General features: G+C 66.1%; 35 protein-coding genes and 4 pseudogenes (1 of these 39 running past the window's edge). 9 read left to right on the top strand and 30 right to left on the bottom strand.

The window, feature by feature from the left end:
* Nucleotides 1-719 carry the start of a 4-hydroxyphenylacetate decarboxylase large subunit gene (gene hpdB, locus CAP13_RS02535; RefSeq protein WP_085830086.1) on the bottom strand. Its footprint begins 2008 nt before the window's first position, so only the first 719 of its 2727 coding nucleotides appear in the window; its start codon is at nt 717-719; its stop codon lies beyond the left edge, outside the window.
* A 357-nt stretch (nt 720-1076) separates the two neighbouring features.
* Here hpdB and hpdA point away from each other — a divergent pair, with 357 nt between their 5' ends.
* Nucleotides 1077-2069, top strand: a complete 993-nt coding sequence (gene hpdA, locus CAP13_RS02530; protein ID WP_218775290.1) for a 4-hydroxyphenylacetate decarboxylase activase — start codon at nt 1077-1079, stop codon at nt 2067-2069.
* A gap of 46 nt (nt 2070-2115) precedes the next feature.
* Here the strand turns inward: hpdA and CAP13_RS02525 are convergent, their stop codons facing one another.
* Together CAP13_RS02525 and CAP13_RS02520 are read right to left on the bottom strand one after the other, a co-directional pair.
* Nucleotides 2116-3054, bottom strand: coding sequence for a response regulator (locus tag CAP13_RS02525; protein WP_085830085.1), 939 nt, complete (start codon nt 3052-3054; stop codon nt 2116-2118).
* Complete coding sequence (locus tag CAP13_RS02520) at nt 3051-3812, bottom strand: LuxR family transcriptional regulator (protein WP_179184898.1); 762 nt, start codon at nt 3810-3812, stop codon at nt 3051-3053. The genes CAP13_RS02525 and CAP13_RS02520 overlap by 4 nt, the downstream gene beginning before the upstream one ends.
* A 266-nt stretch (nt 3813-4078) precedes the next feature.
* Here CAP13_RS02520 and CAP13_RS02515 point away from each other — a divergent pair, with 266 nt between their 5' ends.
* Together CAP13_RS02515 and CAP13_RS02510 are read left to right on the top strand one after the other, a co-directional pair.
* Nucleotides 4079-4534 carry a hypothetical protein gene (locus CAP13_RS02515; protein ID WP_179184897.1) on the top strand — a complete coding sequence of 152 codons (456 nt, stop codon included), beginning with the start codon at nt 4079-4081 and terminating at the stop codon, nt 4532-4534.
* A 144-nt stretch (nt 4535-4678) separates the two neighbouring features.
* Entirely contained in the window at nt 4679-5683 is a 1005-nt protein-coding gene (locus CAP13_RS02510) for a serine aminopeptidase domain-containing protein (RefSeq protein ID WP_085830083.1), read from the top strand.
* 123 nt (nt 5684-5806) lie between these two features.
* Here CAP13_RS02510 and CAP13_RS02505 read toward each other — a convergent pair whose 3' ends face one another.
* The 8 genes and pseudogenes from CAP13_RS02505 to rpmE all read right to left on the bottom strand — a co-directional run bounded on the left by CAP13_RS02505 (nt 5807) and on the right by rpmE (nt 15669).
* On the bottom strand, nt 5807-6586 hold the full coding sequence (locus CAP13_RS02505) for a hypothetical protein (protein WP_085830082.1): 780 nt from the start codon (nt 6584-6586) through the stop codon (nt 5807-5809).
* A gap of 40 nt (nt 6587-6626) precedes the next feature.
* On the bottom strand, nt 6627-7382 hold the full coding sequence (locus CAP13_RS02500) for a hypothetical protein (RefSeq protein WP_425429818.1): 756 nt from the start codon (nt 7380-7382) through the stop codon (nt 6627-6629).
* 1214 nt (nt 7383-8596) lie between these two features.
* Nucleotides 8597-9808 carry a tRNA preQ1(34) S-adenosylmethionine ribosyltransferase-isomerase QueA gene (gene queA, locus CAP13_RS02495; protein WP_085830080.1) on the bottom strand — a complete coding sequence of 404 codons (1212 nt, stop codon included), beginning with the start codon at nt 9806-9808 and terminating at the stop codon, nt 8597-8599.
* A 95-nt stretch (nt 9809-9903) separates the two neighbouring features.
* Entirely contained in the window at nt 9904-10797 is an 894-nt protein-coding gene (locus CAP13_RS02490; protein WP_085830079.1) for a YitT family protein, read from the bottom strand.
* Nucleotides 10798-10931: 134 nt separating this feature from the next.
* Nucleotides 10932-11732, bottom strand: a pseudogene (gene prfB / locus CAP13_RS02485) (peptide chain release factor 2); the annotation flags it as partial.
* Nucleotides 11733-11737: 5 nt separating this feature from the next.
* Nucleotides 11738-14176 (bottom strand): annotated as a pseudogene (secA, locus tag CAP13_RS02480) (preprotein translocase subunit SecA); the annotation flags it as partial.
* A gap of 555 nt (nt 14177-14731) precedes the next feature.
* Nucleotides 14732-14971 carry a hypothetical protein gene (locus CAP13_RS02475; protein ID WP_085830077.1) on the bottom strand — a complete coding sequence of 80 codons (240 nt, stop codon included), beginning with the start codon at nt 14969-14971 and terminating at the stop codon, nt 14732-14734.
* A gap of 245 nt (nt 14972-15216) precedes the next feature.
* Nucleotides 15217-15669 carry a 50S ribosomal protein L31 gene (gene rpmE, locus CAP13_RS02470; protein ID WP_085830076.1) on the bottom strand — a complete coding sequence of 151 codons (453 nt, stop codon included), beginning with the start codon at nt 15667-15669 and terminating at the stop codon, nt 15217-15219.
* Between the two features lie 314 nt (nt 15670-15983).
* On the opposite strand from rpmE, the gene CAP13_RS02465 reads away from it, so the two are divergent.
* The 3 genes from CAP13_RS02465 (at nt 15984) to CAP13_RS02455 (ending at nt 18732) form a co-directional block, all read left to right on the top strand.
* A complete protein-coding gene (locus tag CAP13_RS02465) occupies nt 15984-16271 on the top strand; it encodes an ACT domain-containing protein (RefSeq protein WP_085830075.1) in 288 nt (95 codons plus the stop codon).
* A gap of 69 nt (nt 16272-16340) precedes the next feature.
* The gene (locus tag CAP13_RS02460) at nt 16341-17609 is read left to right on the top strand and encodes a citrate/2-methylcitrate synthase (protein ID WP_085830074.1); all 1269 of its coding nucleotides are present in this window, start codon (nt 16341-16343) and stop codon (nt 17607-17609) included.
* A gap of 274 nt (nt 17610-17883) precedes the next feature.
* The gene (locus tag CAP13_RS02455) at nt 17884-18732 is read left to right on the top strand and encodes a Cof-type HAD-IIB family hydrolase (protein WP_085830073.1); all 849 of its coding nucleotides are present in this window, start codon (nt 17884-17886) and stop codon (nt 18730-18732) included.
* Nucleotides 18733-18937: 205 nt separating this feature from the next.
* On the opposite strand, the gene CAP13_RS02450 is transcribed toward CAP13_RS02455, so the two are convergent.
* From CAP13_RS02450 to CAP13_RS02435, 4 genes are all read right to left on the bottom strand, one after another.
* Nucleotides 18938-19729, bottom strand: coding sequence for an HAD family hydrolase (locus tag CAP13_RS02450; protein WP_085830072.1), 792 nt, complete (start codon nt 19727-19729; stop codon nt 18938-18940).
* A gap of 500 nt (nt 19730-20229) precedes the next feature.
* Nucleotides 20230-23985 (bottom strand): phosphoribosylformylglycinamidine synthase, encoded by a 3756-nt coding sequence (locus CAP13_RS02445; protein WP_085830071.1) that lies wholly within the window; start codon nt 23983-23985, stop codon nt 20230-20232.
* 456 nt (nt 23986-24441) lie between these two features.
* The gene (locus tag CAP13_RS02440; protein WP_085830070.1) at nt 24442-24774 is read right to left on the bottom strand and encodes a branched-chain amino acid transporter permease; all 333 of its coding nucleotides are present in this window, start codon (nt 24772-24774) and stop codon (nt 24442-24444) included.
* The gene (locus CAP13_RS02435; protein ID WP_085830069.1) at nt 24771-25688 is read right to left on the bottom strand and encodes an AzlC family ABC transporter permease; all 918 of its coding nucleotides are present in this window, start codon (nt 25686-25688) and stop codon (nt 24771-24773) included. The genes CAP13_RS02440 and CAP13_RS02435 overlap by 4 nt, the downstream gene beginning before the upstream one ends.
* A 625-nt stretch (nt 25689-26313) precedes the next feature.
* Between CAP13_RS02435 and CAP13_RS02430 the strand changes: the two genes are divergently transcribed.
* On the top strand, nt 26314-27027 hold the full coding sequence (locus tag CAP13_RS02430) for a DUF554 domain-containing protein (protein WP_085830068.1): 714 nt from the start codon (nt 26314-26316) through the stop codon (nt 27025-27027).
* A gap of 535 nt (nt 27028-27562) precedes the next feature.
* Here CAP13_RS02430 and CAP13_RS10190 read toward each other — a convergent pair.
* Together CAP13_RS10190 and CAP13_RS02420 are read right to left on the bottom strand one after the other, a co-directional pair.
* Nucleotides 27563-30007 carry a peptidase U32 family protein gene (locus CAP13_RS10190; RefSeq protein WP_245798866.1) on the bottom strand — a complete coding sequence of 815 codons (2445 nt, stop codon included), beginning with the start codon at nt 30005-30007 and terminating at the stop codon, nt 27563-27565.
* A 164-nt stretch (nt 30008-30171) separates the two neighbouring features.
* Complete coding sequence (locus CAP13_RS02420; protein ID WP_085830067.1) at nt 30172-31374, bottom strand: MalY/PatB family protein; 1203 nt, start codon at nt 31372-31374, stop codon at nt 30172-30174.
* A gap of 347 nt (nt 31375-31721) precedes the next feature.
* Here CAP13_RS02420 and CAP13_RS02415 point away from each other — a divergent pair, with 347 nt between their 5' ends.
* Entirely contained in the window at nt 31722-33551 is a 1830-nt protein-coding gene (locus tag CAP13_RS02415) for an adenine deaminase (RefSeq protein WP_085830066.1), read from the top strand.
* Between the two features lie 293 nt (nt 33552-33844).
* On the opposite strand, the gene tyrS is transcribed toward CAP13_RS02415, so the two are convergent.
* On the bottom strand, nt 33845-35059 hold the full coding sequence (gene tyrS, locus CAP13_RS02410; protein ID WP_179184896.1) for a tyrosine--tRNA ligase: 1215 nt from the start codon (nt 35057-35059) through the stop codon (nt 33845-33847).
* Nucleotides 35060-35782: 723 nt separating this feature from the next.
* Between tyrS and CAP13_RS02405 the strand changes: the two genes are divergently transcribed.
* Nucleotides 35783-37933, top strand: a complete 2151-nt coding sequence (locus CAP13_RS02405; RefSeq protein ID WP_085830064.1) for a transglycosylase domain-containing protein — start codon at nt 35783-35785, stop codon at nt 37931-37933.
* Between the two features lie 428 nt (nt 37934-38361).
* On the opposite strand, the gene CAP13_RS02400 is transcribed toward CAP13_RS02405, so the two are convergent.
* From CAP13_RS02400 to CAP13_RS02345, 12 genes and pseudogenes are all read right to left on the bottom strand, one after another.
* Nucleotides 38362-38802: an arginine repressor gene (locus CAP13_RS02400; protein ID WP_085830063.1), complete on the bottom strand. Its 441-nt coding sequence runs from the start codon at nt 38800-38802 to the stop codon at nt 38362-38364.
* 192 nt (nt 38803-38994) lie between these two features.
* A complete protein-coding gene (locus tag CAP13_RS02395) occupies nt 38995-40029 on the bottom strand; it encodes a glycosyltransferase family 2 protein (RefSeq protein WP_085830062.1) in 1035 nt (344 codons plus the stop codon).
* Nucleotides 40030-40105: 76 nt separating this feature from the next.
* Nucleotides 40106-40996 (bottom strand): tRNA pseudouridine(38-40) synthase TruA, encoded by an 891-nt coding sequence (truA, locus tag CAP13_RS02390; protein WP_085830061.1) that lies wholly within the window; start codon nt 40994-40996, stop codon nt 40106-40108.
* Nucleotides 40997-41017: 21 nt separating this feature from the next.
* Nucleotides 41018-43426, bottom strand: a complete 2409-nt coding sequence (locus CAP13_RS02385; RefSeq protein WP_085830060.1) for an ATP-binding cassette domain-containing protein — start codon at nt 43424-43426, stop codon at nt 41018-41020.
* A gap of 128 nt (nt 43427-43554) precedes the next feature.
* Nucleotides 43555-44484 carry a transketolase family protein gene (locus CAP13_RS02380; protein WP_085830059.1) on the bottom strand — a complete coding sequence of 310 codons (930 nt, stop codon included), beginning with the start codon at nt 44482-44484 and terminating at the stop codon, nt 43555-43557.
* A 4-nt stretch (nt 44485-44488) separates the two neighbouring features.
* Nucleotides 44489-45388 carry a transketolase gene (locus tag CAP13_RS02375; protein ID WP_085830058.1) on the bottom strand — a complete coding sequence of 300 codons (900 nt, stop codon included), beginning with the start codon at nt 45386-45388 and terminating at the stop codon, nt 44489-44491.
* 585 nt (nt 45389-45973) lie between these two features.
* A complete protein-coding gene (locus CAP13_RS02370; RefSeq protein WP_085830057.1) occupies nt 45974-46354 on the bottom strand; it encodes a DUF1648 domain-containing protein in 381 nt (126 codons plus the stop codon).
* Nucleotides 46355-46363: 9 nt separating this feature from the next.
* Nucleotides 46364-47428: a redox-regulated ATPase YchF gene (gene ychF, locus CAP13_RS02365; RefSeq protein ID WP_085830056.1), complete on the bottom strand. Its 1065-nt coding sequence runs from the start codon at nt 47426-47428 to the stop codon at nt 46364-46366.
* 351 nt (nt 47429-47779) lie between these two features.
* Entirely contained in the window at nt 47780-52246 is a 4467-nt protein-coding gene (locus CAP13_RS02360) for a DNA-directed RNA polymerase subunit beta' (protein ID WP_179184894.1), read from the bottom strand.
* Between the two features lie 6 nt (nt 52247-52252).
* On the bottom strand, nt 52253-55756 hold the full coding sequence (rpoB, locus tag CAP13_RS02355; protein WP_085830054.1) for a DNA-directed RNA polymerase subunit beta: 3504 nt from the start codon (nt 55754-55756) through the stop codon (nt 52253-52255).
* Between the two features lie 756 nt (nt 55757-56512).
* Nucleotides 56513-56812 (bottom strand): annotated as a pseudogene (locus CAP13_RS02350) (UTP--glucose-1-phosphate uridylyltransferase); the annotation flags it as partial.
* A gap of 7 nt (nt 56813-56819) precedes the next feature.
* Nucleotides 56820-57671, bottom strand: a pseudogene (locus CAP13_RS02345) (DNA-directed RNA polymerase subunit beta); the annotation flags it as partial.

The following is a 57671-nucleotide window of genomic DNA, read 5'->3' as shown; positions in this document are numbered from 1 at the left end:
GGCAGGTAGTAGTTCATGACCTCGCGGCCCTGGGGGATCGTGTACCCGGAGTCAAACTGGCAGATAACTGCCTTCATGACCTTTTCCTTGGTCGAGTACTCGGGGACCATCTTCTCGTAGACGCGGCTCACGTCCTCGACGGACTTGCCGGCCCACGAGTACGCCAGATGGTGCAGGGCGCCGACGCGCTCCTTGCGGATACCGTACTTGCCGCCCACGGACACGACGTTGCCGAAGCTCTTCGTGACGTTGCCGCCACCGGCGCCGAAGTGGGAGACCTCAGCTGCCGCGTCTCCGCCCGTCTTCTGGGCCTCCTTGTAGAGATCGGAGTCCTTGTCCATGAAGAAGCTCTCCGTCAGCCACGGCAGCGGAGCGCTTCCACGGTAATACCCCGCCTTGGCGCCCACGAGGAGCTCGCCCGGCCAGATCGGCGTGTCGAGGTGCTGCAGCACGCTCTTCATGCCGTGCGCGCGCTGCATGACGGGGATGTCGCCCGCATGCTCGTTCACGGCGCGGTCGTACCAGTAGGAGAGCTGGCAGTCGAGCGAGGAGAGCGTGTCGAAGTAGACATCGCGCAGCGCCTTCGCGCGAGGGGTCGGCTCGCGCTTGATCTCGCGGTCGACGACCTCCGCCGGTGCCTCTCCACCCGCCTGGTAGCTCAACGACGCACCGCGTTGCTCCAAGACCTCGGTCAATTTCATCGGTTTCACGGCTGGCATTTGAACCTCCCTAGATCAGATGCCCGCAGGCAGGCGACACCCGCCCGCTTCCTACGAACTCCACTTTCGCCTTCAGGGAGGGTGTAGACATCACTCGTATTGCGTATATCGGGTCTGATTTCATCCACCGATTTCTAATACCTTGGTATGAAATCTCAAACCAACGGCACAGGGTATGAGTTTTTCCGAAAACCTCAGACCGGTCCTAGGACCTCAGACCCGTGACCTTCCCGTGATGAAGCACGAAAGTAAATGCAGCGAGATGTGCAGCGGATCGCCGTCCAGCAGCACGCAAGCAGCTGAACCGCGGCGGCGGTGGGGGTGACGGGATCCGCGCGAAGGAATGGGGAGACTGCGATGATGAACCTGTCCGCACCTTTTTCTGCAGGGGAGAAGAGACTCAAGGGGAGGATCTTCGATATCCAGGCATACAGCGTCCACGATGGCCCGGGCTGCCGGTCGACCGTCTTCCTCGCTGGCTGCCCGTTCCGGTGCGCCTGGTGCTGCAACCCGGAGAGCTTCCAAAACCGTCAGGGGAAGCTCTACCGCGCGACTCAGTGCATCAACAGCCGAGAGCGGCCCTGCACGCGCTGCGCCGACGCATGCCCGTACGGGGCGGTGAACGACACCGCGGACACCGACCCTGCGCACCCGATTCGGTTCGACCAGACGATCTGCCAACGCTGCACGACCTTCGAATGCGTCGACTCCTGCCTCGTCGGGGCACTCGAGCACATCTCGAAGGAGTACACCGTCGACGAGCTCATGGGGATACTCTCCCGCGACCGTCACTACTGGAGCGGCAACGGCGGGGTCACCTTCTCGGGTGGCGACCCCATGATGCAGAGCGAGTTCCTCATCGCCGTGCTCAAGCGGTGCCGGGAGGCGTACATCCACACCGCCATCGAGACCGAGGGGGCCGCCGAGACCGAGACGTACCTCAAGGTCATGGAGCACATCTCATTCGCCTTCAACGACCTCAAGCACATGGACCCCGAGAAGCACCGTGAGTTCACGGGCGCCTCGAATGAGCGGGTGCTCGCCAACATACGCGCCCTGGCGTCGAGCAACTGGCCCGGTCGACTGGTGCTTCGCGCGCCCGTCATCGAGGGCTTCAACGACACCGAGGAGAACTTCCATGCAGTCGGAGAGTTCATGAACGAGCTGGGGCTGACCGAGTTCAACATGCTCCCCTTCCACCGCCTGGGCGTGTCGAAATGGGAGCAGCTCGGGATGGAATACGCCTACGCCGACTCCAAGCCAACCGACCGCGAGAAGCTCCTCAAGCTCAAGCGCGCCCTCGAATCCCACGGCGTGTCCTGCTACGTGGGGAACGACACGCCGTTCTAAGCGGATCCGCCCTACGGGGCAGACGCGTCTTCGCGGCAGGCGGGGTTTACAGGGGCCCGTCCTCGCCTTCCGCGAAGATCTGGTCGAGCAGCTCGTCGCTTCTGATGATCAACTCGAGCGCCTGCAGAACCGATCGGTCGTACCCGCGCGCCGAGCGGTCGAGAACCATCAGCGCTTGGGATATGGACCGCTCTGAGCGCGCGCTCTCCATGGCAAGCTGACACAGCAACGTGGCCGCCTCGATCAGCTTTGGCTGAACCGCCTCCTCGGAAGTGAGGGGGCGCTGCGCTTGGGCTCGCGCTTTGAGCTCATAAGCTATGTGGCTGATATCCGTCCCATCCGAGACCTGCACGAAGTAGTCGAAGGTGGCTCGCAGGCTCCCCAGATGGGACCCGATGTTCAGCAGCAGGCCGTTCAACGCGACGAACTCGCCCTGCAGCTCCGGCGTCAACTCAAGGTGGTAGAGGGCCAGGGCCTTCGCATAACGAAGGTAGCGCCTGATGTCGATATGCAGCTCGGTGCCGTGCTCCTCTTGCATCTGGGCGAGGTCGACGTACACGGCGATCATGAGCTGGAGCGCTTGTGAGACGGGGATCAAACCCTCGTACGTTGTCTTGAATTTGGCCAGGCTCCCGATGACGCTGTCCAGTCGGTCGAAGTTAATCGGATCGAAGGCGAAGGAGTTCGCGCCGGCCTCGAATGCGATGGAGCGCCACTCCTCTGAGTCCGCGGGAGCGTGCAACACGATGGGAAGCTTGCTGTCATCGAAGTGCTCGCGCAGCTGCCGGCAGATCTCGAAGCCGTTCAAGCCGATCAGCTCGATGGAGATGATCGCGATATCGAAATGATGCTCACGCGTCATCTGGATCGCCGTCACACCGCGCATGCAGGGAACGACGTCGTACCCGAGCGTCGTGAGGTTTTGGACGAATTCATCGATCGAATCGGAGCGCGACGATGCGAACAGGACCTTGAGCCTTCTCATCGCGTGGCGGCCGATGTATGGCGGTTACCGAACTCGAACACGAGCTGGGAGCGATCCCGGACGGCCAGCTTCGAGAGCACCTTGCTCATGTGCGACTTGACCGTCTTCTCGGAGATGTAGAGCTTTTGGGCGACTTCGCGGTTCGACATGCCGCGGCACACGAGGTCGGCGACCTCACCCTCGCGACGGGTCAGCTTCCCTTCGAACAGGACATCTCCCCTCGAGATCTCCGGTTCCACCACAGATCCATCCGGGTGGGCGTTGAGCAGTCGCGTGGTCACCACCAACCGGCGGATCGACCGTTTCAGCTCCTCTTCGGTCATCTGAACCACATCGAACTTGCGCATGAGGAGCTCAGCGCGGTGCTGGTCCTCGAGGACGACCCCGCCTCCCGACCAGAAGGCGATCAGACGGTCGTCATAGTAGACTGGCACGAAAAAGGCGCTCAGGCCGAAGTCGCATGAGACAAAGGTCGGATCGTAGTCCCTGCGGAGGTCGTACCGCTGGATGAGCCCCTTGATCACCTGAGGGGATTCGGCGGAGCAGGTGTGGCCGAAGTGCGTCTTTGAGAACTCGCAGAACCACTTGTGCCGAGACGGGGTGAGCAGGGGGTCGCCCGCGCGACCGACCAGCTGAAGCGCGATGCCGGTCTCAGCCGCGAAGCAGTCTTGGAACCCCTGGAGATTGCGTTTCCCGATCACCTTCATCCAGTGCTCAACGGTGATAGGGCGACCCGGCGACGAAAGGAACGCTGACACACTGCCTCCAATCCCTCTAGAGACACGCGGTATGTCAATAATCATTATGGTCCTTTCGCCCGTGCACAACCATATGGTTTCCGCCAGCGTCGCGCACAATCGGCGAAGGGCAGTTGCGCAACAGTCTCTTGCCGCGGCCGCCGTCGGCCTCTCGACCGGGAATCTGCGATCAGCCGATGGAGAAGCCCTGATCTCGCCATGCGGGCCAGCGACGCTGGCGGGGTCGGGTATAACGGAGGGCATTGAAGATGAGACAGGAGGCGTCGATGGACGAATTCATGAAGGACCGCTATGGGGCGGACGAGCTGACCACCACCATGGGCATCGCGGGCATGGCCCTCGCCCTCATCGGTAACCTGACGGGCCTCAGCGCCCTGCTCTGGGCAGGGCTCGCCCTCGCCGTGATCGCGCTCGCCCGCGCCTTCTCGAAGAACCGCGCCGCGCGAATCCGTGAGAACGAGGGCTACCAGGCACTCGTGTCACGAATCCCGCTGGTCGGGCTGCTCATGGCGGGGCAGCAGGCAGCGCCGGCCGCGCCTGCCGGGGTCGCGTCCGACCTCAAGCGCCAAGCCCGCACCGCCCGCACCATGTGGCGTGACCGCAAGACCAAAGCATTCATGAAGTGCCCCACCTGCGGAACCACCCTGGCCGTCCCGAAGGGCAAGGGGAAGCTGATCGTCACCTGCCCCAAGTGCCACACCAAGTTGGAGGCGCACTCGTAACCCGCGTGCGAGGTCCCATAGGCGCATGACGAGCGGCGCATGCGGCGGCGGGACCCGGTATCATCAGACGCGAACACGCGGGAGCCGGCTGAACGCCAATCCTGGGCTCCACGCACGGTACGACCCCGTTGAATCGAGCACCTGATGACTGAAGCAGCGAGCACCCGCATCCGGCCGGCAGCGATGAGCGGCGCGACGGCGGTCCGCGAGGAGACCCTCTCCTTCCCGTCGGCGAGCGGTGACGCGCAGGTCCATGTCAGGCTCTGGATGCCGGAGAGCATCGAGCCCCGCGGGATCGTCCAGATCGTGCACGGGATGGCCGAGCACATCGGCCGCTACGCGCCCTTCGCGCGCCGGCTCGCCGAGGCGGGATACGTGGCCGCCGGTCACGACCATCTGGGACACGGTGCCACCGTGCCGCCCGAGCGCCACGGCGTTCTCCCCGCCCGCGACGGGGCCGATATCCTCATCGATGACGTCCACACCCTCCGTGGCCTCCTTGACGAGCGCCATCCCGGACTCCCCCACGTGATCTTCGGACATTCGATGGGGAGCTTTGTGACCAGGTGCGAGCTCGGCCGTGCCGGAGCCGGCCTCGACGGTGCCATCATCTGCGGCACCGGTCAGGTGCCCGCGGTCGCCACTGGTGCCGGACGCGTCCTCGCGCGGGCGATCACCGCGGTGGCCGGCGACGCGCACCGCAGTGCCCTGCTGCACCACCTCGCCCTCGGCGGGGGCAGCAGGCGCATCAAGGAGCCCCAGACGCCGGTGGATTGGATTTCCGCAAGCGTTGAGAACGTCGACGCGTACCTCGCCGACGACCTTTGCGGGTTCACCTTCTCCGCCGGTGGATTCTCCTCGCTGTTCGCGCTCACGCTCGAGGCCTGCTCGTCCGGTGCGTTCAAGGGCATTCCCTCTACCCTCCCCTTGCTCTTCATAGCCGGCGCAGAAGATCCCATCGGCTCCTACGGGGCCGGCGTCCGCAAGGCCGCGGGCCGCGCTCGCGATGCCGGCGTCTCAGACGTGACCTGCACCATCTACCCGGCCATGCGCCACGAGATCCTGAACGAGGCTGCGGGTGCAGCCGTCATGGAGGATGTGCTGGCCTGGCTCGAGGAGCATGTCGACGGACAGCGCGCCGACGCGTGAACACACGGTTGAAACACAACGATCCCCCAGGGGCATATATCATTGGATAGGAATGTTGACGGCATCCGCAGCCGATGGGAGCGCGCAATGGACGATACGAACAAGACCACGCCGGGATCCACCTCAGACGATGAGCCGACGTCGGAGCAAACGCCCCTCACCCCCACCTTCCTCACCCGCGAGGAGTATGAGAACTTCGGCGATGACCCCGACCCCCTCCCCAAGGGCTTTGAGGTCATCGACGGAACCGGGACCGTCCCGCGCGTCGCCGATGAGTCCGAGGACGCTGGCGGGAAGCCGACGGGCAACGCGAAGGATGACACCGGGGCCTTTGAGTCCGTACGGTCCTTCCTCACGCAGGGCGCGCACGCGGTCCGCCAGGTGAGCGCCGCCAAGAAGGCGCATGACACGGCACAGGCCGCGCTCTCTGAGCTTGAGACCGGCATGAAGGAGCGCACGGCGGAGCTCGAGCGGCGCCGCGACATCACCGCGCGCTTCGACGAGATCATCGCAACCGAGTCGGCCCGCAAGACCGCCGCCGAGGAGGATGCCTCGGCAGCCGAGAAGGCCGCCGACGAGCGCGCTGATGCGATCGAGGGACTCAAGACCGAGTTGCAGCAGATGAAGGACGCCGACGCGCAGACCGAGAAGCGCCTCAAAGCGGCTGTCGAAGCGGCCGAGGCCAAGGAGGCGAGCGCACGGGAATCTGGCGCGCGCCTGCAGCGTCGGGTGGACGACACCAAGCGCAACCTCGAGCGCGCGGAGAGCGAGCGCGAGACCGGCATCAAGACCGCCGAGACCGCCGTCAAGACCGCCCAGGACCGCCTGCAGACCCTCCGAAACGAGTTCGCCGAGGTCCAGCGCAACCCGTCGGCCAACTCCGCCGCGTACTCGGTGCGTCAAAGTGAGCTTGAGCAGGAGATCTCAGACGCCCGGGAGAAGCTCAGGGACNCTCGCGGCGCACGACCGACGACCCGGAGTCGCCGTCAACCTGCTCGGGCCCGGAGAAGGAGGCACCGCGCAGGGCCTGGGGCTCCTCGGATTCCGCGGCGCGCGGCGCCTGGCGCACCTCGATGCGCAGGATCGTGCGCAGGTAATCCTCGTACATGGTGTCGACGAGCAGCTGGAAGGCGTGGAAGGCCTCGCTCTTGTACTCGACGAGCGGGTCGCGCTGGCCGAAGCCGCGCAGGCCGATGCCCTGCTTCAGGTAGTCCATCTCCTGGAGGTAGTTCATCCAGCGGGTGTCGATCACGCGGAGCATGATCTGCCGGTTGAGCTCCCGCATGAGCTCGTCGCCCACGCGCTCGGCCTTCTCGGCGTAGACCTGATCGACGTAGGCGAGGACCTCGTCGCAGAGGGACTCGTAGTCCTTGTCCTCGGGGACGGGGGCCTCGGAGCGGCCCGTGAGCTCGACGATCCACTTGTGCAGGCCCTCGAGGTCGCGCTCGCCGGTGCGGGACTCGGGCGAGACGAACTCGGCCACGCAGCGGCGGACCGTGTCGCGGGTGACCTCGTCGATGTGTTCGGCGAGATCCTTGCCGTCCAGGATCATGTTGCGCTCGGCGTAGATGACCTGACGCTGCTTGTTCATGACGTCGTCGTACTCGAGGACGTTCTTGCGCATGGAGAAGTTGATGCTCTCGACCTTGCGCTGCGCCCCCTCGACGCTCCGGGAGATGATCTTGTGCTGGATCGGCATGTCATCGGGCATGTCGGCGTTGACCATCATCTTGGCGACGCGCTCCATGCGGTCGCCGCCGAACAGGCGCATGAGGTCGTCCTNTCCTTCCGCGCCGTCACCGCCGAGGCTGACGCCGCGCGCGACGAGCTGGACCGCGCGAAACTCGACGCCCAGAACCGCCAGCGCGACCTGCGCGAGCGCATCGCCGCGGAGGAGAAGGCCGAGCGTGAAAAGCGTCAGGCGGCGAGTGAGGCGCATGACATCGCGGCCGAGGCCGAGGCGGTCATCGTCGAGGCGACCGACATCCACGAGCATCCTGAGGTCATCGAGCAGCTCGCCGCCCGCCTCGCCACCGACGAGGACCTCCGGGTCAGGCAGCAGGACGAGGTCGACACCCTCGCCGCCACCGAGCGCGAGGTGCGAGAGAGCACCCGAGGCTCACGCGTGCGGTTCATCGGCGCGATCGGCGGCGTCGTGGCACTCATCGTGCTGCTCATCGTGCTCTGGTTCGTCTTCCTGCGCTGACGGGACATCCGTGCAGAAATCACCTGAGGCGTGACGGTGCGTCCTCGGATGCCTTTGTATCCGAGGACGCACCGTGCTTTCATGGCGTGTACTATATTCTCATTTCATTATATAATTTTAATTTTATATTAGATTTTTTGTATCTAGATCGTAACTCTCTGGTTCAAAATTTCCAGAAGTGCGGCAGTGAATAGGGAATCGTCGAGTAGGCAGACCATGCGCACGTAAAAATCCTGCGGAAACGCCGTGCAAGATCGAGGGGTACACCGCCCATCTTGTTTTACTGCCGCATTTCTGGAAGTTTTCAACATAGCGCGGGTCCATCAAGGCTTCCACCGCAGCTGTGAACGCGATCCCCGATATGCGGCGCCCAAACCGCCTCTCCACTTGGCTCGCAATGGACCCCATGGTCCCCACGGTGAACGGTATGGGCGTCCGCGAAGCCACGCCCGTACCAGCAACGCGCAAGTCGCAATTCCAAGCTAGAAGAGCCAATGTAATACCAAACGCCACGACTCCACCAACTCAGCCACCGAGCACCCGATGCACAGGCAACATCGCCAAGCCCAGGAGACTCACGTCCGCGCCCTCACTTCCACTCGACCCGTAGCGGTGCGACCCATGGCCCCCGCCGGGGTGCGGTGCGGGCGTGGCTTCGCGAACGCCCGCACCGCACCCCGGCGGGGGCCTCCAGGAGGGCACATCCGCTACTCGATCAGCATCGCGTCCCCGAAACTCAGGAACCGATACCGCTCACGCACCGCCTCACCATACGCATCCATGATGCGGTCGCGGCCGGCGAGGGCGGAGACGAGCATCATCAGCGTCGAGCGCGGCACATGGAAGTTCGTGATCAGCGCGTCGACCACATGGTAGGTCGAGCCCGGCATGAGGTAGAGCTGGGTCGTCGCGTCCTCACGCACCACGATGTCACCGCGGCTGAGCGCATCGGCGCCGTCGGGCCTGCCCTCGAAGCCACGGGCGGTGACGGGCACCTCGGCGACCGGGGCCTCAGGGTCAAAGGCGCTCTCGAGCGAGCGCACCGCCGTCGTCCCCACGGCGATCACCCGGTGGCCGGCCGCCTTGGTCGCATGCACGGCGTCGACGACCTCGGCCGGCACATGGTAGCGCTCGGTGTGCATCGCATGCTCGGTGGGGTCATCCTCCTCAACCAGGCGGAAGGTATCGATACCCACTTCGAGCTCGACCGTCGCCCAACCGCAGCCCTTCGCCCGGATCGCCTCGATGAGCTCGGGCGTGAAGTGCAACCCGGCCGTGGGCGCCGCCGCCGAATGCTCCTCGCGCATAGCGTAGACGGTCTGATACTTCTCAGGGTCACCGGCGTAGTCGGTGATATAGGGGGGCAGGGGAACATGCCCCGCCGCATGGATGGCCTCATCAAGGGTGAGCGGCGCCCCCGTCGTGCCCTCCCCCACCGGCTCGAAGCGCACCAGGCGCCCGCCCTTGCTCTCGGGGACGAAATCGAGGATCTCCCCGGTGAGCACCACCGGCGCGTTTGCGGGCGCATGCAGGCCGCCGGCGCGGTACTCCACCCGCGCACCCGGCTTCAGGCGCTTGCCCGGATTCACGAGACACTCCCACACATGCCCGAGCGCATCGATGTCCTCGCGGCGGCGGAGCAGCAGCGCCTCCGACACGCCGCCGGTCTCCGCCTTGCGGCCCACGAGGCGCGCCGGCATCACGCGGGTGCGGTTCGCCACCAGGAGATCGCCGGGTTCAAGGTAGTCGATGATGTCGCGGAACACCCGGTGCTCGACACTGCCACCGTGCTCGAGCGGGGCACCCGCCTCATGCCCTTCGCGGTGGAGGACCAGCAGGCGGCAGCTGTCGCGCGGCTCGGCCGGGGCCTGGGCGATCAGCTCGTCGGGCAGCTCGTAGTCAAAATCATCGGTGCGCATGGGCACGCTCCTCGTCTCATAGTGCTTGGGTTCGACCGATCATCATAGCGCAGGCCCGTATCGGGCGCGCGGCGCCTGGGCGCCAGAGCCTGCGCTCAGCTGCCCAGCTGCTTGAACCCGTAGCCGATGGCCTCGTTCACATCGGTGATCATGAGGATCGCCGCCGGATCGTACTCCTCGACGATCGTCTTCACGATGCTCACCTCGCTCACGCTCATGATGAGCATGATGACCGGCCGCTCACGCTGCGTGTAGGCGCCGCGCGCCAGCAGCTCCGTGCAGCCGCGGTCCATGTCCACCAGGATGGCCCGCTCGATGTCCTTGTACGCATCGGAGATGATGAAGGCCGCGCGCTGGCGGTTGCCGCCGTCCACCACGGCGTTCACGACGAAGCCCATGAGCACCATGGATATCGCCGCATAGAGCGCCTGCTCGAGCGAGAAGACCGGGGCACTCGCCGCGCAGACGGCCACGTCGATGGCCATGACCGTGCTGCCCACCGGAAGCGAGGTCCGCCGCGAGATGATCTGGCCGATGGTGTCGGAGCCGCCCGTGTTCGCGCCGCAGCGGAACACCAGGCCGTAGCCCACGCCGGAGATGATGCCGCCCCAGAGCGAGGCGAGCATGAGGTCGTCACCCCCGAGCGGCACCACGAACGGCGAGAAGAGGTCCGTGAAGAAGCCCAGCAGCACGAACCCCGTGATGGTCTGCACGGCGTAGCGCACGCCGCCGGCGCGCACCACGAGCATGAGCAGCAGGATGTTCATGACGATGGTCTGGATGCCCACGGGCAGGATGAACCCGTGGCGAGCCGCGAGCTCGGACGTGATCGTCGCGAGTCCGGTGAGGCCGCCGGCCGCGAGCCCGTTGGGGATCATGAAGGCGTCCGTAGCGAAGGCCGCGATCGCGCAGCCGGCGAAGATGAGCGGCAGGTCGTGAATGAAGCGCGACTTGATGATGCGGTCTATGTCGATGCGGCGACGTGGCACGGAAGCCCCCTATCATATCGAACGCGCCGGCGAGACCGGGCGCACGGCAGCGCCCACCTGCGCAGAGACGCTGATGCAGCACATAGCGGTGTCAGAGACGAGCGGACAGGCGGAACGGCAGGTGCCGCGCCACCTTAGGCGTCCTCCTCGTCCTCCTCGGTGGGGACGTATTCGGACCGGCCGGTGGCCCATCGATGATAGCCCACCACGAAGGGGTCGAGGTCGCCATCGGAGAGGACGGCGTCCACGTTGCCGGTCTCGACGCCGGAGCGGAGGTCCTTGACCATCTGATAGGGGTAGAGCACGTAGCTCCTGATCTGGTTGCCGAACCCGGCTGCGCGCTTGGGCCCGCGGATGGCGTCGAGCTGCTCCTCCCGCTTCTGGAGCTCGAGCTCGTAGAGGCGGGCCTTCAGGATCTGCATGCTCGCAGCCTTGTTCTGGATCTGGCTGCGTTCGTTCTGGCAGGTCACCACGATGCCCGTGGGCAGGTGCGTGATGCGGACGGCGGAGTCGGTGGTGTTCACGCCCTGGCCGCCGGGACCGCTCGCGTGGTAGACATCCACGCGGATGTCATCGGGGGCGATCTCGATCTCGATGTCGTCGGGCAGCACGGGGATGACCTCGACGCCGGCGAACGACGTCTGGCGGCGCTTCTTGGCATCCGTGGGCGAGATGCGCACCAGACGGTGCACCCCCGCCTCGGCGCGGAGCATGCCGAAGGCATCCTTGCCCTCAACGGTGAACGTCGCACGGTCGATGCCGATGACCTCGGCCGCGGTGCAGTCGTTCACCGTGACCTTCCAGCCGCGGCGCTCGCAGTACTTCATGTACATCTTGAACAGCATGAAGGCCCAGTCCTGGGCCTCGAGGCCGCCCTGGCCGGGTTTGATTGTGACGATGGCGCTGCCGTAGTCGAACTCCCCGGTGAACCAGCTCACGNGGTGTCGATCACGCGGAGCATGATCTGCCGGTTGAGCTCCCGCATGAGCTCGTCGCCCACGCGCTCGGCCTTCTCGGCGTAGACCTGATCGACGTAGGCGAGGACCTCGTCGCAGAGGGACTCGTAGTCCTTGTCCTCGGGGACGGGGGCCTCGGAGCGGCCCGTGAGCTCGACGATCCACTTGTGCAGGCCCTCGAGGTCGCGCTCGCCGGTGCGGGACTCGGGCGAGACGAACTCGGCCACGCAGCGGCGGACCGTGTCGCGGGTGACCTCGTCGATGTGTTCGGCGAGATCCTTGCCGTCCAGGATCATGTTGCGCTCGGCGTAGATGACCTGACGCTGCTTGTTCATGACGTCGTCGTACTCGAGGACGTTCTTGCGCATGGAGAAGTTGATGCTCTCGACCTTGCGCTGCGCCCCCTCGACGCTCCGGGAGATGATCTTGTGCTGGATCGGCATGTCATCGGGCATGTCGGCGTTGACCATCATCTTGGCGACGCGCTCCATGCGGTCGCCGCCGAACAGGCGCATGAGGTCGTCCTCGAGGGAGAGGTAGAACTGCGTCTCGCCCGGATCGCCCTGACGACCCGCACGGCCGCGGAGCTGGTTGTCGATGCGGCGGGACTCGTGGCGCTCGGTGCCGATGACGGTGAGGCCGCCGGCGTCGAGCACCTGCTCGCGCTCCTCCTGGCACTGGGCGCGGGCGCGCTCCTCAGCGCCGGCGAGCTCGGCGGCTATGGCCTCCAGGGTCTCAGGCTCAACTTCGATCCCCATCGGCGCGAGGTCTGCGGGATCGAGCTTGGCGGGGTTGCCGAGCTGCAGGATCTGGCTGACCTGCTGGGGGTCAAGCCCGAAGTCGACGGTCAGGACCTGCTCGCGGGCGAGCTCGTCGGGGTTGCCGCCGAGCAGGATATCCGTACCACGGCCGGCCATGTTGGTGGCGATGGTGACGGCGCCCAGGCGACCCGCCTGCGCGACGATGTGCGCCTCGCGCTCATGCAGCTTGGCGTTCAGGATCTCGTGCTTGATACCGCGCTTCACGAGCAGGCGCGAGAGGCGCTCGGAGCTCTCGATGGAGACCGTGCCCACCAGGACGGGCTGGCCTGCGGCGTGGCGCTCCGCCACCTCGGCGGCCACGGCGTCAAACTTGGCGGCCTCGGTGCGGTAGACGAGGTCGTCGTGGTCCTTGCGGATGACGGGGCGGTTGGGCGGGATGACCTGGACGGGGAGCTTGTAGATCTCACGGAACTCGGCGTCCTCGGTGAGGGCGGTACCGGTCATGCCGGAGAGCTTGTCGTAGAGGCGGAAGTAGTTCTGCAGGGTGATGGTGGCGAGCGTCTGGTTCTCCTCTCGGACGAACACGCCCTCCTTCGCCTCGATGGCCTGGTGCAGGCCCTCGGAGTAGCGCCGGCCCTCCATGATGCGGCCGGTGAACTCGTCGACGATCTTGACCTCGCCGCCCGCGACGACGTACTGCTTGTCGCGGTGGAACATGTACTGGGCCTTGAGTGCCTGCTGCAGGTGGTTCACGAGCTGACCGGAGAGGTCGGCGTAGATGTCCTCGATCCCGAGACGCTGCTCGATCTTCTTCAGACCGCGCTCGGTGGCCGCGATGGTGTGCTTCGCCTCGTCCATGACGAAATCACCCGTGGGCTCGACCGGAGCACCGCCAGCGAGCATGTCGAAGGGCACCTCCTCACCGCGCTCGAGGCCGCGAACGGCGCGGGCGAAGTCCTTGTAGGTGTTCGCGCTCTTGGTGCCGGCACCGGAGATGATGAGCGGGGTGCGGGCCTCGTCGATAAGGATCGAGTCGACCTCGTCCACGATCGCGTAGGCATGCCCGCGCTGGATGCGCTGCTCCGCCCGAACGACCATGTTGTCGCGCAGGTAGTCGAAGCCGAACTCCGAGTTGGTGCCGTAGGTGACGTCGGCCGCGTAGGCGGGGCGCTTCTGCTCGAGCGGCATGTTGTTCTGGAGCAGGCCGACGCTCATCCCGAGGAAGCGGTAAATCCGACCCATCCACTCGGAGTCGCGCTTGGCGAGGTAGTCATTGACGGTGACGATGTGGACGCCCTTGCCGGGGATGGCGTTCAGGTAGCCGGCGAGCGTGGAGACGAGCGTCTTGCCCTCACCGGTCTTCATCTCGGCGATCTGCCCGGCATTCAGGGCCATGGCGCCGATGAGCTGCACGTCGAAATGGCGAAGCCCGGTGGTGCGCTTGGAGGCCTCGCGGACCGTGGCGAAGGCATCGGGAAGGAGGTCGTCGAGGGACTCACCCGCAGCGTGGCGCTCGCGCAGCCGTGCGGTCTGAGCGCGGAGCTCGTCATCGCTGAGCGCCTCGAACGCGGGCTCGAGGGCATTGATCTGCTCGACGACACGCTGATAGCGCCTCAGGTCTTTGTCGGCGCCGAATGACAGCAGTTTAGAAACAAATCCCATGTGGTTTCCTTACCCGATAGAGACGTAATCTCATACACTCTAGCGACTTGTAAGCAAGGCGGTACGCAGGATGCATGAGCGCACGGAGAAACCACGTTGAGGAGGGGCGTTGCGCAATCGGGCGGGGCTTTTGGGTGGGCCGCGGTGAGCTGGATGCGCCTGGCGATGATATTCAAACGGCATGGCTCGGCCTACGATCCAGAGCCCGTATTTCGATGCTCCCACAGACCAAGGCGACGACACAAGGCGGGCGGGCGCCAGCGCACCAAGCCCATTTTGAATGAAATCGGCCCCCGCAAGACTGAAGATCATTCGGATCCACAAGCAGAAGCATGCCCAGCTTTGACATAGCGGGTGAGAAGCGTGACACAGAGGATGCTCCTTGCATGCGCAACATGACACAATTGGCCGAGAGCGACTCGGCGTCCAATCTCTCAGTGCCAGTATGGTGGGGCTTCGACGACAGAGCTCTGCACAGCGCCGGCTGAAATGGAGCCGACCGACATACATCTGTCGATCGGCTCCAACATGCTGTCGTCCCAAGCCATTGGCACGTCAGATGAAAAAAGAGGCGATGGCGCTGAACATGCCCACAAGAGACGCAGCAATCGCGCCACCTCTTTTTTCTCTCACACCGACAAGTAAGGTTGCCATGAAGAAAAGAAGGGAGATGCAGCTTATCGCCACTGAAATGTGCATCTCAGGCGGCTTTAACAGCACATCGACGGCAAAGAGGGCTGCGAGTAAAGCGCAGCCGATTGCAATCAGGCATTTCGACCGCCTCTGTGACAGCATGAAAAATGATCCTTAAAATAGGCAGCTGAATACGTACGATACTGATATCGTATTCTTTTTTGTGAAAATGTCTATTGATCCGTGCAAAGAGGATAGTGAAATGACTGTGCGATGATTACGAGAATCCCCGTCGCGTTTGATTTCTCAGACAACATTTCCAGGACCTGTATAGCGGTATACAGCAGCGCCCCGCGGCCGACGTGCGGCCGCGGGGCGCTTGCGAGCCATGAGCTGGCGATGTGTGCTTACTCAGCGGCCTCGGTGGTCTCGGCGGCAGCCTCGTCGGCGGCCGGCGCGGTCTCCTCGGCGGCAGCGGTCTCAGCGGCCTCGGCCTCGGCCTTCGCAGCCTCAGCGGCGGCCTTCTTCTCGTACTCAGCGGCACGCTTGGCCTTCTCGGCGGCCTTCGCCTCGCGCTCGGCGGCCTTCTTGGCAGCGGCCTCCTCGGCGGCCTTCTGACGCTCGGCCTTCTTGGCGGCCTCGCGCTCGAGGGCGGCCTGGGCGGCGCCACCGAACTTGTCGGCGAAGCGCTGGACGCGTCCACCGGTGTCGACGAACTTCTGCTGGCCCGTGTAGAACGGGTGGCACTCGCTGCAGAGCTCGACGGTGATCTCGGGCTTGGTCGAGCGCGTCTTGAAGGTGTTGCCGCAGCTGCAGCGCACCGTTGCCTCGACGTACTCGGGGTGAATTCCTGGCTTCATGGCAGGGCTCCTCTTGTCTCGCACCCTGGTTACCGACCAGGGCTAAGGGGTGCCTTGGTTTCCGACCAAGGCAAATTACAGCAGCTCGGTAGTTTATCACAGCGCCCGCTCCCCTGCAGCGGCGCGCACAATACCTTGACATCAACGCAACCGCATCGTCATACGGCCGTAACCGCACTATGGAGGATGGATGCAGCCGCTACAATAGATGTGCTGCATGAACGGTGTCTCCTGACACTGAAGCCGTCACAGGACCTGGGCGGCGGCGCCTAGAGCGCGCAACCGTGCAAGCACGATCCCAACCTGGAGGACCCATGGCAGACACCGCATCCAACCGCATCGTCATCACCGTGCTCGGGAGGAACCGGGCCGGCATCGTGGCCGCCGTCACCAAGATCCTCGGCGAGGCCTCGGTCGACATCCGCGACATCACGCAGAGCATCATCGAGGACATCTTCACGATGACCATGCTGGCCGACATGTCCGGCTCCGACCTCGACTTCGCCGCCCTGCAGGCCCGCCTCGTGGCGGCCGGCGAGGCGGTGGGCGTCACCGTGCAGATGCAGCGCGAGGACGTCTTCAACTTCATGTACCGACTCTAGACGGGCGCGCGGGCGGGCGGATGCGACATCCGGCGCCGGCGGGCCGCCACGGCTTGAGGGAGCGTGACCATGGCATACACCGCACAGAACATCCTGTACCGCTTCGATGACGCGCTGAGCAGGCTCGTCGTCGACTACGAGGCGAGCCGCCAGATCGGGCCGGAGAGCGAGCGCCTCTACCACGGCGCCTGCACCGAGCCGTTCGACGAGCGACTCTTCGCCGAGCACAACGTCAAGCGCGGCCTGCGCAACGAGGACGGGTCCGGCGTCGTCGCCGGCCTCACCCGCATCTCAAACGTCCACGGCTACAACAGGGTGGACGGCCACGTCGTACCGGACGAGGGCAAGCTGACGCTGCGTGGATACGATATCAAGGACTTGATCGTGAACGCCCAGCAGGAGGATCGCTTTGGCTATGAGGAGGTCGCCTACCTGCTCCTCACCGGCGACCTGCCGCGGACGGACGAGCTCGCCGATTTCTGCGACCGCCTGGGCGCGAACCGCCAGATCTCCGAGGGCTATGTTGCCGAGTTCCCCACCTCCACCCTCTCGACGAGCANCCAGGAGGGCCGCCGCGCGGTGGTGCCCACGCCCGACACGAGCCTCTCGACCGCCGAGACGATCCTGCAGACCCTGCGCGAGGACGGTGACTTCACGCACGACGAGGCCATGCTCCTCGACGTCATGCTCATGCTCCATGCCGAGCACGGCGGCGGCAACAACTCAACCTTCGCCTGCCGGGTGCTCTCGAGCTCGGCCACGGACGCCTACTCCGCCTACGCCGCTGCGATCGGCTCCCTCAAGGGGCCGCGCCACGGCGGGGCGAACTCCAAGGTCGTGCGCATGCATGAGGATATCCGCGAGCACGTGAGCCGCTGGGACGACGACGATGAGGTGGCGTCCTACCTCGCCCGCATCCTGCGCGGCGACGCCTTCGACGGGTCCGGTCTCATCTACGGCATGGGCCATGCCGTCTACACACGCTCCGACCCCCGTGCCGAGCTCTGCCGCCGCTACGCGCGCAAGCTCGCCGAGGCGGAGGGGTTTGGGGCCGAGTTCGACCTCATCGAGCGGATCGAGCGCCTGGCGCCTGCGGTCATGCGCGACGTCGCCGGCATCAAGAAGCCGATCTGCGCGAACATCGACCTGTACACGGGCTTCATCTACCAGATGCTGGGGATCCCGGAGACCCTGTTCACGCCGCTCTTCGCGGTGGCGCGGACGGCCGGTTGGGCCGCCCACCGCATGGAGGAGCTCTTCGGCGCACGGCGGATCATCCGGCCGGCGTACAACTCCATGATGGAGGACATGACCTACGTGCCGATAGACGAGCGGTGAGGCTGGACGGGGGTTGCACACCCTCTGCCTGCTGCACCCCTCCCTGCTGCACGCCTCCTGCGTCTTGCGCTGCGCGACGCCGCATCGCATGACGCGGCAACCGTCGAGGTGCCGGGTCGCTTGCCACCAGGCCGCCTCATGACGCTGAACCGTAGGGGAACATTGCGTTGCATGCCGATTTCAGGGAGCCGTCGCGGGGGAACCGGGGTGGGTACGATCGAATGCGGTAGGCTTGAACGCCGAGACGCACACCCCGATACGAGGACACCGCACGATGATCTTCTTCTCCGATATGGACGGCACCTTCCTGACGAGCGCTAAGGAGGTGAGCTCCGCAGGCTGGCGGGCGCTCGACGCGCTGGCGGCCGCGGGGGTGGAGTTCGTCCCCTGCACCGGTCGTGCGGCCAGCGGGCTTCCCAGCGAGCTCCTCGCACACCCGGCCGTCCGGCACATCGTGAGCTCGAATGGGGCCGTCGCCCTTGAGCTCAACCGCGACGACCCCACCGACACGAGCCGCCCGCGCATGCTCGCGAGCTGGCCTCTCCCGCGAGAGAAGGCCCGCGCCATCTGGGAGATCGCCCGCCGCTTCGACGTCACGTTCGACACCTTCGTCGGCGGAGAGGTCTACACGAGGCGCGACCAGGTCGAGCGCTTGGCCGAGTTCGTGGACGATCCGCCTGTCCTGGCGACCATGCGCGCAACGCGGACACCGGTGGATGAGGACCCCTCCGAGACCATCGCGCGGGCTGACATGGTCGAACGCGTCGCGATGTACTGGAAGGATCCCACCGACCGCGACGCGATCCTTACCGCACTGCAAAGTGTCGAGGACATCGAGGTCACCCGGTCGTATCCGACGAATATCGAGGTCATGGAGGCGGGCACCTCCAAGGGCACAGCGATGACGTGGCTCTGCGTGCACCTGGGGACGAGCGCCGCGGCGGCCGTCGCCTTCGGGGACAACCTGAACGATGTGTCGATGCTCGAGGCGGCGGGGCTCGGTGTGGCGGTTGCGAACGCGGAGCCCGAGGTTCGAGCGGCGGCCGATGTGACCTGCCCTTCCAACGACGAGGATGGGGTGGCGCGGACGATCATGGAGCAACTCGAGCGCATCGGGCGCTGAGGCGCAGGCTCGTGGTAGCGTGGGTTCACTGCAGGGCGGCGCGGCAGGTGGAGGAGCTGGCGCAGCGGCGGAAGGCGCCGGTACGCATGCGGAGTGGCGCACTCAAATGGCCTCGAGAACGTCATCTGGAAGCCAGTTTTATGCAAATTACCTCTTGAATACCGTCGAGATGACGTTTTCCAGCGCGTCCGGGACGGTGAAGGCCCTATGCGCTCTCGAGAATCCGCCTGAGCTCGGCCTGAACGGCCTGATCGTGGTTGAAGCCCACCACCCGGTCGGCCACGGCCTTGAGCGCCGGACGGCCGTTCGCCATCGCACAACCCGTCCCCACGAATCGGATGATCTCGTAGTCGTTCATCGAGTCACCGAAGGCCATGACCTCCTCGCGCTCGATCCCATAGTGCTCCATGAGCTGCTGGATACCCGAAGCCTTCGAGATCCCCGGCTGCATGCAGTCGATGTAGTACCCACCAGAGGGCGCGAAGATGAAGAGGTTGCCGAGCTCGCGCTGGAGCACGTAGGCATTGTCCATCACATTGCCGTCGTCGCAGAAGATCGTCGCCTTCAAGATGTTGATCTCCGGGCTCGGAAGCTCGTAGATGCGCTCCGCGTTCGGCAAGTCTTTGTCCACTTCGCGCACGAACTTGTCCTCGTCGTCCATCAGGAAGGAACGGGTGCGGTCGAAGAGGGCGAGGTGCATGTTCGGGAACATCTTGGTGGTGGCAGCGAGACGCTTGATCGCGAGGTGCGAGTAGACCTCGCGGTCGATCTGGCGACCGGAAGCGTAGACCTGGGCCCCGTTTGAGGCGACGAAATCCATCTTGTCGACGATGGGGGCGAAGAACTCGCAGAGACGGTCGAAGCGGCGGCCAGACGAGGCCGCGAAGTGGATTCCCTTCTCCCTGAGGCCGAGGATGAGGTCGTAGGTCTCAGGTGGGACCTCGCTGTCCTCGTTCAGCAGCGTGCCGTCCATATCGGATGCGATCAACTTGATCATGGGACTCCTTTTGGTCGCGGACGTTGCCTTCAGCATACCCCCGCTGCCCCGTGGCCCGGCGGACACTGCGACAAAAGGCCCGTTTTCGCACGGCATTTTGAGGAGTGAGCGTCGGGACGGGGCATGGTGGCTGAGGGATGAGGAAGGCGCGTCTGAGCGGGGCGGTCGAGGGGCGAAGGAGGCGCGGCGGGTATAGGCGATCGTAGGGCCGGGCGACGGCGAGGGACGGTGGGACGCGGCAGATGGAAGGGCGCCTCTTTACACTGGTCATCTTCGCGAGCAAAACATCATCTCGACGCCGTTTTCAGGCAAATCGCCTGTGTAGCGGGCTCCAGATGACGTTTCCCCGCTCACCTCTTCCGCCGACGTGGCATCGTGAGAAAAACGTCATCTCGACAGCGTTCTCAGGCAAATCGCCTCTGAACCAGGCTCCAGATGACGTTTTACTCGCGGAACGGGGACGGGGCAACGCATATCACCCCGTCCCGTCGCAAAACGCTCTACGCGAAGTACGCCACGCCGCTCTCGAACAGCGGCAGACCCGTGTCGCCGGGAACGTTCTTGTACAGATCCGTTCCACGGCGCTCCACGTGGCCCATCTTGCCGAGCACGCGACCGTCGGGACTCGTGATGCCCTCAATCGCAAGCACCGACCCGTTCGGGTTGACATCCAGCCCCATGCCGGGCGCCCCATTCTCGTCAACGTACTGCATCGCGATCTGCCCGCCGGCGATCAGCTGCGAAAGCGCCTCGTCACCCGCCACGAACCGTCCCTCTCCGTGGCTGATCGCCACCGTGTGAACGTCGCCCACCGCACTCTGCGAGAGCCAGGGCGAAAGGTCGCTCGCTACCCGCGTGCGCACCAGACGACTCTGGTGACGACCGATGGTGTTGAAGGTGAGGGTCGGCGCGTCCGCGGTGGCGTCAACGATGTCGCCATATGGAACGAGGCCGAGCTTCACCAGGGCCTGGAAGCCGTTGCAGATGCCGAGCATGAGGCCGTCGCGGACCTGCAGCAGGTCGCGCACGGCCTCGGTCACCTCGGGTGCGCGGAAGAAGGCGGTGATGAACTTGGCGGACCCGTCGGGCTCGTCGCCGCCGGAGAAGCCGCCCGGAATCATGACGATCTGGCTCGTGCGGATGCGGCGGGCGAGCTCGGCGGTGCTCTCGGCCACGGCTGCGGGCGTCAGGTTGTTGATCACGAAGGTGTCGACCTCGGCACCGGCCGCCGTGAAAGCGCGCTCGGAGTCGTACTCGCAGTTGTTGCCCGGGAACACGGGGATGATCACACGCGGGCGGGCGAAGGCGGGCCCACCGTAGACGGCGCGGATACGGCCCTCCTCCACGGACCGGTAGGAGACCGGATCGACCGGAGCGGGCGCGGGAGTCCCCTCCCCCAGCGTGCGGTACGGGAAGACACCTTCGAAGCCGCGCTCCCACACCTCCTGGAGCTCGTCGAGGTCGATAACCTCGCCCCCGACGACGAGCTCATACGCCGTGGTGGTGACACCGATCTCTCGCGCCGAGACACCCGCCGCCACGGGGAGCTCCGCATGATCATCGAGCTCGATGATGAAGCTGCCGTATGCATGCTCGAAGAGCGGTAGGTCATCGGCTGTGATCTGCGCGCCGAGACGGTTACCCAGGCACATCTTGAAGAGGGACTCGGCCACCCCGCCGAAGCCGGGCGTCGCCACCGCGCAGGCAGCCCCCATGCGAACAAGGTCCTCAACCAGATCGAACACCGTCAGCAGGCTCTCCGCCTCCGGTAGGGGCGCATCGGCACGACGCGCGGGCTCGACGAGGATAAGGCGGTGCCCGGCTTCCTTGAGCTCGGGGGAGACGATGTCCCCGGCCCGCCCGGTGGCCACCGCGAACGAGATGAGGGTGGGCGGCACGTCGAGGTCCTCGAAGCTGCCGCTCATGGAATCCTTGCCGCCGATCGCCGCCACACCGAGATCGACCTGGGCCATGAGGGCGCCGAGGACGGCGGCCGCAGGCTTGCCCCAGCGCTCGGGGATGTCGCGCAGGCGCTCGAAGTACTCCTGGAAGGTGAGGTGGGCCGCCTCATGCGCGAAGCCGGTCGCAACGAGGCGTGAGAGGCTCTCGACCACCGAGAGGTACGCGCCGGCAAACTGGTCGGCCTCCATCAGGTACGGGTTGAAGCCCCAGGCCATGCCCGAGACCGTGGAGGTCTTCCCCATGACCGGGAACTTCGCCACCATGGCCTGGGCCGGCGTGAGCTGCCGCACGCCGCCGTGCGGCATGAGCACCGTGGCCGCGCCAATGGTGGAGTCGAAGCGCTCGGAGAGGCCCTTGTTGGACGCCACGTTGAGATCGGAGACAAGGGTGCGGAAGCCCTCGGCGAGTGTGGCTGCCCCGGCGCCGGGCACGGCGGGCAGGCCGTCGGAACCCTGTGCGGCCACGTGCACCCGCTGCTCCTTTTGGGCGCCGTTGCTCGCCAGGAAGGCGCGCGAGAGGTCGACGATGACATCGCCGTCCCAGGCCATGCGCACGCGGGCCTCATGGGTCACCTCGGCGATGACCGCGGCCTCGAGGTTCTCCTCGGCTGCGTAGCCCATGAACTCGTCCACGTCGGCCTCGGCGACCGCCACGGCCATGCGCTCCTGGCTCTCAGAGATCGCGAGCTCGGTACCGTCGAGGCCGTCGTACTTCTTGGTGACCTGGTCGAGGTCGATGTAGAGGCCATCGGCGAGCTCGCCCACGGCGACGCTCACGCCGCCTGCGCCGAAGTCATTGCAGCGCTTGATGAGCTGACAGGCGTCCTTGCGGCGGAAGAGGCGCTGGAGCTTGCGCTCGACCGGCGCGTTGCCCTTCTGCACCTCGGCACCGGACGTCTCGATCGAGGAGACGTTCTGGGTCTTGGAGGATCCGGTGGCACCGCCGATGCCGTCGCGGCCGGTGCGCCCACCGAGCAGGATGATCTTGTCGCCCGGCTGCGGCACCTCGCGGCGCACGTGGCTCGCCGGGGCGGCGCCCACTACGGCGCCGACCTCCATACGCTTGGCCACGTACCCGGGGTGGTAGATCTCGCTCACCTGGCCGGTGGCGAGCCCGATCTGGTTGCCATAGCTCGAGTATCCGGCGGCGGCCGTGGTCACGATCTTGCGCTGCGGGAGCTTGCCGGCGATCGTCTCCGACACGGGGACGGTGGGATCGGCTGCACCGGTGACGCGCATGGCCTGGTAGACGTAGGAGCGGCCGGAGAGCGGGTCGCGGATGGCGCCGCCAATGCAGGTGGCCGCCCCGCCAAAGGGCTCGATCTCCGTAGGGTGGTTGTGGGTCTCGTTCTTGAAGAGGAAGAGCCAATCCTCGTCGACACCGTCCACGTCGACCGTGCAACGGACCGTGCAGGCGTTGATCTCCTCAGACTCATCCAGGTCGGTGAGGATGCCCTGGGCCTTCAGGTACTTCGCGCCGATGGTCCCCATGTCCATGAGGCTGACGGCGCGGTCTTCGCGGCCGAGCTCGCGGCGAATCTCGAGGTAGCGATCGAAGGCCGCGCGCACGATCTCGTCATCGATCTCGATGTCGGTGAGTTCAGTGCAGAAGGTGGTGTGACGGCAGTGATCCGACCAGTAGGTGTCGATGACGCGCAGCTCGGTGATCGTGGGGTCGCGGCCCTCGTCCTCAAAGTAGCGCTGGCAGAAGGCGATGTCGGCCTCGTCCATGGCAAAGCCGCGCTCGACGATCAGGGCGGCGAGGCCCGCCGCGTCAAGCTCGCGGAAGCCGTCGAGGACCTCAACGGGCGCGGGCGTCGGAACCTCCTGGACGAGGGACTCAGGCAGCTCGAGGCTGGCGATGCGGGCCTCGACGGGGTTCACCACGTAGCGCTTGACCGCCTCGATGTCCTCCTCGCTCAGTTCGCCCTCAAGCAGATAGACCTTGGAAGAGCGCACGAGCGGGCGCTCGCCCTGGGAGATGAGCTGGATGCACTCGGCCGCGGAGTCGGCGCGCTGGTCGAACTGACCGGGAAGGAACTCGACGGCGAAGCGGAGTCGGGGGTCTGAAGATGCCGGCAGCTCGAAGGAGACGATGTCGACCTGCGGCTCGGAGAAGACCGTGGGGACGCAGCGGTCGAAGAGCTCCGTATCGATGCCCTCGACGTCGTAGCGGTTGACGATGCGCAGGCCGGTGAGAGCCTGGATGCCGAGGATGTCGGTAAGTTCGGCGGCAAGCTGCACCGCCTCGACATCGAACCCCGGCTTCTTCTCTACGTACACGCAAGAGACCATCTTTCCTGCCCTTCTGCGGCTGCGCGCGGTGCGCGTCGGGTGGTGCATAGCGTCACTATGATACGACAGCGGGCTGGCTCTCGCGTGGGCGGCGGGCGGGTTATGTGCGCCCGCATCGACCTTGGGACAGCGTATGGGCGACGGGCGCGATGCGGGTGCACACTCGTCTTCGAAGACGTCATCTCAAGCCCGTTCTCTGGCAGATTCGCAGTAACGCACTATCGAGATGACGTTTTAGAGTGCATTCGAGACGTCGCGAGCGCCAGGCAGCGCGGAACTCGCCGCCTGGGACGGCACACGGGCGGCGGCGGTGCGGCGGCGCCTTCGGCTCCGAAAACGTCATCTGGAGGCCGGTCTCATGCAGATCGCCCTCGAGATGCCCTCGGGATGACGTTTTCGAGCGCATACAGGGCGATGCGGGGGCGACGGGCGCGGTGGCGGCCACGCGCACGACCCTCAGGAGACGAACACGAGGTTCACGAGAATCAGGTACACGGCCGTGCTGCCGAAAATCGCGATCAGCATGTCGCGACGCCAGAGAAACAGCGCGGTCGCCGTGGCAAGGCCCGCCACCTGAGGGATGACCTCGGAGGGAGCAAGGATGTTGACCTCCCGCAGGCAGTACACGACAAGCAGGGCGAAGATCGCACCGGGTAAGGCACGGCCGAGATAGCGGATAAGACCCGGCACGGGCCGTGAGGCGGGGAACACCAGGAACGGCAGGGCACGGGTAAGGATGGTGGCCGCCCCCGCTGCAAGGACGGTGACGATTTGCTGATCGAGTGTCATCGTTCCTCCTCATACGCGGGATCGGAGGCCGCCCGGGCGAACTCCTCGCTGCGCCCCTTCGCCCCCGTAGAGGATCCGGTGCCGGAAGGCTCATCGCGCGCTTCCACCTGATCCTGGACATCGTGGGACCGGACACAAGGCGAGCAGGTTCCGTCACCTGCCCCTGCGCCCCCGTTGGATATGGCCTCCGCGCCGTCGAGATCGGTCGCGGCGCAGGCGGGCTCCACCCAGCGGCGCATAGCCACCGCCACCACGAGGATCAACACGAGGGCGGGAACGATGAAGGTGTCGGCTCCGAATACCGCAAGCGCCGCAACCGAAGCCGCGAAACCCGCGAGCGCAACTGCGTGGCTCGCTTCGCGCGTCCATTGATCGAGGAAGATCACCATGAACAGCGCGGTCATGGCGAAGGAGATCCCCTCAATCTGCACAGGCAGGACAGCGCCGAACAGGGCCCCGAGCGTGCACCCGAGCACCCAGTAGAACTGGTTCAGCAGGCTGATCCAGAACATGAACCAACCGTCATCCACGCCCTGCGGAGGCCGTGAGGCATACTCGATGGAGAACGTCTCATCGCACAAGGCGTAGATCACGTAGAAGCGCTTGGCGCCGATGCGACGGAACCGCTCGAGCAGCGACAGACCGTAGAAGAGATGGCGCGCGTTGACGATGAGGATGGTGACGAACGCCGAGACGGGGTCGTAAGCGCCCACCAGCATGGAAGCCACCAGGAACTCGGCCGAGCCCGCGAAGATCGCCACCGCCATGAACGACGGCACCCACCAGGGTAGGCCAAGCAGCACCGCGAAGACGCCGCAGGTCATGCCCGTGAGCACGAAGCCCGCGAGGATGGGGATGGTCAGGGGGAACGCCGCGACGAGGGCGGGCAGCACGACGGTTTTGATCCGGTCCATAATCCCCTCCCCTCTGCACCTCGGTAATTGCGAGACGCCAGTCTAACAAAAACGAATCGGGTGCGAATACCGTTACCAAGCGGTTACCTTGGGACCTGCGCGCCAATGCCGTGTGCCATCGATGCCGCGCCCTATTTTGGATGAAGGGGCACAACGAGATGGCGCGTGTGGGATGGCGCACTGGAACCCCAACCCTACACGGGGCCTCTAACCTGAGGATTGGCAGCGAAAACGTCATCTGGAAGCCGGTCTTATGCAGATCACCTTGGGGATGCCTTCGGGATGACGTTTTCGAACGCATCCAGGACGGCTCGGGCGACGGGAAGCACGGAACTCGCCACCTGGGACGGAACACGGGCAGCGGGAGGTGCGGGTGCGCATTCGGGTTCGAAAATGTCATCTGGAAGCTGGGTTCATGCAGATCGCCCTCGGGACGCCGTCGAGATGACGTTTTCCGAGCCACCTCCGTAGGCGATGCAACAACACACCCCAGGGCCATACCCCGCCGCGCCCAAGCCGCCGCATCCACCGCTGCCGCCCCTCCACTGCCCCCCCCCTGCACAAACCCCACCCAACTGACGTGCTACCATCGTGCCGCATCGGAAGGCGGCAGGCGGGGACGCACATGATCGGACTTGGCACCCTCATCAACGTGGGACTCATCATCGCGGGCGGGATCGTCGGCCTCGCCAGCGGCTCGCTCATCACCGAGCGGATCCGCGAGGGCGTCCTGAAGGCGACGGCCGTCTGCATCCTCTTCCTCGGCCTCGGCGGCGCCTTGGAGCAGATGCTCCGTGTAGAGGGGGCCGGCATCGCGAGCGGCGGCACGATGCGGATCTTCATCTCACTTGCCGCGGGGGCGCTCATCGGCGAGGTCGTCGGCATCGAGACTGGTATCGAGCGGTTGGGCGCCTGGCTCCGCCGCGTCTCGGGCAGCTCCGGCGACAACGCCTTCGTCGAGGCCTTCGTCTCCACCTCGCTCTCGGTCTGCATCGGCGCGATGGCCGTGGTGGGATCGGTGCAGGACGGCGTTTTCGGAAACTGGGGCACCCTCGCCCTGAAGGGCTCCCTCGACGCGATCGTCGTCTGCATCATGGCCGCCTCGCTAGGCCGCGGCGCGATCTTCTCCGCCGTGCCCGTGGCCCTCTTTCAGGGGAGCATCACGCTCGCGGCACGAGCGCTCCAGCCCCTGCTCACCGAAGGTGCTGTGGACGCGATCTCGATGGTCGGCTCGATCATGATCTTCTGCGTGGGTGTGAACCTCATCTGGCCCAAGACCTTCCGTGTGGCGAACATGCTGCCCGCCCTCGTGATCGCGGCCGCGCTCTCCTACTTCTAGAGTCATCACTACAGATTGATTCCCTTGTCCGTGGGACTCCCGCGGTAGCCACTTTGACGCAGTCGCGGTGCATATGAAGCCCGGAGGGGCGTCCATAGGCGCACATATAAGAGACATTCGTATCTTTTATCTGTCGGCACGAGGGGTGCATTTGCGTTCAACCCTGCGCGTGATCGGGCGTGTGGCCAAAAAAGACGTTGAGGCTGTATTTCAAAATAGCCTCCTGGTCGCCACGAAGAAAGTAATCGTACAGCTTGCTTGAGTATGATCTCTATTCGAGGTGTAGGATGGGCCTCTTCAAGAAGAAGGCCCCCTGTGTATGCACATCCGCTGCTCTTGATCACCGCCTCAACGCTGTTTTTGGCCAGATGCCCAGAGCTCAGCATGCAGCTTACCTGTCAGGCCATCAAAAGGCAGCGATCAGCGGGGCGTGATCACGCTCCTGGCGAGAATCACGCCGGATCTACGCCGCCCACGTGCCGGCGGCAGCCTTGCGCCATTGGCCGCCGCGACAACTCCCGCAGACAACGATCCCCTACTCCACGCCCACGAACAGGCAGCCCGCTGTGGCCCCAGCCAGGCGCTTCGCCGGTGCACGACCGGCTCGGACAGCAGCCACGGCACGCGTCACCTGGGCGAGGGCGCGGGCGAGTTCGTCATTGTCCATGAGCGTGCCATCAACCAGGTAGCGGTTGACACCGGCGGCCGCGAGCGAGCCCATCTGCGGCGTGAGGTCGATGAGGCCGTCCTCGTACAGACGCGATCGACCATGGACATCGGTGCGGACGGGCAGGATCTTCCCGTCGATGTTCTTCAAGGACAGCTTACGGCGGCGAAGGGCGCACCGAGGGCAGTCATGGATGCACGCACCCGCGACCATGAGGATGCAGTGCTCGCTCGTCATGACCCGCGGTCGGCCGATAGCGACGGCACCCACCGGCACCTCGATGTGCGGGGCCACGCGCTCGATCTCCGCGAGCGTCAACTCGGGCGTGAGCCAGACACCGGCCGCGCCGGCGCGGGTGAGCGCCGCGGCCGCGGCCACGTTGTGCACGGGAACACAGGGGCGCAGCTCAGCTGCAGCGCCACGCTCCGCGGCAAGGGCCAGCTCAGAGATGTTGCCCACGGCGACCGGACGACCCGGAGCAATCCAGCGATCCAAGCGCGCGTGGTCAGCCTCGCGGCAGACCTCGTCGAGGATGGGGATGAGCCCCCGCTCCGCCGCATCCTCCGGTGAGAGGCCGGCCTCGTCGAGGGCGTCCGTGGAGATGTAGACGCGCTCGGTCCCGGCTGCGCGGGCGGCCGCAGCCGCCTCAGCGCTCGCCACGATGGCACAGACCTCGGGTGAGCGTGCGGCGCCGTCTGCGGTTGAGCCAACGAGCGCCGAGCCTCCCACAGCCACGGCAGCAGGTGAACTAGCTGCGGGGACCACGGGCGAGACCGGAGCTGCATCCGTAGGTGTGACGACGGCATCAGACGTCGTGCCGACCGCTGTCGAGAACGTAGCTGGCAGGTCTGACGAGCCCGCCGGCGAGATTCCGACCGCAGGTGCCTCCCGTCCGGAGCGAGCTCCAGCGCTCGCGCGCTCCGCTGTGAGCGCCCGACCTGCGAACGGCGCCCATGCAGCCGCGGCGTCCGACCGCGCCGCCGTTGGCGCGAGGATGACCTCCTCCAAGAGCGCGCAGGCCCGGGCACGCACCTGATGCACGGCCGAGAACCCCATGCCGCAGCCATCGTCAAGCTCGACCGTGAAACCCACGGCCTCGAAGGGCGAGGTGCCCATGCGGCCCACGTGCTCGATGAGATCCTCGGCCGAGACCGACCGCGTTCGCGCCGGCTCCACGGTGAAGCCTGTGGCGGTGGCCGTGAGGGCGGGATCGTCCGCGCAGGTGAGCGTCACGGTGAAAGGCTCGCCCATCCGCGCCCGCACCGTGACGTCAACCGGACGACGCCGCGCCTGCGGCTGCTTCAGAACTGCCGCTGCGGTCTCGATCGCCCGCTGGCTCCGGATCACACGGACCTTCGCACCCGCGGGCACGGCCCGGGGGATGCCCACCTCGATCTCGGTGCCGGCCGCCGCATCCTCCGTGGCGGTAAAGGTCAGGTACCGGTCGAATTCCTCGTCGTGCCGAAGCTCGATGAGGTCACCAGCCCCGACGGGCTCTGTGAGCCGCAAGCGGGCCCGGGCGAGCCGGTTCCGCCGATCCTCGGGATGCAGGCGGCGCTTGAGCCCCGAGCCCACCGTGCGGCTCTCGACGACCTCGCCCACCACCTGGCCACGGTTGTTCGATCGTTCGTAGCTCATCATCTCATCGCCCGAGCGCCCATGCTGGTAGGCCGTTGTGAAATCGCGGTTGAACGCGCGCTTGAGCTGGCGGGCGCGCTCATGGCGCTCCACATCGCCCACGGCATGATCGGCGAGCACGTCATCGAGCTCGCGCCGGTAGGCGTCGACCACCGCGTACACGTAGTCGGGTGCCTTCATGCGGCCCTCGATCTTGAGCGCGCCGGCACCCGCGGCCACGAGTTCGTCGAGCATCTCGGAGGTATTGGTGTCCCGCGGGCAAAGCGCGCGCTCCCGCCCCGGCGCGGAGATGTTCCTCCCCTGCTCATCGAGGAGCTCATAGGGCAGGCGGCAGGGTTGGGCGCACATGCCCCGGTTCGCCGACCGGCCGGCGCAGGCGAAGCTCGACAGCAGGCAGACCCCGGAATAGCTGAAGCAGATGGACCCGTGCGCGAAGACCTCGAGCTCGACACCGACCGTGGCGATCTGCGCGATCTCGTCCACGGAAAGCTCGCGGGAGAGGGTCACGCGGTTGGCACCGGCGGCGGCGCACCACGCGGCGCCGCGTGCGTCATGGATGTTGGCCTGGGTCGAGATATGGGTCTCCACCTCGGGCATCAGGCGCCTGACCTCGAAGAAGAACCCCCAGTCCTGAATGATGAAGGCGTCGGCGCCGAGCACGGTGCAGCGGCGCACGAGCTCGAGCGCGTCGACCAGCTCCTCATCTTTGATGACGATGTNGCCCTGTGCCGGCGGCGCGCTGCTCCGGCGGCGTAGCGTCGTTCGCGACGCCGTCCCGGAGCTGCCAGCGGGGTCGCTCTCACCAACCTGGCGCCCCGCTGCCGTGGGTGTGAGACCCGCTAGAACACGTGCTTGGCGAGGCGGTCGAGAGCCTCGTCGAGGCGCGTCCGGGGCAGGGCCAGGTTCATCCGGATATGGCTCTCACCGTGGAACGGGCGCCCATCCTGCCAGCCCACGCCCACGCGCCAACCGGCCCGCAACAGCTCGCCCACATCACAACCTTGCTCGCGGCACCAGCCGGCCGCATCGAGCCAGAGCATGTACGTGCCCTCCGGGACCCGGGTGCTAACACCAGGCGCTCGCTCAGCGAAGAACGCCACGGCGCGCTCCGTGTTGCCCGCTATGACCTCGTTCAACTCATTGACCCAGGTCTCCCCCTCATCTGAATACGCACCGATCAGCACATGCATGGAGAGGACGTTCATGGCGTTGTAATGCGATTTCGAGGCCTGGGCGCGCACGCGGTCGCGCAGGTAGTCGTCGTAGATCACATGGTAGCTCCCCACGAGCCCGGCGAGGTTGAAGGTCTTGCTCAGCGCATAGAGCGCCACCGTGCGACGGCGCGCGTCCTCGCTGACAGACTGCACCGGAACGTGAACCGCATCGGGCCGCACGATGTCGGACCAGATCTCATCCGATACGACTACGCACTCATGCGCCGCATAGACCTCGAGGGCCCGCTCGATCTCCCAACGCTCCCATACCCGGCCCGTGGGATTGTGCGGCGAGCAGAACACGGCGACATGGGCGCGACTCGCGGAGAGCCGCCGGTCCATGTCCTCGTAATCCATGCGGTAGACGCCCTTCTCATCGAGGATGAGTGGCGAAAGCTCAATGCGGAACCCGGCGTTCTCGAGGCTCTTGGTGAACCCTATGTAGGTGGGACTGTGAACGAGCACGGCGTCCCCCGGGGCGGCGAAGGCGGTGACGGTCGAGATGAGGCCGCCGAGCACGCCGTTCTCATAGCCGATGCAGCGGAACTTGAGGTCATCGATCCCATGGCGGTGGCGATGCCAGTCAACGATGGCGTTGAAGTACTCCGGCCGCGGGCTGAAGTACCCGAACGCGGGGTGCTCCAGCCGCTCGCTGATAGCACGGGTGATGCAGGGCGCCACCGGGAAGCACATGTCCGCAACCCACATCGGGATGGGGTCGAACCCCGCATCGGGTGCCATCGGGGCGCCGGATGCCGCACCGATGCCGTCAAAGGCGATCGCATCGTGACCCCGACGGTCGAGCACGCTGGTGAAGTCAAAGGACATGAGAGCTCCTCTCGGGATGGCTGCCGATCTTGGCCCGATTGTATCTGAGCGCTCAGGCGCAGGAAAAGGGGCCAGGTTCGGGCAGGGCAGCTTCGAGCGATCTCGGACTGCGCACCGCATGCCGGCACCAAGTCACAGCACGCACAGCCTCATTTATCAGGCGCTCCATTTCAGTTACCTCCCTGCGCAGTGTGGCATGGCGTTTAAGTTGGCGATTTTAGGCACCCCCTCCCTCAGGGATTCCAATACAGGAAGAACCGTGAGGACCAAGCGGGCGTCACGCATATCGGGTACGGAAGGGTACCATGTATCCAACACGATACGAGACCCCTCTCGAAAGGACGCCCATGCCGCACATCGAGCTCCCCCACCTGATCGACGCCGCCGAGGGACGCGTGCCCGTCGACACGCTGTTCGTCAACGCGCAGATCGTCGACGTGTACGGCCAGCGCATCGTCCCCGGGCGTGTCGCCGTCAAGGACGGAGTCATCGCCGGCGTCCTCTTCGATGACCGCGAGCCCGATCGAGCTGCAACCTACGAGGCCGCGCAGGTGATCGATTGCGGCGGCCGCTACCTCGCCCCCGGCTTCATCGACGCGCACCTCCACATCGAGAGCTCCAACATCCGCCCGGCCGAGTACGCCCGCATGGCGCTCACCCGCGGCACCACCACGGCCGTCGCGGACTCACATGAGATCGCGAACGTCTGCGGAACCGACGGCCTCGCTTTCATGGTCGAGGACGGAAAACGCGCACCGCTCTCGTTCAAGTTCATGATGCCTTCCTGCGTGCCGGCCCTCCCCGATGAGCAGGCGGGAGCCGAGATCACCGCGGCCGATATGCGGGAGTTCATCGCGTCGCGCCCAGGAGACGTGTTCGGCCTCGGGGAGATGATGAACCTGCCGGGGGTCTTTGGGGCGGATCCCGAGACCTGCGCGCGCATCGACACGGCGGCGCTGACCGCCTCGGGGCTCACGGACGGCCATGCGCCCCTCGTCACCGGGCGTGACCTCAACGCCTATGCGGCCGCCGGCATCATCGCCGACCATGAGTCCACCATCCCTGAGGAGGCCTTGGACAAGCTCTCGCGTGGCATGTACGTCATGCTCCGTGAGGGCACCTGCAGCCATGATCTCAAGAACCTCGCGCCGCTGATCCTGGAGAATCCCGCCCGAGCCCGGCGCTGCTGCTTTGCAACCGACGATCGCGCGCCCTCAGACGCCCTCGCGATCGGCATGATCGACAACGCCTGTCGCACCGCGGTCGAGGCGGGAATCGACCCCGTCGTCGCCATCCAGATGGCGAGCCTCACGGCCGCCGAGCTTTTCGGGCTCGACCATGGCGCCGCCGCGACCTCGCCGCTCGAGCGCCGCGGGGCCATCGCACCCGGCAAACGGGCTGACCTGCTCCTCCTCGACGATCTCACGTTCAAGAGCGCACCAGCCCGCGTCTTCGCGGCCGGTGAGCTCGTGGCCGAAGACGGGAGGTTCGTGGGCGAGATCTCCCCGACCTCTCCTGAGGTCACGCAACTTGAAGAGCTCCTCCACGCGACGGTCTCCCTGCCGACGCTCAGCCGCGAGGTCTTCGACTACGCGTTCACCCCGGGAGAGGCCGTGATCGACGTCATCCCCGGCAAGGCCATCACCGGCCTCGCGCGCCCGACGTCGGACGAGGGCCTGTGCCGGATCGCCTTGATCGAGCGGCACGGGCGCGGAGCTGCGGCGCAGATGGCCGGGGCCGACGGCACGGGTGCGCCTGGAACAGGGCTCGTCGGGCACCATATCGGACGCGGCTGGGTCCGCGGGTTCACCGTCAAGAGGGGCGCCATCGCGTCGAGCATCGGCCACGACTCACACAACATCTGCGTGGTCGGCGACAACCCCAACGACATGCTCGCTGCCGTCTCAGCCATTGGCCAGGGAGGCTTCGTCATCGTGCGCGACGGTGAGGTGACGGCCAAGATCGACCTGCCGCTCGGCGGGCTCATGTCAGACGGATCCGCTGAGGACGTGGCCCGTGAGCATGAGGAGTTCATGCGACAAGGCCGTGAGCTCGGTATTCGAGAGCCGCTTGATCCCATCATGGGCATGATCTTCCTGCCGCTGCCGGTCATACCCACGCTGCGGATTCGGCCTGAGGGGATGTTCGATGTGACGACGTTCACGTACGCGGAGTAGCGGGCTTATCCCATCCCATCGCTTCGCCCGCGGGGCCTGTGCGCCCTTTCACGTGGCTTCGCAAACGCTTCAGGGCGCACAGGCCCCGCGGGCTACGCTGTGTGAAAAGCCATCCCCATGTAAGGGAGTAAAAAGAGCGCGTCCCCTGGTGCCTTGCACCAGGGGACGTTTTTGTGCTGAAAAGAGGGCAGAGATCGACACGACCTCCCCTAGCCCTATTCACTGGCGCACCATGATCTTCACGCATGAAAAGAGCCCCGCGTGCTTGAGCGGGGCTCTGGGGTTACCTGATTTTAGGCGAGCCGGGCAAACTTGCGCTTGCCCACCTGGAGGACGGTGCCGGGTTTGAGGAGCGCGGCGTCCACGTTGTAGCTCTTGGCGGCCACCGCCGTGCCGTCGATCTTGACGCCACCGCCGTCGATCAGGCGGCGGGCCTCACCGGCCGAGGGCGCCAGGCCCGCGTCCTTCAGCACGCCGGCGAGGTAGACGGTGCCGTCCTCGGAGGGTGCCAGGTCAACTGAGACCTCGGCGATGTCCTCGGGCAGCTCGTTCTGTTTGAAGACGCGATCGAAGGCCTCCTCGGCGGCGGCACCGGCGCCCGCGCCATGGTAGGTGTCGCAGAGGTCGCGGCCGAGGGCGCGCTTGAGCTCATAGGGATTGGCCGTGCCATCGGCGAGGGCGGCCTCGATGGCGTCGACCTCATCGGGCGACTTGGAGCTCGCGAGGCGGTAGTACTTCCCGATCATCTCGTCGGGGATGGACATCGCCTTGCCGAACATATCCGCCGGCTCATCGGTGAGGCCGATGTAGTTGCCGTAGGACTTGCTCATCTTGCGCACGCCATCGGTCCCCTCGAGCAGGGGCATCGTAAGCGCCACCTGCGGCTCCATGTCCATCTTCTCCATGAGCTCGCGGCCGGCGAGGAGGTTGAAGAGCTGGTCGGTGCCGCCCATCTCGACGTCTGCCTTGATCTGGACGGAGTCCAGGGCCTGCATCACCGGGTAGAGGAACTCGTGCAGGGCGATGGGCGTCTGGTTGTGGTAGCGCTTCGTGAAGTCGTCGCGCTCGAGGATGCGCGCCACCGTGAACTTGCTCGCGACCTCAAGCAGGCCCTTGAGGTCGAGGGAGAGGATCCAGTCGCCGTTGTGCACGATCGTGGTGCGCGCGGGGTCGAGGATCTTCATAGCCTGCTCAACGTAGGTCTGGGCGTTGGCCTCGACCTGCTCCTGCGAAAGCTGCGGGCGCGTGGAGTTCTTGCCCGACGGGTCGCCGATCATGGCGGTGCCGTTGCCGATGATGAGGGTGACCTGATGGCCGAGGTCCTGGAACTGGCGCATTTTGCGCAGCGGGACGGCGTGGCCGAGGTGCAGGTCGGGCGACGTGGGGTCCACGCCGAGCTTGATGTTCAGCGGCACGCCGCGCTCGAGTTTCTTCCTGAGATCTGCCTCGGGCACGATCTTGGCCGCGCCGGACGTGATGATGCGCATTTGCTCGTCAACGGATAGCAATGCTCGGTCCTCCTAGAGACGGGTAGCGCCCTCGCCGGGGACGCGCCCGGGCGGTGCTCATGTAGGTAACTTTTCTAGTGTAACGGAGATGACAGGGGGCGGGCGGGGCGATATGCGGCCCCACCGTGGCACCATGGCTGCCGCGGGCATCGGCAGTGGCGACGACGCCGGTGCCCCCACCCCCTCCTCAGGAGAGGGCGAGGGCGGCTCGATCTCCTCCCGCGCGGCAGCCCCAATCCGGACCGCAAGCGATTCAACGTTTCGCTCGCACCCCCAACATGCCGCCGGGTCTGCATGTACATACCACCAGCTTTTTGCATTTCTTTGAGCTGTGCATAGATTTGTAGCCGAACAAGCCGCGCTGTGAACCAACCTATGCATAACGCCACTTTTTGCACCAGCTCTGATCTGCGGATTCTCTTTTCGTACTCCTCGTCACGCCAATCGGCTATGCATAGCTCAAAGAAATGCAAAAGCGCGCCCGCGGCAGTCGAAACCAAATTCACGTCCCGGGGCAGCTCCGGCCCCAAGCCCCGCGGGCGGGCGGCTCAGGGCGGTACAGGCAACCAGGTGCAGCCAACGGCAAGCCCCAGGCATCCGACCCGATATACGCTCAAACACCGTGTTTTCTTACGACAGCTATCCCCCGGGCCGTATTCAGGCCGGCAGGTTGCGCTATTGTGTTGATATCTATCGTGTTTCCGCACACTCTTGGAGGTACGCATGGGCCCTCGCGAGCGCCACGCTCGGCAGCACGCCAAGTCGCACACCATCCCTGTAATCCTCGGTTCGGTCTTCGGCTTCCTGCTCATCGCAGGTGTCGCCTTTGCGGTGGGCATGGTCGCGAATGTCAACCGCTGGCTCTCCGACCTGCCCGATTACACGGACACCAACCTCTACATGGTGAGCGAGCCCACCGAGGTCCTGGACGCCAACGGCAACAAGATCGCGAGCCTTTACGTCCAGAACCGCGTGACCGTCACCGCCGACCAGGTCTCCCCCTACGTGCTGAAGGGCACCGTCGCCACCGAGGACGAGCGCTTCTACGAGCACGGCGGCATCGACCCCGTCGGCATCGCCCGCGCCACGTTCATGCAGTTCCTGGGCCGCTCCGAGGGTGCCTCCACCATCACCCAGCAGCTCGTGCGCAACACGATCCTCTCCGAGGAGCAGTTCGACGTCACCATCGAGCGCAAGGTCCGCGAGGCCTTCATCGCGATCAAGATGGAGGAGATCTACTCCAAAGACGAGATCCTGATGATGTACCTCAACACCATCTACTACGGCCACGGCGCCTACGGCATCGAGGCCGCAGCCGAGACCTACCTCTCGAAGTCCGCAAACGACCTCACCCTCGCCGAGGCCGCCCTCCTCGTGGGCCTGCCCAACTCCCCGAGCACCTACGACCCCACGGTCAACCCCGACCTCGCCGTCCAGCGCCGCAACACGGTGCTCGACCGCATGCTCTCCAACAACGTGATCACGCAGGAGGAGCATGACGCCGCCCAGGCCGAGCCCCTTTCCCTGAATGTGACCGAGACCCCCGAGAGCGGCACCCTCGCCTACCCCTACTTCGTGGACTACGTGAAGAGCCTCCTGCAGAAGGAGTTCACGACCGACGTGATCTTCAAGGGCGGGCTCACGGTGAAGACCACGATCGATCCCACCATGCAGGCCCAGGCGGAGCAGACCGCTATCGGCCAGCTCGAGGCCAAGGGCGCCAGCGAGCTCGACCTGGGCCTCGTGGCGATCGACCCCAAGACCGGCTACATCAAGGCCATGGTCGGCGGCAGGAACTACAACGACGCCGCGGGCGCGCACACCAACCACGTGTTGACCCGGCGCTCATCGGGCTCCGCGTTCAAGGGCATCACGCTCGCCGCGGCCATCAAAGACGGCATGAACCCCACCGTCTCGCTCGACTGCACCTCGCCGAAGACCTTCACCATCTCAGGCACCACCTTCACCGTGCAGAACTACGGCAACATCAACTACGGCGTGCGCACCCTCGCGCAGGCCACCGCGGTGTCGTCGAACACGGGCTATGTGGCGGTGCAGGAGGCCATCGGCTACGACGCCGTTGCGAACATGAGCAAGAACCTCGGCATCGACACCTCGGATGAGGCGGCCGAGTTCGTCGGCCAGCCGAGCCTGACGCTCGGTACCGCGTTCCTGACGCCGCTTGAGATGGCCGAGGCCTATGCGACCTTCGCCAACGGCGGCAAGCACCGCGATTCCGTCGCCATCACGGAGATCACCTCGCGCACCGGCGAGACGCTCTACCAGCACCAGGACACCCCCGAGGAGATCCTCACCGCCGGTGAGGCGGCCGCGGTGACCGACGTGCTCGAGGGCGTCCTCGCGAGCGGCGGCACAGGCGCGGGCTACGCCCCCAACATCAACCAGCCCGTCGCCGGCAAGACCGGTACGGCCGGTACGGCGAACACGACCTCCGACCTTTGGTTCGTCGGGTACACGCCGCAGCTTTGCACCGCCATCTGGACCGGCCGCTCGGGCTCGAACGCGCGCGTGGGCTACCGCACCTCCGACCTCCCGCTCCCCATCTTCAAGACCTTCATGACCGCGGCCCTGTCAGGCGTCGCGCGCGAGGAGTTCCCAACCGGCGACGCCCCCACCTACAAGGAGAACAGCAGCTGGGGCTTCACGTACGACGCCACGGGACGTGAGGACGAGGAGAACCAGACCAACGAGGAGACCACGGACACGCAGGATGAGACCGAGATCGATCCCAATGCGGACTATCCTGAGGACACCGGCACCGACGACACGGGCACTGACACCGACGACACCACACAGCCCGGCGACGGTCAGGACAACACCGTGACACCGAACCCGGGAGGCACCACCGAGTAACGAGCCCACTCATAGCGCCCTCACGCAGGCAGCGGGCAGCATCGAACTAAACGGGGCCTGGCAGCGCGCCAGGTCCCGTTTTTCACGCCGCGCCGAGGCCCGGGCCCATCGACCTCGGCAGCGGCGCTCAAGCCGGCGGGTACCCGGCGGAGACCTGTGAAGCCGTGACGGATAATGCAGCGGCAGGTGGTATAGCAGCAGCTTGCTCACGAATCGATGGTGAACACGGCCGAGCTCCGAGGCGCTCCCGGCACAGAGCAAACGGGGCGCACCCGTCTTGGATGCGCCCCGTCATCGCGGCATGTTCGTATGAGGATCCGTCCCCTAGCGGCTCGCCCGTGAACGCAGGTAGTACCAGACCAGAAGACCGATAAGCGCGATGGGCAGCAGGAGCACCAGCGCGATCAGCAGGATATGGAAGAGAGCGATCATTTACTGCGCACGTTCCTGAGCTTGCCGATCATGGCCTCGAAGCGCTCCCCGTTCTCAGCGGAGCGCGCGATCACGAGGATCGTGTCGTTACCGGCGAGCGAGCCCATGACGTCCGGGAGCTCCGCCCCATCGATCGCGGCCGCTATACCCGAAGCGGTGCCGGGCTGAGCCTTCACGAGCACGAGGTTGTCCGTGCGCTGCACCCCGATGACGAGCTCAGACACCATGCGTTGAAGATGGAGATCCTCGGCCAGCACGTATACGCCCTCGGGAAGCTTGCGCAGGCCCATGTCGGCGATATCACGTGAGACGGTCGCCTGCGTGCAGGTGAAGCCGCACTCCTTCAGCTCGTCGACCAGCATGCGCTGGGTTCGGACATTGCGGTTGCGTACGATATCGCGAATAGCTTCTTGACGGTTATTGCGTTTTTTAGCCATCCTGCTCTCCCTCATACGTATGGATTGATCGATTTTTAGCATAACGGTTAAACGGCCCCTATGGAATGCATGACCGCATATTTACTTCTTTGACTCAGAACTCCTCCACAACGGGAGGACAACTGACACACCTTGCATATTTAATTAAATTGCACAACTAATGATGAGAGGTTCGAACCGGTGCGATATTCGTTACGAGAGCGTGGCGAACGGGCGCGCGAAGGGCCAGGGGGCGAACACGCGGCCCACAACGCCCCTGATCCGGGCACCCAAGAAGCAGGCCGCGGCCGAACGTCGGGCGATGGGGGCGAACATCAGACCGAACTCCCCACTCGATGATCTGAGCGCCTCGATCGAATCGCGCGTGAGATGGTCGTCGATCATGTCCTGCACGCGCTGGCGACGCTCGATCGATGAGAGATGCCCCGCGCCGAGGCAGGCGTTCTCGATGCAGCGGATCACACCCACCAGATGATGGCGATGGAGGGCCGTCATGCTCTCCTCGTCCGCAGCGAGGCCCCAGGCCGCGAAGAGCGCGAGCAGACGCTCGTGCTGGCGTTCGCAACGCTCATAGCGCGCCGGATCGAGCGGTCCCGGCCAAACGGGGAGGTCACGATGGAGCGATGAGGTTTCAAGAACGGCGACGCACGAAGCGCGGTCGAAGAGGTCGAGGGCGAGGAGCCCGGGATCCGTGGTGGACTGGGCGGCAGCGCGCATGAGCGAGGCGTCGGCGAGCATACCGAAGGCGCTCTCGAGCACCTCCTCAGCGAGCAGGTCAACCGCCCCATGATGGAGCTCGGCGTCCGTCGCCAGCAGCTGCAGGCGAGCGGAGCGGGGCGCGTCCTCACGAGGCGTAAACGGAATGACGAGCTCGCATGACCGCTCGCGCGCGGCGGCGAGCATCTGATCGAGGTAATCGGGAGAGAGCCAATCGGCCTGGTCGAGCAGGAGCAGACGCTCTCCGTGCGCGGCCTCGATGGCGGTGGCGAGGCCGTCTTCGATGCGGCCGGTCTCACACGAGAGCACATCGACGCGAAAATCGCGGTCGACGAAGCGATCGAGCAGCTGCGGGGTGTGATCGGTGGAGGTGAGGTCGACGATGATGACCTCGATATCGCGGAGGGACTGGCTGAGCACGCTCTCGACGCACCGGGCGATCAGATCCTCGGCGTCATGGACGGCGAGGAGCACCGACACCTCTGGTCGCTTCACAGTCCGATGGGTCAACCCGCGCCTCCTTACTCATGTGACTGCATGGTATCCCAACCGTTCGGAGGGGATCGGGGGGCCCGGGCGGGGCACATCAAGAACAGAGAGCCAACACGCCCTCATCATACGACACACTCATAAAGCACAAACCCTGCGCCGGGGCGGTGGGGCCGGCGGCCATGCGGTCTCGGGCAGCGAGCACCTCAGCCATCCAGGAGGGGTCCCGCCTGCCGGTACCCACCTCCACCAAGCTCCCCACGATCGTGCGGACCATCGAGTGCAGGAAGGCGTTCCCCGTGATCGTGAAGGCGATGAGCTCCTCTCCCAGCTGCACCTCGTGAGCAAAGGAGACCGCTTGCATGCAGCGGCAGGTGGACTTCCCCACCGCCGAGGAGGCTTTGCAGAAGCTCTTGAAGTCGTGCTCACCGACCAGCTGGGCTGCCGCCCGCTCCATCGCGGGCACATCAAGCAGGGTCCGGTGCCACCAGGCGACACCCCGGGTGAGGAGGGGCTTGGCCTCGCCGGTGGCGATACGGTAGGTGTAGGTGCGGGAGCGGGCGTCAAACCGGGCCGAGAACCCCGGGGCGGCGTGGTAGACGGCCTTGGCGGCGATATCCCCGGGCAGGAGGGCCGCAAGCGCCCGCATCCAGCGGCTCCGCGCGATGGCGAGCTCGTCTCCCGCAGCCGGCAGGCTCACGTACTGGGCGACCGCATGGACCCCCGCGTCCGTGCGACCCGCGCAGGTGAGCTCGATCGGACGGCGCAGGAAGGTCTCGAGGGCGCGGCGGACCTCGCCGGCGACGGTGCGCTGACCCGGCTGCTCGGCGAATCCCGAGAACGCGGCCCCGTCGTAGGCGAGGCGGAGCACGACGGTGCCCGCGGAGGGGGCATCGGCTCCTGGCTCCGAGGGGTCGGGGACGGGGCGGCTGATGGCCGCCGCAGGCTCCGGGCTTGACGTGGCAGGGACGATGGGGTCGATCGACATGGGACGAGAGCCTTTCTGACGTCAGCGGATCATGAACGTGATAGCGAGGGCGAGAGCGCAGGCTGCGAGACCTGCAGCGAGCGTCACGATATCACGGCGGGCGAGCCCCTGCGCAGGCACCTGGATGACATCGGGTGCGAAAGCGCGGGCCGCCATCGCCTCCCCCAGATGATCAGCCCGGGCGAGCAAAGCGGAAACGAGGGGGATGAGGATGGCGGCGTGTAAACCGATGCGCTCCGTAAGGGAGCCGTCGTCGAATCGGGCCCCGCGAACGCGCTGGGCGTCTGCGATGCGGCGGAACTCCTCCGAAACCGCCGGGATGGATGTGAGCGCGATCGAGAGCGCGGCGCCCAGGACCCCGACGGGTGCGCCGAGGCGGGCGAGCGGGGACAGCAGGCGCACCAGAGCGTCGGAGAGCTCGGGCACCGCCGTGGTGCCTGCCAGCGCAAGCGCCAAACCGAGCAGGATGCCCAGGCGCGCCAGGACCGCCACCGCCACAAGGCCCGCAGACGGGTTCAGACCGACGCTTCCGATGAGCGACACCGCCCCGCTCCCATCGAGCGTGACGAGGTTGGCCAGGAGGACGAGCGCCGCGAGGAGGACGATCGGGACGAGGGGCGGGCGGTGGGCGACCCGGCGGGGGCCCGCAATGGCCGCGGTCACGAGGAGGGCGAGGGCCCCGACCGCAACGGCCACGGGCGGCGGCGCCAGGAACGCCGTCACGGCGGCGGCGAGAAAGAGGGCGATCTTGACACGGGCGTCGAGCGAACGAGGCGGAGCCGTAGCCGCCGGACCGTGCACGGACCCCACGGGCGCAGCGCCGCGCGCGGGAGCGGAGGAGATGGGGACCGTATCCGAGGAGGCGCCTGAGCGCACCCCGCCATCGAGCGCGCCGCCGAGCACGACAGGTCGGTCGAGACCGGCGCGCGCCCACACCTCGGGGTGATCCGCAAGCGCAAAAACGCTCCCCCGCCACACCAGCTCGCCCTCGCGGATGAGGGCAACCGCACCGGCGTGCTCCAGCCACTCATCGACATCATGCGAGATGACGAGCACCGGAGCCCCCGCTCGGGCGAGATCGGTCGCGAGACCGTGCACCTCGGCGCGCCCCTGCGCGTCCAAGCCGGCGGTCGGCTCGTCGAACACGTAGGCAGCCGGACCGAGAGCGCGCACGGCGGCAAGCCCTACGCGGCGCTGCCACCCCCCGGAGAGCTCGAGGGGATGGCGATCAAGCGTCGTCTCGTCGATGCCAAACGCCTGCGCGGCAGCGCCGACGCGGGCCTCGACCTCCTGAGCGCCAAGACCGATGGCACGGGGTCCGAAGGCGAGCTCATCGTGGACCCGATCGAGGAACAGCTGGGACTCCGGACGCTGCGAGGAGAAGCCCACCTGGGACGCATGGACGGGCTCGCCATCGAGCGAGGCCGTGCCCCGCTCGGGCGCCAGGAGGCCGCACGCGATAGCCGCGAGCGTCGACTTCCCTGAACCGGACGGCCCGCTGAGCAGCAGGACCTCCCCGGGCTGAACCGTGAGATCAACCTGAGTGAGCACCTGCCGGTCGGCCCCGGGATAGCGGTGGGAGACGCCCGCGATGACGAGCGAGGGTCCCGAGGGCGAGTCGGCCACTAGGCTTGCTCCCTGGAACAGCGCAGCGGACCCACCAGGGTGCCGGGATCCGCTGCCGAGCTCCCTCGCCCGCACGGTGGCTGCAAGCAGCCCCTCCCCCACGACCTGCCTCCAGAGCCCTTCCTCATACCTCATCAGGTCCTGCGGGGATCCACTCCAGGCCACGCGTCCCGCCTTGAGAACCGCGACGCGATCCGCACGGACGATATCGATCGGATCATGCGTGACCATGAGGATCCCGAGGCCTGACTCCTTCGCGAGACGGTGCGCGAGGGCGCGAACCTCGCCCCTGAGCGCCCCGTCGAGCATCGCACCGACCTCGTCGAGCACCAGGTAGCACGGGCGCATCGCAAGAGCCCCCGCAAGGGCGACGCGCACAAGCTCGCCACCGGAGAGCTCGGCCACGAGGCGATCCCGTGCCCCTGTCATATCAACGGCTGCAAGGGACGCCGCCACGCGGTCGGCAACCTCCTCCTCGGAACATCTGAGGTTGCGCGGCCCGAAGGCGATCTCATCGAAGACGCGGGGTGAGACGATTGCATCGGCCGGGTCCTGCGGCACGAGGCCCACCAGGCGCCTGACCTCGGCGCGTTCAGGCACCCCGGCGGCAGGGTCAACACCATCCACCGAGGCAGAGCCGCCAGCGGCGAGCAGGGCCCCGGCAGCGAGACGGGCCAAGGTCGACTTCCCCGACCCGTTCTCGCCCGCAACCGCCAGCACCTCACCGGGCTCAAGGGTGAGCGAGACGCGATCGAGGGCCACGGATCCCCCGCGCTCGACGCACGCCTCGGTGATCTCGATCATCTGCCCTCCCCTCAGACCTTCTGACGCACGGAACCCGGCCGCTCCCCCAGCCGACCGACCGGTCGGCGAGCGCGGGGATGCGCCCGGGTTCCCAGAACCATGCCCCGCCCACGACGGGGTCTCAACCTCTATCGACCGCAAGCCTCGCGCACACGGGCGGCGATGCCGGCTGCATTGAGCCCGTAGTACTCGAGCAGCTCAGACGCGGCGGCGGACTGACCGAAGGTGGTCATGCCCATGCGCACCATGCGCGTCGGGAGCTTCTCGCCCAGGAGCTCGGCCACCGCGGACCCCATGCCGCCGTAGATGCTGTGCTCCTCGACCGTGACCACGAGACCCGTCTTCTCCGCGGAGGTGAGGATGACGTCCTCGGCGAGCGGCTTCACGCTCATGACATCGATGACCTCGGCGGAGATGCCCTCCTCGGCGAGGGCCTCCGCGGCGGCGAGCGCCTGGGCCACCTCGACGCCGCAAGCGGCGAGGGTGACGTCCGCGCCCTCGCGGAGCACGCGGGCGAAGGCCTCGTCCTCGATCCTCATACCGTCCTCGTAGACCGCCGGCAGGCCCTCGCGGCCGAGGCGCACGTAGAAGGGGCCGGGGGTCGTGGCGGCGAGACGGATGGCCGCCTTGGCGCTCGCGTAGTCGGCGGGAACGAGGACGCGCATATGCGGCAGGGTGCGCATGAGGGCGATGTCCTCGAGCGCCTGATGGGTCTCGCCGTCGGCGCCCACGGTGATGCCGGCGTGCGTGGGACAGACCTTCACGTTCAGGTTACTCACACAGACGGTGTTGCGGATCTGCTCCCAGCAGCGGCCCGCGCCGAAGACGGCGAAGGAGCCGGTGAAGACCGTGCGGCCCGTGAGGGAGAGGCCGGCGGCGACGCCGATCATGTTCTGCTCGGCGATGCCGACGTCGACCATGCGGTCGGGATGGGCGGCGGCGAGCTTGGAGGTGGTGGTTGAACCGGCGAGATCGGCGTCGACCGCCATGATGTCGAGGCCCTCGTCGACGAGCTCCACCAGGGTCTCGCCGAACGCGGCGCGGGTTGCCTTTGCCATGTCCTTAGGCCTCCTTAACCGCGGCGGCGAGGCGCGCGCCCACGGAATCGATCTCTTCGAGGGCTGCAGCCGCCTGCTCGGCGTCAGGCGCGTTCCCATGCCACTTGCACTGGTCCTCCATGAAGGAGACGCCCTTGCCCTTGACGGTCCGGGCGATGATGACCACGGGCTGACCGGTGTGGGCCACGGCCTCGTCGAGCGCGGCGCGGATCGCCGGCACATCGTGACCGTCGACCTCGATGACGTGCCACTTGAAGGCCCGGAACTTGTCGGCCAGGGGCTGGACGTCGTTAACGTCGCTCACATGGCCGTCGATCTGCAGGTTGTTGTTGTCGACGATGGCGACCAGGTTGTCCAGGCCGTGGTTCCCGGCGAACATCAGGGCCTCCCAGTTCTGGCCCTCCTGGAGCTCGCCGTCGCCGGTGAGCGTGAAGACGCGGCGGGGCGCGGTACCGGATGCGGCGGCGTCGAGCTTAAAGCCGAGCGCGATGCCAGAGGAGATGGAGAGGCCCTGGCCGAGCGAGCCGGTGCAGACCTCGACGCCCGGGCAGATGTTGCTATCGGGGTGCCCCTGGAGGCGCGAACCGAGCTTGCGGAGGGTGAGCAGCTCCTCGCGGGTGAGATAGCCCACCTGGGCGAGAACGGCGTAGAGGCCCGGGGCGATGTGACCCTTTGAGAGGATGAAGCGATCGCGGTCGGGATACTCCGGATTGGCCGGGTCGTAGCCCATGACGCCTGAGAAGTAGAGGGTCGCCAAGATATCGGCTGCCGAGAGCGAGCCGCCCGGATGACCGGTGCCCGATGCCTCGAGCATCGCGATGATGTCGTGCCGCATACGGTTGGCGATGAGAGCGATCTCACCGTCCGTGCGCGCGCACGAGCTTCTGAGCGAATCTGTTGTCATGGTTGTCCCTTCGCGTCGGCCGGCTCCACAGACGCAGCCCATTGTAGCAGGTCGACCGGGGCCCGCCGCGCGCCCCGTACGCCCACCTTGCCGACCGTGCATAATTCGGCCCTGTGCGTGATATGGCGGACGCGGTTCGGAGGGCCGGCTCCAACCCGTCGGCGTCATGACCCCGGTTCTGACCGTGCAGAGTCGTGGCCCCGATGCTGACAGTGCAGAATCGCGGCTTTCATCCCTCGGAAAAGGCGAATATCGACCTGTCAGCGCCTTGGTCCCCTGCTGACAGGTCGAAATTTGGACTGAATTCGGTTTGAAAGGGCTAATCGTGCACTGTCAGCATCGAGGCCATGCTAGCGGGGTCGCGCGTCGAATCTTTGTGCCAGCTGCCCGCATGCCGGCAGCTCACGTGTTAGCGGCCCGCGCTTTGCCCCTACCGCTCCGCGTCACTGGCGCACATGGACGCGGAAACCTACTTTCGACCGCGCTTCTATGCAGATCGCCCTTGGAATGGCCTCGAGAAGACGTTTTACGCGCTTAAGCGTGGGTGTGTAGGCGAGACCCTCGCCCGCCCCGGCAAGCCGCCCGCTAGAACCCGATGCCGTGGCCCGAGAGCACCATGTAGAAGAGGTACGCGTTCGCCGCGTTCAAGACCACCGCCGTGACGAGCCCGTTGCGGAGGTAGCGCTCGTAGGTCATGCGCGCCGTGACCTCAGACTCCCCCTTCCGTTCGCGAGCCTGCTTGCCGGCGCTCCCCGCGGTGGCGAGGCCGAGCAGCGTGCAGAGCGCCGGGAGCATCAGGAGCTCGAACCGGCTCCCGTAGCGGAGCACCTCGCCATCGGCGGCGATCTTCATCGGCACGCTGTCCGCGAGGCCCGGCACCACCACCGCTGCGGTGACAAGCGGGATGAGCGCGAGCACCACCAGCGCGATGAACATGACGCCGCCGCGCGTCCCGTAGCGAAACATGAGCGCCCCCTAGACGTTGAAGCGGAAGTGGCAGACGTCACCGTCGGCCATAACGTAGTCCTTGCCCTCCATCCGGAGCTTGCCGGCGGCCTTCGCCCCCTGCTCGCCCCCGAGCTCAACGTAGTCGTCATAGGCGATGACCTCGGCCTTGATGAAGCCGCGCTCGAAATCGGTGTGGATGACGCCGGCGGCCTGCGGCGCCGTGGCGCCCACGCGCACGGTCCAGGCACGGACCTCCATCTCGCCGGCGGTGAAGAAGCTCTGGAGGCCGAGCAGGCTGTAGGCCGCCTGGGCCAGGGTCTCCAAGCCCGAGTGCTCAAGGCCGAGGTCAGCCAGGTATTCGGCCGCCTCATCGGGCTCGAGCTCAGAGAGCTCGGCCTCCACCTTCGCACAAATGGGAATCGGCGTGACCCCGTCGATGGGCGCCGGCTCATCCCCCAGGGCGTCCTCATCCACGTTCGCCACGTAGAGCATCGGCTTCATGGTGAGCAGGAAGAGCTCGCGGGCGGCCGTGCGCTCGTCGTCGGTCATCTCCATCGCGGCGGCGCGGTGACCGTCGTTCAACCAGGAAACCAGGTGCTTCGCAACGTCGAGCTTGGGTGCGAGCGCGCGGTCGCGCTTCGCCTCCTTCTCGAGCTTGGGGATCTGGCGCTCAAGCGTCTGGATGTCGGCGAGGATCAGCTCGGTCATGATGGTGTCGGCGTCGCTCGCCGGGTCCACGCGACCGTCCACATGCACGACATCGGGGTCTTTGAAATAGCGCACGACCTCGCAGATCGCATCCGTCTCACGGATGTTCGCGAGGAACTGGTTCCCCAGGCCCTCGCCCGCGTTGGCCCCCTTCACCAGACCGGCGATGTCCACGAACTCGACCGTGGCGGGCATGATGCGACCCGGGTGCACGATGTCGGCGAGCGCTTGGAGCCGGGCATCGGGCACATCCACGATGCCGACGTTAGGGTCGATGGTGGCGAAGGGGTAGTTCGCGGCGAGCCCGCCCTTCTTGGTCAAGGCGGTGAAGAGCGTCGACTTGCCCACGTTGGGCAGGCCGACGATGCCGATAGACAGGGCCATGGTGCTTCCTTATCAGACGATGCGGCGTGAGCCGCGTGTATGCAGCCTCCTACGATAGCACGGAGGCAGGTGCCCGGCGACGACCAAGCGGCGGAACAGCGGGACGCACCGCAGCGCAGATCCGGCCGCGCGACGCATCGATCCGGGATGCGTCAGACACGCCATCTCACAGCGCGGGACTGAACGAGATGACCCTAAGGTTCATCTCCATACACGAAGCCGCACAGAGCATGAGCCCCTCGAACCCCGAGAGCCAAGGTGTCTGGAGGTGCCGCCCCATTCCATAAAAAGCACCCCGGACGCGGCGTCGCCACATCCGGGGTGCTTCAAACCCGTGCGGTTCGAACCGTCCTACTCCTCGGACTCCTCGGCACCGTCAGCGTCATCGGTCTCGACGAGCTGGTTCAGGAGCTCATCGAGCGAGGCCATGTCCTCGTTGATCACGCCGCCCTCCTTCTTGGAGGTGTCGGCGGGAGCGCCGAGCATCTCCTCGTCGGAGCCGAAGTGGCTGCGGGGCGCGGAGGCGCCAAGCAGGATGTCGTCCGGGCCGTCCGGCGAGAACACCATCTGCAGGAGATGGGAGAGGTCCTCCTCGTCGGCCATGTCCTCGGAGTTGTCGAGGATGTAGAGCAGGTTGTGCTGCTCGAGGCCGTCGCGGAGCTCCTCGATGGCCTTGGCGCCGATGCCGTCGATGCGGAGCAGGTCCTCCTCGGACTTGCCCACGAGGTCGCCGACGTTCTCGATGCCAACCTCGCTGAACTTGTTGGTCCAGCGCTGGGACACGCCCAGGTCGTCGAAGAGGTAGAGGCGGGCGTCCTCGGCCGAGATCGTGCGGCCGTTGCGGGTGAAAGACCCGTCGCCTCCACCGTACTCGTCGTACCCAGACCAGTCGAGCTCCTGCGGCAGCTGCTCATCGAGCTCCTTGAGCTCCTCGGGCGCCCAGTCGGGCAGGCTCTTGGAGCCGGCGGCCGAGCCCTCGACCGTGCGGTAACCCTCTGCGGTGCGGTAGGTGAGCTGCGCGTCGTGGTACGGCGCGAGACCGGTGCCCACGGGGATCTTCTTGCCCACGATGACGTTGGACTTGAGGTCCAGCAGGCGGTCCACCTTGCCCTCGATGGCGGCCTCGGTGAGGACGCCCGCGGTGCGGATGAACGACGCGGAGGACAGCCAAGAGTCGATGCTCGAGGCGACCTTCAGCGTACCGAGGATCACGGGCTCAGAGGCAGGCGGGTTGCCGCCCAGGCGCGCCACGCGCTCGACCTCGTCGGCGAACTCGTAGCGGTCCACATACTGGCCGAGCAGGTAGCGGGAGTCGCCGGGGTTGGTGATCTGAACGCGGCGCAGCATCTGACGGGCGATGACCTCGATGTGCTTGTCGTTCAGGTCGACACCCTGGCTCGTGTAGACGTCCTTGACGCTCTCCACGAAGGTGTGCATCGTGCTCTCGATGTCCGTGAGCTTGCGCAGGTTGCGGAAGTTCACGAAGCCCTTGGTGATCTGGTCACCGGCACGGACGGTGCAGCCGTCCTCGATGCCGGGCATGAAGCGCACGGAGGCCGGGACGCGCTTCTCCTCGAGGATGCGCGTCGAATCGTCCGGATCGGTGAGGGTGAGCACGTACTCGGACTTCTCCGGCTTGATGGCCAGCACGCCCGAGAACGGGGCCAGATCGGCCTCGCGACCGAGGATCTTCTCGTTCACGTTGCCGACGACGTCGAACATGCGGCCCACGGTCGGCAGACCCTGGGTGATGTCGTCGACGCCCGCGACGCCGCCCGAGTGAATCGTGCGCATCGTGAGCTGGGTGCCGGGCTCGCCGATGGACTGCGCGGCGATGATGCCCACCGCGGTGCCGATGGCGACCGGACGACGCGTGGAGAGGTCCCAGCCGTAGCACTTCTGGCAGACGCCGTACTTGGAGCGGCAGGTGAGCAGGGCGCGGAGCTTGACCGTCTTGAGGCCGGCGTCGAGCAGGCGCTGGATATCGGCCTCGGACTCGAGGTAGGCGTCGCGCGCGAGCAGCACGGTGCCGTCGGCGGCCACGGCGTCCTCGGCGAGGCAGCGGCCCACTAGGTCGGCGTTCAGGTTGTCGGTGCCGGCGATGATCAGGTTGTAGGTCACGCCCTCGGCGGTGCCGCAGTCCTCCTCGCGCACGATGACGTCCTGGGCCACGTCCACCAGACGGCGGGTGAGGTAACCGGAGTCGGACGTGTGCGACGCGGTGTCGACGAGGCCCTTGCGGGCGCCGTAGGTCGAGATGAAGTACTCGAGCGGGAGCAGGCCCTCACGGAAGTTCGCCTTGATGGGGAGGTCGATCGTCTCACCGGACATGTCGGCCATGAGGCCGCGCATGCCACCGAGCTGGCGCAGCTGGGTCTTGGAACCACGGGCACCGGAGTCGGCCATCATGTAGATGGGGTTCTCCTCGTCGAAGAGGTCGAGCATCTTGGCGGCGACCTCGTCGGTCGCGGCCGTCCACTCGTTGACGACCTCGATGTGGCGCTCCTGCTCGTTCAGGAAGCCTTCCTCGTAGTACTCGTTGATCTGGTCGACCTTGGCCTGGGCGTCAGCGAGGATCTGCTGCTTGTCGTCCGGGATGAGGGCGTCCCACAGCGAGATCGTGAGGCCGGCGCGGGTGGCGTAGTGGAAGCCCGAGTACTTGATGGCATCCAGGATGGGGCCGACCTGGGCCTGCGGGTAGCGGTCGCAGCAGGCCGCCACGAGCTTGGCCACGTCGCCCTTGACCATCTTGTAGTTGATGTACTCGTAGTCGGCCGGCAGGCACTGTCGGTTGAAGATAATGCGGCCGATGCTCGTCTCGAAACGCGCGGTCTTACCGTCGGAGACGTCGTAATCAACCTGCTCGTTGCGGTCGTTCATCACACGGAAGATGAACTTGCCATCGTCCGTGATGATGTTCGCGTCCTTGCCGCTGACGCGGACCTGGATCTTGGCCTGCAGGTCGACCTCGGCGCGGGCGTCGTAGGCCGTGAGGGCGTCGTCGAAGCTCGCGAAGACGCGGCCCTCCCCTGCCAGGCCCTCGCAAACCTGGGTGAGGTAGTACACACCGATGATCATGTCCTGCGAGGGGATGTTCACGGGCTTGCCGGAGGCCGGGGAGCGCAGGTTGTTCGAGGACAGCATGAGGACGCGGGCCTCGGCCTGAGCCTGCAGCGACAGCGGCACGTGCACGGACATCTGGTCGCCGTCGAAGTCGGCGTTGAACGGCGAGCAGACGAGCGGGTGCAGGTGGATGGCGTTGCCCTCAACGAGCACGGGCTCGAAGGCCTGGATCGAGAGGCGGTGCAGGGTCGGGGCGCGGTTCAGCAGGACGAGGCGGCCGTCAATGACCTCCTCGAGGATGTCCCACACGAAGCTGGCGCCGCGCTCGATGGCGCGCTTGGCGCCCTTGATGTTCTCGACCTTGCCAAGCTCGACCAGGCGCTTCATGACGAAGGGCTTGAACAGCTCGAGCGCCATTGCCTTGGGCAGGCCGCACTCGTGGAGCTTGAGCTTCGGGTCGGTCACGATGACCGAGCGGCCGGAGTAGTCGACGCGCTTGCCGAGCAGGTTCTGGCGGAAGCGGCCCTGCTTGCCCTTGAGGGCCTCAGCGAGGGACTTGAGCGGGCGACCGCCACGACCGGACACCGGGCGCCCACGGCGACCGTTGTCGAACAGGGCGTCGACCGACTCCTGGAGCATGCGCTTCTCGTTGTTCACGATGATCGCAGGGGCATCGAGGTCGAGCAGGCGCTTCAGGCGGTTGTTGCGGTTGATGACGCGGCGGTAGAGGTCGTTCAGGTCGGACGCGGCGAAGCGGCCGCCGTCGAGCTGGACCATCGGGCGCAGGTCGGGCGGGATCACGGGGATCACGTCGAGGATCATGTTGGCCGGGTCGTTGTGGCCCTTCAGGAAGGCGTCCACGACCTCGAGGCGCTTGACGGCCTTCTCGCGGCGCTGCTTCTGACCGTCCACGTCGGCGATGATCGCCTTGAGCTTCTCGGCCTCGGACTCGAGGTCGATGGCCGCGAGCAGATCGCGGATGGCCTCGGCGCCCATGCCGCCCTTGAAGTACATCGAGTAGTAGCGCTTCATCTCGCGGAAGAGCGGCTCGTCGGAGACGAGGTCGCGGTCGGTGAGCTTCATGAAGGCGTTGAAGGCGTCCTGGCGGAGCTGCTTCTCGTCCTTCATCTCCTCCTCGATGTCGATGATGCCCGCGGCGACCTCCTCGGGCGTCAGGGGATCCTCGTCGGAGAACTCATCGAAGTTCTCAGGATCGCCCTGGGTCTTCAGGCTCTCCACCTGGCGGGCGCACTCGGCGTCGATCTCCTCGAGATCGGCGGCGAGCTCCTCGCGCAGGTCGTCGGCGTCGGCCTCGCGGGCCTCGTAGTCGACCTCCGTGATGATGTAGCTCGCGAAGTAGAGCACCTTCTCGAGGTCCTTGGACTTGATGTCCAGAAGACGGCTCATCGGGAAGCTCGTGGGGCTCTTGAAGTACCAGATGTGGCTGACGGGGGCCGCCAGCTCGATGTGGCCCATGCGGTCGCGACGCACCTTGGCCGAGGTGACCTCGACGCCGCAGCGCTCGCAGACGATGCCCTTGAAGCGGATGCCCTTGTACTTGCCGCAGGAGCACTCCCAGTCCTTGGCGGGACCGAAGATCTTCTCGCAGAACAGGCCGTCCTTCTCGGGCTTCAGGGTGCGGTAGTTGATGGTCTCGGGCTTCTTGACCTCGCCGTGCGACCAGGAGCGGATCTGGTCGGCGGAGGCAAGGGAGATCTTTACCGCGTCAAAATCAGTAGCTTCGAAATCTGCCACAGTCAACTACTCCTTCACAGAGGTGGTGGCCACGGGCTCGCCGATGAGCTCATCGGCGGTGGCGTCGGCGGAATCGATCGAGGGGAGCTCGTCGGCGAGGTCGGCGAGGACGTCGTCGACCTCGGTGTCAGCGGCCTCGGGAGCGGGCGCGGCGGCGCGGTGCTCCTGGATCGGCTCGATATCGAGGGCGAGCGAGCGGATCTCCTTGACGAGCACCTTGAAGGACTCGGGGATGCCGGCCATGGGGACGTTGTCGCCCTTGACGATGGACTCGTAGGTCTTGACGCGGCCGACGGTGTCGTCGGACTTGACCGTCAGGATCTCCTGGAGCACGTTGGAGGCGCCGTAGGCGTAGAGCGCCCACACCTCCATCTCGCCGAAGCGCTGGCCGCCGAACTGGGCCTTGCCGCCCAGCGGCTGCTGGGTCACGAGGCTGTAGGGGCCCGTCGAGCGCGCGTGGATCTTGTCGTCGACCATGTGGCCGAGCTTCAGGATGTAGGATGTGCCGACGGTGATGGGCTCGCGGAACTGCTCACCCGAGCGGCCGTCGTAGAGGACCGTCTTGCCGCGGTCGTCGAGCTGGGTCACGAACGAGGGGTCCATATGCGAGCCGAAGCGCTCGGTGGCGAGGTTCAGCAGGTTCTTGTTGGCGCGGCGGATGACCTCGGCGATCTCGTCCTCCTTGGCGCCGTCGAAGACGGGCGTGGAGACGAAGAACGGACCGGGCACGTAGCGCTCGGACTCATCCGACTCGGGATCCCAGCCCGCGGCCGCGGCCCAGCCGAGGTGGCACTCGAGCAGCTGGCCGACGTTCATACGGGAGGGGACGCCGAGCGGGTTCAGGATCACGTCGATGGGCGTGCCGTCGGCCATGTAGGGCATGTCCTCCACGGGCAGAACCTCGCAGATGACGCCCTTGTTGCCGTGGCGGCCGGCGATCTTGTCACCCTGCTGGATCTTACGGCGCTGGGCGACGTAGACGCGGACCATCTCGTTCACGCCCGGGGCGAGGTCGTCGCCGGCCTCGCGGCTGAAGCGGACCACGTCGATGACGCGGCCGTAGGAGCCGTGGGGCATCTTGAGCGAGGTGTCGCGGACATCGTGGGCCTTGGCGCCGAAGATGGCGCGGAGCAGGCGCTCCTCGGCCGTCAGCGCGCTCTCGCCCTTGGGTGTCACCTTGCCGACGAGGATGTCACCGGGGCCGACCTCGGCGCCGATGCGGATGATGCCGTCCTCGTCGAGGTTCGCGAGCATGTCCTCGGAGAGGTTCGGGATCTCGCGGGTGATCTCCTCGGGGCCGAGCTTGGTGTCGCGGGCATCGATCTCGTGGCGGGAGATGTTGATCGTGGTGAGCAGGTCCTCGGAGACCAGGCGCTCGGAGACGACGATGCCGTCCTCGTAGTTGAAGCCCTCCCACGGCATGTAGGCCACGGTCAGGTTCTGGCCGAGCGCGAGCTCGCCGTGATCGGTGGACGGGCCGTCGGCCAGCGGCTGGCCCTCGACGACCTCGTCGCCCACGTTCACGAGCGGACGGTGGTTGATGCAGGTGCTCTGGTTGGACCGCTGGTACTTGGGCAGGTGGTACTCCTCCAGGCCCTCGGCGGACTTTACCGTGATCTTGCTCGCGTCGGCGAAGATGACCTCGCCGGCGTGACGGGCGAGGGTGACCTCGCCGGAGTCGATCGCGGCGCGGCGCTCGATGCCCGTGCCCACGTAGGGCGCGGCGGGGCGCACCAGCGGCACGGCCTGGCGCTGCATGTTCGCACCCATGAGGGTACGCTTGGCGTCATCGTGCTCGAGGAACGGGATGAGGGTCGCGGCCACGGAGATCATCTGGCGCGGCGAGACGTCCATGTAGTCCACGGCCTCGACGGGCACGTCGGCGGGGGCGCCGAAGGAGCCGTCGAAGTCGCGGGTGCGGGCGACGACCGTGTGCGGACGCGTGAGGTTGCCCTCGGCGTCGGCCTGGACGAACGCGCCTGTCTCGGGATCGAGCGGGGTGTTCGCCGGCGCGATGATGTGGTCCTCCTCCTCGTCGGCCGTCATCCAGTCGATCTGGTCGGTGGCCACGCCGTTCTCAACGCGACGGTAGGGAGCCTCGATGAAGCCGTACTCGTTCACACGGGCGTAGAGCGCGAGCGAACCGATCAGGCCGATGTTCGGGCCCTCAGGGGTCTCGATCGGGCACATGCGGCTGTAGTGCGAGTTGTGGACGTCGCGGACGGCCGTCGGCACGTTGGTGCGGCGGCTGGAGCCGGACTTGTGGCCGGCGAGGCCGCCCGGGCCGAGCGCGGAGAGGCGGCGCTTGTGGGTGAGACCCGTCAGCGGGTTGGACTGGTCCATGAACTGCGAGAGCTGCGAGGAGCCGAAGAACTCCTTGATGGCGGCTACGATCGGGCGGATGTTGATCAGGCTCTGCGGGGTGATCTCGTCGATGTCCTGGGAGCTCATGCGCTCGCGCACGACGCGCTCCATGCGGCTCATGCCGATGCGGAACTGGTTGGCGACGAGCTCGCCCACGGTGCGGATGCGGCGGTTGCCGAAGTGGTCGATGTCGTCGACCTTGAAGCCCGGGGTACCGGCCGCGAGCGCGAGGAGGTAGCGCAGGGTGGCGACGATGTCCTCGTCGGTGAGCACCGTGACATCCTCGGTGGTGTCGAGGTTGAGCTTCTTGTCGACCTTGTAGCGGCCCACGCGGGCGAGGTCGTAGCGCTGCGGGTTGAAGAGCAGGCCCTCGAGCAGGCTGCGGGAGGCGTCCACCGTGGGCGGCTCGCCCGGACGCAGACGGCGGTAGATCTCGATGAGGGCGTCCTCGCGGGTGAGGGCCGTGTCGCGCTCGATGGTGCGCTTGACGACATCGGAATCGCCCAGGAGCTCGACGATGTCGTCGTTCGTGGGGGCGATGCCGAGGGCGCGCAGGAACATCGTGGCGGACTGCTTGCGGCGACGATCAATGGAGACGACGAGCTGATCGCGCTTGTCGACCTCGAACTCGAGCCATGCGCCGCGGGCGGGGATGATCTGAGCTTTGAAGACCTGCTTGCCGCCGTCCATCTCCGTGGAGTAGTACACGCCCGGCGAGCGGACGAGCTGGGAGACGACGATGCGCTCGGTGCCGTTGATGATGAAGGTGCCGGCATCGGTCATCATGGGGAAGTCGCCCATGAAGACGAGCTGCTCCTTGATCTCACCGGTCTCCTTGTTGGTGAGGCGGACATCGGTCAGAAGCGGGGCCTGGTAGGTCATATCCTTCTCGCGGCACTCCTCGACGGAGTGGGCGGGATCGCCGAACTGATGCTCGCCGAATGAGACCTCGAGGACGTGGTTCTGGCTCTGGATGGGGCTCGACTCCTTGAAGGCGTCGCGCAGACCCTCGCTCATGAAGCGGGTGAAGCTCTCCTTCTGAACCGAGATGAGGTTCGGCAGCTCCATGACCCCTGGGATCTTCCCGAAGTTCACGCGTTCGCGTTCGGTGGCCGTTGCGGCCGGGGTGACGTTTGCACTCAGCACCAGGTGTTCCCTCCTTTTGGGAAAGAGATGGTCGGCATCGAGACGATGCCAGTTATCGCAACGTATTAGTGTAGCAGGTGATAACCGTTCGGCAAGAAAAGCCTTGACCTTGCGGCCTGTTTGGGCTAGCAGAATTTCTTTCTTGAATTTCCGCTGGTAGATACTATCAAATCGAACATATGTTCATGGGTTTTACGTGAACGGGATACACGTGAGGCGCACTTGAGGCCACGGATGGCGAATCGGCGAGTGGCGGCGGGGCACGCGGGCGGCATGAGGCAGGCCGTCATCGCGAGGCGGTCCCGCAGGCGATCTGCATGAGAACGCGGTCGAAAGTAAGTTTTCGGCCCATGCGAACCGGCGGGCCGGCGGCGTCGGGCATCGGGGCGCTGCCACCCGCATGGAAAGGGGGCGAAACGTCTTCTCGAGGCGGTTTAAATGGCGATCTGCCTGGGAACGCGGCCGCGAGTATGTTTTCAGGCCCACTTGAGCCAACGACATGGAGAGGTGGTGCTGAAATGCTTCTGTTGCCACCAAGGTTCGTCACGATAGCGGGAAGCCCCCTGAATGAACGTGCATTCAGAGGACATCTTGCAATTAACCCCCTATTATTCGTGCATTCGAAGGACATGTTGTGAGAGAGGCTCGGGGCTCGTTTCACCCGAGCCTCGCGCGCTGGCTCGAACCCACTGGACACAGGGCGCATCCGCCGACCTCACTCCGTCCAAAGCAGGCCCGCCTGATGCGCCGCAGAACCTAGCGACCGAGACCGCCGCGCTCGTCGATGGCGGCCCAGAACTCATCCGCGAACCGCGGGTCGGAGGCGGCCATCAGGGCGTTCGTGGCCATCCAGCCGGATGGCGTGCCCGTGTCGTACCCGGACAGCGGATCGACCACGACGGCGTACATGGCCTCGCGCTCGAGGCTGCGAGCCATGGCATCAGTGAGCTGGATCTCCCCGCCCTTGCCGGGCTCCTGATCGGCCAGGAGGTCCATCACGAGCGGCGAGAGAAGGTACCGGCCGACGATGTAGAGGTTGCTCGGGGCATCAGCGGGCGCGNGCGGCGCGGCGCTCGATGCCCGTGCCCACGTAGGGCGCGGCGGGGCGCACCAGCGGCACGGCCTGGCGCTGCATGTTCGCACCCATGAGGGTACGCTTGGCGTCATCGTGCTCGAGGAACGGGATGAGGGTCGCGGCCACGGAGATCATCTGGCGCGGCGAGACGTCCATGTAGTCCACGGCCTCGACGGGCACGTCGGCGGGGGCGCCGAAGGAGCCGTCGAAGTCGCGGGTGCGGGCGACGACCGTGTGCGGACGCGTGAGGTTGCCCTCGGCGTCGGCCTGGACGAACGCGCCTGTCTCGGGATCGAGCGGGGTGTTCGCCGGCGCGATGATGTGGTCCTCCTCCTCGTCGGCCGTCATCCAGTCGATCTGGTCGGTGGCCACGCCGTTCTCAACGCGACGGTAGGGAGCCTCGATGAAGCCGTACTCGTTCACACGGGCGTAGAGCGCGAGCGAACCGATCAGGCCGATGTTCGGGCCCTCAGGGGTCTCGATCGGGCACATGCGGCTGTAGTGCGAGTTGTGGACGTCGCGGACGGCCGTCGGCACGTTGGTGCGGCGGCTGGAGCCGGACTTGTGGCCGGCGAGGCCGCCCGGGCCGAGCGCGGAGAGGCGGCGCTTGTGGGTGAGACCCGTCAGCGGGTTGGACTGGTCCATGAACTGCGAGAGCTGCGAGGAGCCGAAGAACTCCTTGATGGCGGCTACGATCGGGCGGATGTTGATCAGGCTCTGCGGGGTGATCTCGTCGATGTCCTGGGAGCTCATGCGCTCGCGCACGACGCGCTCCATGCGGCTCATGCCGATGCGGAACTGGTTGGCGACGAGCTCGCCCACGGTGCGGATGCGGCGGTT

The organism is Collinsella vaginalis (assembly GCF_900176655.1).
Taxonomy (GTDB): Bacteria; Actinomycetota; Coriobacteriia; order Coriobacteriales; family Coriobacteriaceae; genus Collinsella; species Collinsella vaginalis.
Note: the sequence above shows the minus strand (reverse complement) of the source record. Positions and strands in the feature narration are given on the sequence as shown.

Bases quoted from the DNA above. Each gene is read 5' to 3' on its own strand.
- hpdA (WP_218775290.1), top strand. From the start codon at position 1,077: ATGATGAACCTGTCCGCACCTTTTTCTGCAGGGGAGAAGAGACTCAAG.
- CAP13_RS02525 (WP_085830085.1), bottom strand. From the start codon at position 3,054: ATGAGAAGGCTCAAGGTCCTGTTCGCATCGTCGCGCTCCGATTCGATC.
- CAP13_RS02515 (WP_179184897.1), top strand. From the start codon at position 4,079: ATGGACGAATTCATGAAGGACCGCTATGGGGCGGACGAGCTGACCACC.
- CAP13_RS02510 (WP_085830083.1), top strand. From the start codon at position 4,679: ATGACTGAAGCAGCGAGCACCCGCATCCGGCCGGCAGCGATGAGCGGC.
- queA (WP_085830080.1), bottom strand. From the start codon at position 9,808: ATGCGCACCGATGATTTTGACTACGAGCTGCCCGACGAGCTGATCGCC.
- CAP13_RS02475 (WP_085830077.1), bottom strand. From the start codon at position 14,971: ATGCTGTCACAGAGGCGGTCGAAATGCCTGATTGCAATCGGCTGCGCT.
- rpmE (WP_085830076.1), bottom strand. From the start codon at position 15,669: ATGAAGCCAGGAATTCACCCCGAGTACGTCGAGGCAACGGTGCGCTGC.
- CAP13_RS02465 (WP_085830075.1), top strand. From the start codon at position 15,984: ATGGCAGACACCGCATCCAACCGCATCGTCATCACCGTGCTCGGGAGG.
- CAP13_RS02455 (WP_085830073.1), top strand. From the start codon at position 17,884: ATGATCTTCTTCTCCGATATGGACGGCACCTTCCTGACGAGCGCTAAG.
- CAP13_RS02450 (WP_085830072.1), bottom strand. From the start codon at position 19,729: ATGATCAAGTTGATCGCATCCGATATGGACGGCACGCTGCTGAACGAG.
- CAP13_RS02445 (WP_085830071.1), bottom strand. From the start codon at position 23,985: ATGGTCTCTTGCGTGTACGTAGAGAAGAAGCCGGGGTTCGATGTCGAG.
- CAP13_RS02440 (WP_085830070.1), bottom strand. From the start codon at position 24,774: ATGACACTCGATCAGCAAATCGTCACCGTCCTTGCAGCGGGGGCGGCC.
- CAP13_RS02435 (WP_085830069.1), bottom strand. From the start codon at position 25,688: ATGGACCGGATCAAAACCGTCGTGCTGCCCGCCCTCGTCGCGGCGTTC.
- CAP13_RS02430 (WP_085830068.1), top strand. From the start codon at position 26,314: ATGATCGGACTTGGCACCCTCATCAACGTGGGACTCATCATCGCGGGC.
- CAP13_RS02420 (WP_085830067.1), bottom strand. From the start codon at position 31,374: ATGTCCTTTGACTTCACCAGCGTGCTCGACCGTCGGGGTCACGATGCG.
- CAP13_RS02415 (WP_085830066.1), top strand. From the start codon at position 31,722: ATGCCGCACATCGAGCTCCCCCACCTGATCGACGCCGCCGAGGGACGC.
- CAP13_RS02405 (WP_085830064.1), top strand. From the start codon at position 35,783: ATGGGCCCTCGCGAGCGCCACGCTCGGCAGCACGCCAAGTCGCACACC.
- CAP13_RS02400 (WP_085830063.1), bottom strand. From the start codon at position 38,802: ATGGCTAAAAAACGCAATAACCGTCAAGAAGCTATTCGCGATATCGTA.
- truA (WP_085830061.1), bottom strand. From the start codon at position 40,996: ATGTCGATCGACCCCATCGTCCCTGCCACGTCAAGCCCGGAGCCTGCG.
- CAP13_RS02385 (WP_085830060.1), bottom strand. From the start codon at position 43,426: ATGATCGAGATCACCGAGGCGTGCGTCGAGCGCGGGGGATCCGTGGCC.
- CAP13_RS02380 (WP_085830059.1), bottom strand. From the start codon at position 44,484: ATGGCAAAGGCAACCCGCGCCGCGTTCGGCGAGACCCTGGTGGAGCTC.
- CAP13_RS02375 (WP_085830058.1), bottom strand. From the start codon at position 45,388: ATGACAACAGATTCGCTCAGAAGCTCGTGCGCGCGCACGGACGGTGAG.
- CAP13_RS02370 (WP_085830057.1), bottom strand. From the start codon at position 46,354: ATGTTTCGCTACGGGACGCGCGGCGGCGTCATGTTCATCGCGCTGGTG.
- ychF (WP_085830056.1), bottom strand. From the start codon at position 47,428: ATGGCCCTGTCTATCGGCATCGTCGGCCTGCCCAACGTGGGCAAGTCG.